Origin of the sequence: Alkalibaculum sporogenes (genome assembly GCF_009362815.1) — a bacterium.
GTDB lineage: Bacteria > Bacillota > Clostridia > Eubacteriales > Alkalibacteraceae > Alkalibaculum_A > Alkalibaculum_A sporogenes.
The window spans coordinates 1-48318 of record NZ_WHNX01000023.1 but is presented as its reverse complement, the minus strand read 5'-3'; the positions used below and the strand labels follow the sequence as shown (position 1 = coordinate 48318).

General features: G+C 32.2%; 45 protein-coding genes and 2 riboswitches. Of the genes, 14 read left to right on the top strand and 31 right to left on the bottom strand.

What is annotated here, in order from left to right:
• The first annotated feature begins 130 nt into the window (after positions 1 to 130).
• Complete coding sequence (locus GC105_RS12870) at positions 131 to 409, top strand: glutaredoxin family protein (protein WP_152805436.1); 279 nt, start codon at positions 131 to 133, stop codon at positions 407 to 409.
• Positions 406 to 888: a ferredoxin-thioredoxin reductase catalytic domain-containing protein gene (locus GC105_RS12865; RefSeq protein WP_207706981.1), complete on the top strand. Its 483-nt coding sequence runs from the start codon at positions 406 to 408 to the stop codon at positions 886 to 888. The genes GC105_RS12870 and GC105_RS12865 overlap by 4 nt, the downstream gene beginning before the upstream one ends.
• A 270-nt stretch (positions 889 to 1158) precedes the next feature.
• Here GC105_RS12865 and GC105_RS12860 read toward each other — a convergent pair whose 3' ends face one another.
• Complete coding sequence (locus tag GC105_RS12860; protein WP_152805433.1) at positions 1159 to 1395, bottom strand: alpha/beta-type small acid-soluble spore protein; 237 nt, start codon at positions 1393 to 1395, stop codon at positions 1159 to 1161.
• Between the two features lie 380 nt (positions 1396 to 1775).
• A riboswitch (TPP riboswitch) is annotated at positions 1776 to 1883 on the top strand.
• 239 nt (positions 1884 to 2122) lie between these two features.
• Here GC105_RS12860 and thiW point away from each other — a divergent pair.
• From thiW to thiE, 4 genes are read left to right on the top strand one after another with little or no spacing between them, the layout of a single operon-like run.
• On the top strand, positions 2123 to 2617 hold the full coding sequence (gene thiW, locus GC105_RS12855) for an energy coupling factor transporter S component ThiW (RefSeq protein ID WP_152805430.1): 495 nt from the start codon (positions 2123 to 2125) through the stop codon (positions 2615 to 2617).
• A 42-nt stretch (positions 2618 to 2659) separates the two neighbouring features.
• On the top strand, positions 2660 to 3475 hold the full coding sequence (gene thiD / locus GC105_RS12850) for a bifunctional hydroxymethylpyrimidine kinase/phosphomethylpyrimidine kinase (protein ID WP_152805448.1): 816 nt from the start codon (positions 2660 to 2662) through the stop codon (positions 3473 to 3475).
• The gene (thiM, locus tag GC105_RS12845) at positions 3465 to 4346 is read left to right on the top strand and encodes a hydroxyethylthiazole kinase (RefSeq protein ID WP_425481533.1); all 882 of its coding nucleotides are present in this window, start codon (positions 3465 to 3467) and stop codon (positions 4344 to 4346) included. The genes thiD and thiM overlap by 11 nt, the downstream gene beginning before the upstream one ends.
• Positions 4336 to 4953: a thiamine phosphate synthase gene (gene thiE / locus GC105_RS12840; protein WP_152805424.1), complete on the top strand. Its 618-nt coding sequence runs from the start codon at positions 4336 to 4338 to the stop codon at positions 4951 to 4953. The genes thiM and thiE overlap by 11 nt, the downstream gene beginning before the upstream one ends.
• 13 nt (positions 4954 to 4966) lie before the next feature.
• On the opposite strand, the gene rpoN is transcribed toward thiE, so the two are convergent.
• From rpoN to GC105_RS12825, 3 genes are all read right to left on the bottom strand, one after another.
• A complete protein-coding gene (rpoN, locus tag GC105_RS12835; RefSeq protein ID WP_152805421.1) occupies positions 4967 to 6340 on the bottom strand; it encodes an RNA polymerase factor sigma-54 in 1374 nt (457 codons plus the stop codon).
• A 108-nt stretch (positions 6341 to 6448) separates the two neighbouring features.
• Positions 6449 to 7600, bottom strand: a complete 1152-nt coding sequence (locus tag GC105_RS12830) for an O-antigen ligase family protein (RefSeq protein ID WP_152805419.1) — start codon at positions 7598 to 7600, stop codon at positions 6449 to 6451.
• A 104-nt stretch (positions 7601 to 7704) separates the two neighbouring features.
• The gene (locus tag GC105_RS12825) at positions 7705 to 8292 is read right to left on the bottom strand and encodes a DUF3793 family protein (protein ID WP_193708415.1); all 588 of its coding nucleotides are present in this window, start codon (positions 8290 to 8292) and stop codon (positions 7705 to 7707) included.
• A gap of 122 nt (positions 8293 to 8414) precedes the next feature.
• On the opposite strand from GC105_RS12825, the gene GC105_RS12820 reads away from it, so the two are divergent.
• Positions 8415 to 8837 carry a putative ABC transporter permease gene (locus GC105_RS12820; protein ID WP_152805413.1) on the top strand — a complete coding sequence of 141 codons (423 nt, stop codon included), beginning with the start codon at positions 8415 to 8417 and terminating at the stop codon, positions 8835 to 8837.
• Between the two features lie 24 nt (positions 8838 to 8861).
• Here GC105_RS12820 and GC105_RS12815 read toward each other — a convergent pair whose 3' ends face one another.
• The 11 genes from GC105_RS12815 to GC105_RS12765 form a co-directional block, all read right to left on the bottom strand.
• Positions 8862 to 9086, bottom strand: coding sequence for a MoaD/ThiS family protein (locus GC105_RS12815; protein WP_152805410.1), 225 nt, complete (start codon positions 9084 to 9086; stop codon positions 8862 to 8864).
• Between the two features lie 203 nt (positions 9087 to 9289).
• Complete coding sequence (locus GC105_RS12810) at positions 9290 to 11110, bottom strand: aldehyde ferredoxin oxidoreductase family protein (protein ID WP_152805407.1); 1821 nt, start codon at positions 11108 to 11110, stop codon at positions 9290 to 9292.
• 158 nt (positions 11111 to 11268) lie between these two features.
• The gene (locus GC105_RS12805; protein WP_343030030.1) at positions 11269 to 13191 is read right to left on the bottom strand and encodes a sigma-54-dependent Fis family transcriptional regulator; all 1923 of its coding nucleotides are present in this window, start codon (positions 13189 to 13191) and stop codon (positions 11269 to 11271) included.
• A gap of 144 nt (positions 13192 to 13335) precedes the next feature.
• Positions 13336 to 13773 carry an MOSC domain-containing protein gene (locus GC105_RS12800; protein WP_152805404.1) on the bottom strand — a complete coding sequence of 146 codons (438 nt, stop codon included), beginning with the start codon at positions 13771 to 13773 and terminating at the stop codon, positions 13336 to 13338.
• A gap of 45 nt (positions 13774 to 13818) precedes the next feature.
• A complete protein-coding gene (moaC, locus tag GC105_RS12795) occupies positions 13819 to 14292 on the bottom strand; it encodes a cyclic pyranopterin monophosphate synthase MoaC (RefSeq protein WP_152805401.1) in 474 nt (157 codons plus the stop codon).
• 3 nt (positions 14293 to 14295) lie between these two features.
• Positions 14296 to 15258 (bottom strand): GTP 3',8-cyclase MoaA, encoded by a 963-nt coding sequence (moaA, locus tag GC105_RS12790; RefSeq protein ID WP_152805398.1) that lies wholly within the window; start codon positions 15256 to 15258, stop codon positions 14296 to 14298.
• Position 15259: 1 nt separating this feature from the next.
• Positions 15260 to 17191, bottom strand: coding sequence for a molybdopterin biosynthesis protein (locus tag GC105_RS12785; protein WP_152805395.1), 1932 nt, complete (start codon positions 17189 to 17191; stop codon positions 15260 to 15262).
• The gene (locus GC105_RS12780; protein WP_152805392.1) at positions 17182 to 18408 is read right to left on the bottom strand and encodes a molybdopterin molybdotransferase MoeA; all 1227 of its coding nucleotides are present in this window, start codon (positions 18406 to 18408) and stop codon (positions 17182 to 17184) included. The genes GC105_RS12785 and GC105_RS12780 overlap by 10 nt, the downstream gene beginning before the upstream one ends.
• A gap of 2 nt (positions 18409 to 18410) precedes the next feature.
• Positions 18411 to 19100, bottom strand: coding sequence for an ATP-binding cassette domain-containing protein (locus GC105_RS12775; RefSeq protein WP_152805388.1), 690 nt, complete (start codon positions 19098 to 19100; stop codon positions 18411 to 18413).
• A complete protein-coding gene (locus GC105_RS12770) occupies positions 19097 to 19786 on the bottom strand; it encodes an ABC transporter permease (protein ID WP_246169838.1) in 690 nt (229 codons plus the stop codon). Before GC105_RS12770 ends, GC105_RS12775 begins: the two co-directional genes overlap by 4 nt.
• A 260-nt stretch (positions 19787 to 20046) precedes the next feature.
• Positions 20047 to 20943 (bottom strand): ABC transporter substrate-binding protein, encoded by an 897-nt coding sequence (locus tag GC105_RS12765; protein ID WP_152805385.1) that lies wholly within the window; start codon positions 20941 to 20943, stop codon positions 20047 to 20049.
• Positions 20939 to 21058, bottom strand: a riboswitch (molybdenum cofactor riboswitch). It overlaps the preceding gene by 5 nt.
• 254 nt (positions 21059 to 21312) lie before the next feature.
• Between GC105_RS12765 and GC105_RS12760 the strand changes: the two genes are divergently transcribed.
• On the top strand, positions 21313 to 21801 hold the full coding sequence (locus GC105_RS12760) for a MogA/MoaB family molybdenum cofactor biosynthesis protein (protein ID WP_152805383.1): 489 nt from the start codon (positions 21313 to 21315) through the stop codon (positions 21799 to 21801).
• A gap of 80 nt (positions 21802 to 21881) precedes the next feature.
• Here GC105_RS12760 and GC105_RS12755 read toward each other — a convergent pair whose 3' ends face one another.
• From GC105_RS12755 to GC105_RS12740, 4 genes are all read right to left on the bottom strand, one after another.
• Positions 21882 to 22736, bottom strand: coding sequence for a DUF975 family protein (locus tag GC105_RS12755; RefSeq protein ID WP_246169837.1), 855 nt, complete (start codon positions 22734 to 22736; stop codon positions 21882 to 21884).
• A 424-nt stretch (positions 22737 to 23160) separates the two neighbouring features.
• Complete coding sequence (locus GC105_RS12750; RefSeq protein ID WP_152805378.1) at positions 23161 to 25209, bottom strand: sensor histidine kinase; 2049 nt, start codon at positions 25207 to 25209, stop codon at positions 23161 to 23163.
• On the bottom strand, positions 25184 to 25879 hold the full coding sequence (locus tag GC105_RS12745; protein ID WP_152805376.1) for a response regulator transcription factor: 696 nt from the start codon (positions 25877 to 25879) through the stop codon (positions 25184 to 25186). Before GC105_RS12745 ends, GC105_RS12750 begins: the two co-directional genes overlap by 26 nt.
• 280 nt (positions 25880 to 26159) lie before the next feature.
• Positions 26160 to 26996 (bottom strand): pirin family protein, encoded by an 837-nt coding sequence (locus GC105_RS12740; protein WP_152805374.1) that lies wholly within the window; start codon positions 26994 to 26996, stop codon positions 26160 to 26162.
• A gap of 204 nt (positions 26997 to 27200) precedes the next feature.
• Between GC105_RS12740 and GC105_RS12735 the strand changes: the two genes are divergently transcribed.
• Positions 27201 to 28037 (top strand): YihY/virulence factor BrkB family protein, encoded by an 837-nt coding sequence (locus tag GC105_RS12735; RefSeq protein WP_152805372.1) that lies wholly within the window; start codon positions 27201 to 27203, stop codon positions 28035 to 28037.
• Between the two features lie 151 nt (positions 28038 to 28188).
• Positions 28189 to 28326: a DUF5670 family protein gene (locus GC105_RS17315; RefSeq protein WP_281350128.1), complete on the top strand. Its 138-nt coding sequence runs from the start codon at positions 28189 to 28191 to the stop codon at positions 28324 to 28326.
• A gap of 332 nt (positions 28327 to 28658) precedes the next feature.
• Here the strand turns inward: GC105_RS17315 and GC105_RS12730 are convergent, their stop codons facing one another.
• From GC105_RS12730 to GC105_RS12720, 3 genes are all read right to left on the bottom strand, one after another.
• Positions 28659 to 29954 (bottom strand): glutamate-5-semialdehyde dehydrogenase, encoded by a 1296-nt coding sequence (locus GC105_RS12730; protein ID WP_152805370.1) that lies wholly within the window; start codon positions 29952 to 29954, stop codon positions 28659 to 28661.
• 228 nt (positions 29955 to 30182) lie between these two features.
• Positions 30183 to 31292: a Ger(x)C family spore germination protein gene (locus tag GC105_RS12725; protein WP_152805368.1), complete on the bottom strand. Its 1110-nt coding sequence runs from the start codon at positions 31290 to 31292 to the stop codon at positions 30183 to 30185.
• Complete coding sequence (locus tag GC105_RS12720) at positions 31289 to 32698, bottom strand: spore germination protein (protein ID WP_193708414.1); 1410 nt, start codon at positions 32696 to 32698, stop codon at positions 31289 to 31291. The genes GC105_RS12725 and GC105_RS12720 overlap by 4 nt, the downstream gene beginning before the upstream one ends.
• Positions 32699 to 32959: 261 nt before the next feature.
• Here GC105_RS12720 and GC105_RS12715 point away from each other — a divergent pair, with 261 nt between their 5' ends.
• The 3 genes from GC105_RS12715 to GC105_RS12705 all read left to right on the top strand — a co-directional run bounded on the left by GC105_RS12715 (position 32960) and on the right by GC105_RS12705 (position 37553).
• Positions 32960 to 34081, top strand: coding sequence for an endospore germination permease (locus GC105_RS12715; RefSeq protein WP_152805364.1), 1122 nt, complete (start codon positions 32960 to 32962; stop codon positions 34079 to 34081).
• Positions 34082 to 34435: 354 nt separating this feature from the next.
• A complete protein-coding gene (locus GC105_RS12710) occupies positions 34436 to 34792 on the top strand; it encodes a DUF6483 family protein (RefSeq protein WP_152805362.1) in 357 nt (118 codons plus the stop codon).
• 595 nt (positions 34793 to 35387) lie between these two features.
• Positions 35388 to 37553, top strand: a complete 2166-nt coding sequence (locus GC105_RS12705) for a DNA topoisomerase III (RefSeq protein WP_152805360.1) — start codon at positions 35388 to 35390, stop codon at positions 37551 to 37553.
• A 380-nt stretch (positions 37554 to 37933) separates the two neighbouring features.
• Here the strand turns inward: GC105_RS12705 and aguB are convergent, their stop codons facing one another.
• The 9 genes from aguB to GC105_RS12665 form a co-directional block, all read right to left on the bottom strand.
• Entirely contained in the window at positions 37934 to 38824 is an 891-nt protein-coding gene (gene aguB, locus GC105_RS12700) for an N-carbamoylputrescine amidase (protein ID WP_152805358.1), read from the bottom strand.
• A 250-nt stretch (positions 38825 to 39074) separates the two neighbouring features.
• Positions 39075 to 41438: a CCA tRNA nucleotidyltransferase gene (locus GC105_RS17605; protein ID WP_152805355.1), complete on the bottom strand. Its 2364-nt coding sequence runs from the start codon at positions 41436 to 41438 to the stop codon at positions 39075 to 39077.
• A 98-nt stretch (positions 41439 to 41536) separates the two neighbouring features.
• The gene (locus GC105_RS17505) at positions 41537 to 41671 is read right to left on the bottom strand and encodes a hypothetical protein (RefSeq protein WP_281350127.1); all 135 of its coding nucleotides are present in this window, start codon (positions 41669 to 41671) and stop codon (positions 41537 to 41539) included.
• Positions 41672 to 41785: 114 nt separating this feature from the next.
• The gene (locus GC105_RS12690) at positions 41786 to 42562 is read right to left on the bottom strand and encodes an ABC transporter permease (protein ID WP_152805353.1); all 777 of its coding nucleotides are present in this window, start codon (positions 42560 to 42562) and stop codon (positions 41786 to 41788) included.
• A gap of 8 nt (positions 42563 to 42570) precedes the next feature.
• Positions 42571 to 43476, bottom strand: a complete 906-nt coding sequence (locus GC105_RS12685) for an ABC transporter ATP-binding protein (RefSeq protein ID WP_152805351.1) — start codon at positions 43474 to 43476, stop codon at positions 42571 to 42573.
• A gap of 68 nt (positions 43477 to 43544) precedes the next feature.
• The gene (gene gshAB, locus GC105_RS12680) at positions 43545 to 44531 is read right to left on the bottom strand and encodes a bifunctional glutamate--cysteine ligase GshA/glutathione synthetase GshB (RefSeq protein ID WP_152805349.1); all 987 of its coding nucleotides are present in this window, start codon (positions 44529 to 44531) and stop codon (positions 43545 to 43547) included.
• A gap of 237 nt (positions 44532 to 44768) precedes the next feature.
• On the bottom strand, positions 44769 to 44966 hold the full coding sequence (locus tag GC105_RS12675; protein WP_152805347.1) for a cold-shock protein: 198 nt from the start codon (positions 44964 to 44966) through the stop codon (positions 44769 to 44771).
• A 252-nt stretch (positions 44967 to 45218) separates the two neighbouring features.
• A complete protein-coding gene (locus GC105_RS17600; RefSeq protein ID WP_152805345.1) occupies positions 45219 to 45704 on the bottom strand; it encodes an FMN-binding protein in 486 nt (161 codons plus the stop codon).
• 91 nt (positions 45705 to 45795) lie between these two features.
• Entirely contained in the window at positions 45796 to 47133 is a 1338-nt protein-coding gene (locus GC105_RS12665) for an APC family permease (protein ID WP_246169836.1), read from the bottom strand.
• Between the two features lie 287 nt (positions 47134 to 47420).
• On the opposite strand from GC105_RS12665, the gene proC reads away from it, so the two are divergent.
• Positions 47421 to 48221: a pyrroline-5-carboxylate reductase gene (gene proC, locus GC105_RS12660; RefSeq protein WP_152805343.1), complete on the top strand. Its 801-nt coding sequence runs from the start codon at positions 47421 to 47423 to the stop codon at positions 48219 to 48221.
• Positions 48222 to 48318: the final 97 nt, after the last annotated feature.

Below are 48318 nucleotides of genomic sequence, written 5' to 3'. Positions count from 1 at the left end.
TGTAGACTTGCAAAATAAAAAAGAATTTATGATTTAAGTATATTAAACAAACACTCGAAGCTATAATCTCTTGTGATCCTTTTGAAATATATGTATAATTAAATTATTATTCTAAAATGAGGTGTTCATAATGAACTTTAATAGTGTAAAAGGAAGTAATAGAGGAAAAGTGAGATTATACGCTCTTAGTACTTGTGGATGGTGTAAAAAAACTAAAAGATTACTGGATGAATTAGGTATTGCTTACGATTACATTTATGTTGATCTTGAAAGTGAAGAAAATCAAATTATATTAGATAGAGATTTAGAAAAATATGATGTAGATATTATTTATCCTACCATAGTGATTGACGATAATCGCATTATCAAAGGGTTTGATTCAAATGCTATTAGAGGTGAGTTTGAGTGATACAAGATAAGTCAATAGAAATATTAATTACAGAACTTAAATCAGACGCAACAAAATCTGGATATAATATAAACTCTGATGAGGAGTTAGTTTATGATTTAGCGGGTGGACTCTTAGTAAATAGAGAACGCTATGGATATCAGTTTTGTCCTTGCAAACTATCTGAAGGCAGTGTTGAAAAAGATATGGATCTAATCTGCCCTTGTGACTATAGGGATATGGATTTAGACGAATATGGAACATGTTACTGTGGGCTATATGTTTCCGCAAAGGTCTTACAAAGTAAATCCCAAGTCAAGCCTATACCTGATAGAAGAAAAAAATCAAAAGATAATAAAGTAATAAAGATATCTGGCTTAAAGTCTTCTTACCCTATATGGAGATGTAAAGTATGTGGATACTTATGTGCTAGAAATACGCCACCAGAAAAATGTCCCATATGTAAGACTCAAAGGGAAAGATTTGAAGAATTTAATTAGACCTTAATAAATTTTCGAAAGAAAAGAATTATAAATTCACTGATCATAAATTGGAATTATACGGACACTGAAAGAATTGTATAATAGAGTAATAAAAATAACCACTATAATGTGAAGGGGCAAACTTAAGCTTGCCCTTTCTTTTACAATATTTAGATAGACTTTCTACTACTTTCACCTGAGGAGCCATCTTGCTTATTTCTTTGTGCCTTATGCTCTAAAATCTCCGATCATTAGTGCGGACCCACAGAAATTCCCTAGGCGACACTACTAGGACATACTATTATTTTCAAACCTTTGTCTTTCCATTTCTATCATTCTTTTTACCATTTGACCACCAATAGGACCACCTTCATGTCCATTTTGTTTTGCAGATAAATCTCCTTTGTAATGATCATTATTTTCTTTGCAAAATTCTAGATGTCCTATTTCAGCAGCACATTCTAATTTAAATTTAGTTAGTGCTTGTCTTGCTTCTGGAACTAATGGTTTTTTGGGTTTTGACATTTATTTTCACCTTCTTTATAATTCATTAAGATAATTATCTCATTTCTTATTATTCCAAATAAAATAAATTAAATTTTATAAAAAATTTGTCATTTATTTTAAAAATAAGTATAATCATAGTATAACTTCATTACTTATCCACAAGTTACACAATAATATCTTTTTTATATTCACATGCTTACACAGTATGTAACTACATGGTTTTATGGATTCAACATCTCAATATTACAATATCCTACAAAACTACCCACAACTTATCCACATTATACTTTAAATTATTCACATATAAAAAATCAGACACATAATTATTTCACATCCTGTTGACATTTGGTTAATAGAGTATTAAACTAAGATATATTATACAAAAAATAATTTAATAGCCTTTATACTAGGGGGGCTGGCTTTACCAGCTGAGATTGAGATATATGTCTTTGACCCTTAAACTTGATCTGGATCATTCCAGCGTAAGGAAGTATTTTTTCAAACACTGATTAAACATATATCCTTAAGATATATGTTTTTTTGCGTAAATAACGAGCCAAGCGAAAAGACTTTTTCGCTTATCAGTTCTTATGCCATAATAAAGCAAATAGCTTGCTAATTTGCTTTATTATGGCATAAGAACAAATGGAAACTTCGTTTTCATTTGGCGAGTGTCTGCGAACCTGGCACCGTATTTGGGTTCCAGGGTGTACGTCTTATAATACTTACATAAGGAGAAATTTTAATGAATACAAAAAAACTAACACTATCATCACTACTTATTGCCATAGGTACACTCGCTTCTCATATTATATTTTTTCCAGTTGGTGTAGCTAAATGTTTTCCTATTCAACATACTATAAATGTACTATCAGCAGTAATGCTTGGACCGGGATATGCCTTAGCAAATGCTATTATTATTTCTCTTTTACGAAATTTGTTGGGAGTAGGTTCCCTATTAGCATTTCCTGGTAGCATGATAGGCGCATTATTAGCTGGATTACTCTATAGGAAGTATACTAAAAGCAGCTTTGCTATCGCTGGAGAAGTATTTGGTACAGGAATATTAGGTGGACTTTTAGCCTTTCCTATATCTAAATTTGTTTTAGGTCAAGAAGTTATTGCCTTTACTTTTGTTATACCTTTTTTAATTAGTAGTATTGGAGGATGCTTTATAGCTTATCTTTTAATAAAATCTATGAAACTAGAAGACTACTCAAAGCATTTTATAAAAAAATAAGAAACGTGTTCTACTTAACTATAGGAGTGGTTTAATATGAAAATGAAAACAGCTTTAACTATTGCAGGTTCTGATAGTAGTGGAGGGGCGGGCATACAAGCTGACCTGAAAACTTTTAGTGCTCACGGTGTATTTGGTATGAGTGTAATAACTGCTATTACTGCGCAAAATACACAAGGAGTCTTTGGAGTACAAGATATTGATCCAAGTATGATTACAAAACAAATAGAGGCTATTTTTGAAGATATTTTTGTAGATAGCGTTAAAATAGGTATGGTTTCTAAAATCGAGACTATTGAATCGGTATATAAGTCTTTGTCCTACTATAAACCAAAAATAGTTGTTCTCGATCCTGTAATGGTTTCAAAAAGTGGTTATCATCTATTACAAGAAGAGTCTGTAAATTATTTAATTAAGTATCTTTTACCTTTAGCTTCAATTGTCACTCCAAATATTCCTGAAGCCGAAATAATCCTTGGAACTAATATATGTACAGTTAAAGATATGGAATCAGCAGCAATAAACATACACAAAATGGGGGCTAAAAATGTTCTTATAAAGGGAGGACATCTTAAAGGTGATTCAATTGATATTCTATATGATGGTGATATATTTACTTATCTACATCAAGACCGAATTGATACTAAAAATACTCATGGTACCGGATGTACACTATCGTCTGCTATTGCTTCAAATTTAGCTAGAGGGTGCTCTATGAAAGATGCAGTAAAAGAAGCAAAAGTGTATATTACTATAGCCATAAAACATTCCATAGAACTTGGAAAAGGTGTAGGTCCAACACATCATTTTTATCAACTATATAAGAATGGCTTAACATCTTATCCATTTGAGTATTAATTCAATTGTAGTATGTAATGGTTTTGATACTAATCATTTAAAGAAAGGTGGAGAAAAATTGGACTATAGTACACAAATAGCTGAATCATTAACAAAAATCAAAACTTCCAAGCCTATTGTTCATCATATTACTAATTATGTAACTATGAACGACTGTGCTAATATCACTTTGGCAATTGGAGCTTCACCAATCATGGCATTTGACAAAAATGAAGTTGAAGAAGTTGTTTCTTTCTCTTCTTCTTTAGTCTTAAATATTGGTACTATTAATCAAAGTATTATAGAACCTATGATAATTGCAGGTAAAAAAGCGAATAGTCTAAATATTCCTGTAATACTAGACCCTGTTGGTGTTGGTGCTACTAAGTTTAGGTATTCTTGTGTAGAACAACTGATAAATAGTATACAGTTTTCCATAATCAAAGGAAATATGTCAGAAATCAAAAGCATTTCTGGTATCAAAACATCTTCAAAAGGTATTGATAGTGATACTAACAATGATGGTGCAGAGGACATTCTTATTAACTTAGCTTTAAAATTAAAGTGTATTGTATGTGCTACTGGAAAAGTCGATCTTATAACAGATGGCAACTTGATTTATGCCTGTAATAATGGACATTATAATTTATCACGCATAACTGGTACTGGATGTATGACAGCATCATTAATAGGAGCTTTTGCAGCAGTATCTAAAGACAGTCTAGTATCAACTCTTGGAGGTATTTCATCTATGGGTATTGCTGGGCAAGTATCCTATAGATCATTAGCATTAAATGAAGGCATCGGATCATTCAAAGTAAAGTTGTTTGATAATATCTTTAACCTTACTGAGGAAATAATAAAAAAGGAAGTAAAAATTTATGAACTATAACTTATATTTAATTACCGATAAAAAATCTCTTGGTGATAAAGACTTAATAAATACTATAGAATTAGCGATAAAAGGTGGAGTCACTATGATTCAGCTAAGAGAAAAATCAATTTCTACAAAAGATTATATTCAACTGGCACTAAAGGTAAAAAAAGTTACAGATTATTACGATATACCCCTAATTATTAACGACAGAGTAGATGTTGCCATGGCAGTATGCGCTAAAGGTGTTCACCTAGGCTTAGATGACATGCCCATTCCATTAGCGAGAAAAATTTTAGACCCAGATATGGTAATAGGTGCTTCTGCATGCAGTGTTGAGGAAGCAAGAAGTTTTGAACAACAAGGCGCCGATTATTTAGGTGTAGGTGCTGTATTTCCTACCTTCACTAAAAGCAATACTGATCAGGTTACTATATCAAATTTAGAACTAATCTGCCAAAGTATAGAAATCCCTGTAGTTGCTATAGGAGGGATACACAACGAAAATGTTGATCAATTACAAATGACTGGAATATCAGGTATAGCAGTAGCCTCTGGGATACTGAGTAAAAAAGATATTGTAAGTGCTGCTAGAATACTTTCAAATTCTTTTCCCACTCTATAACTATCAGGGTTCCCTATTTAAAAACTTTCCTTTTACTAGAAGATAAAATATCTAATTCTTCTCGATATTTTGCTACAGTTCGTCTAGCTATCTTTATACCTTTTTCCTTCAATGTTTGAGATATCATTTCGTCTGATATTGGTTGAGATTTATCTTCATTATCAATTATATTTTTTATTTGATTTTTCACTGAGCTGGACGTTATAGAATCATCACAAGATAATTTAAATCCTCCAGTGAATAAATCTTTTATCTTTACGGTAGCATGGGGTGTAGATATATATTTATCTTTAATTGCCCTACTTATTGTGGACTCATTTAAATTAAGGCAATCTGCTATACTGCTTATAACCATAGGTTTTAAATATCGTGGACCGTAATAAAAATAATCTTCTTGCTTTTCTACAATAATTTTTAAGATTTTGGTTATAGTACTATCCCTTTGTTCAATACCTTTAATAAAATTTTCAGCACTATACAATTTAGATTTTATAAAATCTATTACTTCTGTATCCGTTTCATCCTTTAGGATATCTTTATATAGTCTATTTATTGTTAACCTGGGTAATACTTTATCATTTTTTATAATTAACAATTCATTTTGCACTTTTCTTATGTAGGCTTCCGGTATAATATAATTCTCTACATCTCCAGTATAAAACCCTCTAGAAGGTTTTGGCTCTAATGTCTTAATATAGTCAAAGTAATCTTGTGCTTGTCCTGAACTTATATTTAACAAATTTGCTATTTGTTTTATTTGATTATTTGCTATTGCTTCTAGTTTACTATCGACAATATAATATAAATTTTCATCATCTATACCATTCTTTATTAATTGTAGTTTTAAACATTCTTTTAAGTCTCTTGCCGCAACTCCATTAGGCTCAAATTGTTGAACTAATTGTAATGCATATATAATTTTAGATGATGAAATATTTAAATCCTTTATAATATCTTCAATGGTACAGCTTAAATAACCTCGACTATCGATATTTTCAATTATATAATTGCAAATATTTAATATTTCTGGAGTCTCTACTAAATCAACTAATTGATCCTTAAGATACTCTTTAAGTGTTTGTTTTTGAATAATAAGATTCAATGGATCCATTGTATTATCAGATGTATAACTGCTATTTTGTAACTGGAATTTTTCTTGATCAATGGCTTTTCTTGCATCTATTATTTCCTTTGTCCAACTACTAACATCAGGTGTATCCTGTACATCCGTATTGTATTCAAGTAAAGGGTTTTCCTCTAATTGCTTTGCAATATCCTTCTGTAAGTCTATTATTGACATTTGTAAAATGTTTAATGAATTCTGCATTTGAGCAGTCAAAATTAACTTTTGCTGCTGAACTAATCCTTGGGACATATTTAAATCCATAACATTACCTCATCTACAAATTATTATAATATCTTTATTATATAACATGATAAGGTAATAAAACAGTGTTAACTAATAGCAATTCTATAATTATTCGTTATAATATATTTATTGATTTTTTTTATAATTTAATCTTCTATAGTAACCCATATCTTCAAATACTAATTCGGGGTATACTGCATATTTTTTTGATAATCCTATTATAATAGATGATGTGGCAAAGAATATTAAACCACCTTGAGGTGTCATCATAACAAAGTCTACTACTCCGTGACCAATTACTAATGCTTGAATAGAAGCTAAAAGTGGAAGTGATTTTATTCCTTGTCGGTATAGCATTATAAATGATTTAAATATATATAATTTAATCCATAGATATAAACCAAAACCTACAATACCAAACATGGCAAGCATACTTATCCATATATTATGTGAGTGAGTTTTTTGTATATTATCGAGTATACCAAACATACCAAAACCTGTTAATGGTTTTTGTAAAAACAGATTTATAGATTGTAACCAAATATCATCCCTACTATTTAGAGAGTGATTAATCTCTGGTGATAGTAATGCTAGCATTAGTACAATTCCAAAAGTACATATAAGTAATACTCTACTTTTTTTATTTTTCATAAAAATAGCATACACTAATATTGCAAACTCTAAGCCTAAGGTCGCCCCTCTTGACCCAGTTGAAATTAGAGCAAGTATAAATACTACTATACTTATTAAACGTGTAATCCTATTTTTGTCTGTAGACTGTTCAAACAAGTAGAAGCTTAATAAAACCATGGCCGCAAACCATGCGCCAGCGACATTAGGATTACCAAAAGTGCTATAAATCCTATAATTTTCTATTGATGGAATATAAGGTCCTTTATAAAACAAATCAGATATCCATGTCATATCATAAAATAGAGAAGCTATTTTCTCAACTATTCCTAAGACACCTGCTATAAGAGAATACTTCCATACTTTCAATAAAAAAACTTCTACTTTACTTTCACTTGATAGTATATGTTGTAAATATATATTCAAGCTTAAAAACATTAATATTCCAAAAGATCCCAAGGTAGAATATGTTGATTTATTTATCAATCCAGAATAGAATGACCAAAAAAACAACAATATCATTCCAAGGTTAAATGGATTCAAAATAATCGGAATTTTTCTCTTGTATATAATGTATGAAGTCACTATAGAAGGAATGACAGCCAAGTAAGGCGTTCCAATAGTAGCTAGTATACCAATATCTAACATAAGTTAATCACCTAATTTTCCCAATTAATAAATTGCAATTTATCACTATAATAACACAGTAGCTCCCATTAGTTATAGACATCTTGTAAATTTATAGTTACAATTTACTTTATAAAATGATCTTTACTCTTATCAATATAGTGTATAGATTCAATTCTCGCTTGGTCAAATTTATCAAATAATTTTAAGGCTTCTTTCAAATTACAATATACTTTCCAATAACTATTTAACAAATAATTTTTACCATTATTTCTAGTGAATCCTTCCACATCCATTGGCGGTATACCTAAAAATACGCCTATTTCATGAGGAAATTTCTTATTAAAGTTAGCCTTTAATTTTTCTAACTGATATTTAAACTCTATATTGTATCCATACTGACTTAGATAGAAATTGTTTTCGTCTTGAAGCAAATGATTACTCAGTACTTTAGGATTAAAGAACAATATGGTATGACTATGAGTATCCTCTCTTAGCGAAAGATACCTCAAATTTAGATAATCACATATTAACTCTTTCTTTTGCAACCATAATTCTAACATATTAAATTTTGTACTTATGGTAATAAGATTAGATGGTTTAATATATTTAATTGTTGGAGCAGCGCCAAATAAAATCATTGCTATAAGATAATTTAATCCATTCAACTTACTAAGCTTACTTAAATACTCTATTTTTACATCTTTATTCATAATAAAAACCTCCATACTTTATTATTACCTACGGAAAGTTTTTATTGACTGCTTAAATTTGGAATTATTATTGGTAAAAAATAAAGTACATATCTAATAAGTATCTACAGAATAATAATCCTATGAAAAACACAGTTTTACACAAGTATGCTATTTATGGTTTATTAGGAATATGTCTGGAAATTTTTTGGACTGGTTTTTGTTCACTATTAGCTTCAGACATTACAATGGCTGGTTACTCAAGTATTTGGATGTTCTTTATATACGGGTTAGCAGTTTTCTTAGAACCTGTTCATAATGAAATACGAGAACATAATATTATAGTTAGAGGCTCAATTTACATGGTAATAATTTTTGCTATTGAATTTATTACTGGATTTATTCTCAACTTAATCTTAGGTGCATGTCCATGGAATTATACAGGCCAAGGCTCCGTCTACGGTCTCATTACCTTGTATTTTATACCAGTATGGTTTTTCACAGGATTGCTATTTGAAAAAGCACATGACTTTCTAGATTTAGTTATTTTTGATAGTCGCAATTAATATAACAATTTATTGAAGTAAAAATCATCCTCCTCCTACAGGTGGAAATAGTGACAATGTATCTCCATCGTTTAACAGTTGTGCTATAGTGCCGTCTCTACCATTTACTAATAATATTGCAATTTCGTCAACCTCTATTTTAACTATATCTAAGACTTCCTTAACTGTACTACCTCGTTCAACTTCAATATTCACTATTTTTTCTCTGCCTCTTCTAAATGTTGCAAAAAATTTTACTGTAATGTTCATCTTATATCACCTCTCAATTAAACCGTAGAAGCACACTTCTCAGAGTCCAATATTTACGCAGACTCAAAATGTCTACAGCATTCCTTTGACTCAATATCTTTATTATAATTATAGCAAAATAAGGGTAATCAAACCCTTATTTTGCTATATTAAATATCAACTTTGATAGTTCTAACTATGTTTCTCTTATCTAGAGATAAATACTATACTTTAGTAGAATCTAGCTTCGAATCTATACCTAATTCTTCTAATTTTGTACTTGTAGGTATCCCTAGTTGATCCCAACCTCTAGCTATATAATACTCTGGTAGTAATATATCTAATCTAGTAACCCATCCTTTTGATGGTCCTTCAGGAATTTCGTCTTTTAACAATCTCTTAGGAAGAGTGTCTTGAGAAGAATCTATCCCCGCGTTTAGGTTAAATATTTTTTCAATATTCCAAATTCTTTCTCCTGCTTGAACAAAATCATTTCCAGTTATTTCAGTGCCACATACAGCATTATATAAATCTGCATAATCATCTGCTCCCATTGCAAAAGAAGTAAATAAACACAATCCTACAGAATCTATACCTGCAGTAAAATCTTGAAATAATTTTGCCCACTCTGATTTGCCTTCAAGTGAAAATCTATCGAGTTTCTCTGGTAATCCTAATATTTCTGGAGAAATCATGTAACCTCTCACATGACACCCACCTCTGTTTGATGTTGCGTAACTAATACCTTGACCTTGTATCCCTCTTGGATCATAAGCAGGTAATTCTTGCTTTTTAACAGTCATTGAAAGTTCTGGTGCACCGAACATCTCGCAAAGTCGATATGACCCCTCTGCCATCTTAGCTCCTAGTCCCTGTGCAAGTCCAATTCTCTTTGTCCATTCAACTACAGCTTCAGCATTGCCCCATATCAACTCTGGACCATCACCTAAATCCTCTTTTTTAATATAACCTCTTTGGTATAGTTCCATTGCTGCTGCAATAGTTGCTCCTACTGATATAGTATCTATTCCAAGTTCATTACACCAGTTGTTGGCCTTTATAATCTCACCTAAATCAGAAACGCCACAATCTGATCCAAAACTCCATAATGTTTCATACTCAGGACCTGCAACTTCAACACCGTCCATATCACATACTCTTCCACATGCTATTGGACATCGAAAACATGCTTCTTTTTTTGTTAGGAATTTTTCTGCCATAGTCTCACCGCTAATATCATCAGCTTTTTCAAATAAACTTGTTTGAAAGTTATTTGTAGGTAATGCACCGTTTTCATTGAGTATATTTACTAGTACTGCTGTTCCATAAGCTGGCAACCCTTGACCAGTTACACCATTCTCTTTTATTTGACTCAAACAACGTGAAAATACCTCTTTTAATTTTTCTGGATTTGCTATTTCTACTTTATGACTTCCTCTTACAACAATAGCTTTAAGGTTTTTTGACCCCATTACAGCTCCAACACCAGAACGCCCTGCTGCTCTGCTTTTTTCGTTCATAATAGAAGCCATTTTAGATAGTTTTTCTCCACCAGGCCCTATAGTTGATACTCTTACCTTTGAACCATGTATTCTTTCAAGTTCTGTAGTTGTCTCTGAAACTACTTTTCCCCAAAGACTAGATGCATCTTTTATTTCAACCTTTTCATCTTCAATATTTATGTATACCGGTTTATCAGCTTTACCCTCTAAGATAATCGCATCATATCCTGCAAATTTCAGCTCCGCTCCCCAATATCCACCTGAATTCGAACTAGCTACGGTACCAGTTAAAGGTGATTTTGTAACTACCATGTACCTTCCACCTGTAGGTGTAGCTGTACCTGTTAAAGGTCCTGTAACAAAAATAAGCTTATTCTCAGGACTTAGTGGATCTATATTCGCGTCAATTTCATCCATTAATATTTTAGAACCGAGACCTCTTCCACCTATAAATTTTTGAGCTTGTACTAAATCTAATGGTTCAGTTTTAACTGATTGAGTAGTTAAATTGATTCTAAGTATTTTTCCATTATAACCTTGCATAGTTAATCCCCCTTTTATTTGTATTACTATACTTGTTAGCAATTCTTATGCCAACAATAAAAACCTCTTATATCAAGAGGTTTTTAAATTACAAGGACTTACTGTTCAATTATGATACTTTTTGTGCATCGTTATCTGCGCCATAATGATACAGTGTTCTATTGTGAAACAGCAATATTATAGGCTTCTATTTTTCTATACAATGTATTTCTACCAATGCCTAAAACTTTAGCACTTATTGTAATATTTCCATTATAATTATTTAGAACTTTAGTTATATATTCACGTTCAACTTCCTCTAAGCTTAAAATTGCGTCTTCACATTCCAAAACAGTACAATCTTTTGGCTTACTAGAGGTATTGCTGGTTATACTATCTTTAAAATAATTTTCTGTAAAAGATTCGTTATTCACCATTAGTTCTACAAAATTCTCTAATTCCCTTACATTTCCAGGCCAATCATAATTCTTTAATAAGTCCATATGTTTCTTAGATATATTAACAGACTTCATATTTAGCCTTTTCGTCACTCTAATCATAAAAAATTCAATTAATAACTCGATATCTCCTCTTCTCTCATTAAGTGATGGTAGCCTTAATGGGAGCACATTAAGCCTATAAAACAAATCTTTCCTAAAATTACCTTTTTCAACTTCACTATTTAAATTTTTATTAGTTGCGGCAATTACACGTACTGAGACTACAATATCTTTTACACTACCCACCCTACTTATAGTGCCTTCTTCAATTGTTCTCAATAATCGTGTTTGTAAATCTATAGGCATCTCACCTATTTCGTCTAAGAAGATAGTTCCTCCATCTGCAATTTCGAATTTTCCTGGCATGCCACTAGTCTTCGCGCCTGTGAAGGCTCCTGCCTCATAACCGAATAATTCAGATTCTATTAAATTCCTCGGTATTGCACCACAGTTTACAGCAACAAATGGTTCTTCACTTCGACCTCCGTAATTATGTATTGCTTGTGCAAACAATTCTTTACCAGTACCACTATCTCCTGTAATAAGAACATTTGACTTACTATGAGCTATTTTCTTAGCAAAATTAATTACCCTCACAAAATTGTCATCTTCTCCCATAATTTTGTCAAAAGTATAAATAGCATGGTGCCCCATTATCTTATTTGCTAATTTTCTTCCTTTTACTATCTCTCTAAATACGTATATTATATTAATTAGATTTTTATTTTTGTCTAATATAGGATATGTACTTAGATTAAATTGTAGTTTATTTTTATTAGAATACACCATAACATCTTCATCTATAATACTGTTTTTTGAAACAACCCTCTTTTTTATGTTATCCCATTGTTTCACTAGATCACTGATATGTTTATTCTTAATTATTTTATCTTCATAACCAAACATCTGTGCTGCAAAATGATTTACTGTAATTATTTTTCCCTCTAAGTCTGTGGTTATAATACCATGTGTAATAGAATCTAATATAGTTTCATTATAGATTTTAGATATAGATAACTCTTGAACATAATGCTTTGTTTCTAAAGTTTTTTCTATAGCATTTGAAGCAGCAACTACCATTCCAAGAGTATGAGAGTGAACATTATCACTATAGCCGGTCAAATCTAGAGAACCAATAATATCACCCTTTGCATTCCTAATTGGAGCAGCTGAGCAAGTCCATCTATGATATACTTTTATGTAATGTTCATTACCAGAAATTTGTAGAGGTTTCTTCTCAAATAGACAAGTACCCATTGCATTGGTACCAATATTTCTTTCATCCATATAAGCCCCAGGAACCATTTTAAAGTCAAATGCTTCAGATAATATAATTTCATCTCCAATTACACTTAAAACACAACCCTCTTCATCAGTTAATATTGCAAAGAAATTTGAACCTTTTACAAAGTTGTACAGCTGATTCATAAATGGTGTAGCTGTTAATATCAATTCTCTTTTAGACTCGAACTTTTCAAAAAGCTCTCCTTGATCTATAATTTTTGAACTAAATTTTTGTTCTCCATCTATTCGATATAAACTGCATCTTTTATGAGATGCTATTATATATTCCTTACCTTTTGTTACTTCTTGCAAATTCACTTAAAACACCTCCTTGGTGACAATATGTTCATATCTATTTGTTATTAAAAGACATGGCGGTATTTTTCTTTAGTCTTAGATTCTTCGCTGGTCTCTGAATGACATTTAAACTATAGATCAATAGCATAAAGTTGTTATCTGGCTCTATTTAGCTTCTAAGTTTATTTCATCTCCGGGATTAATGATGCCTGGCTTTAATACTTTTGCAAATATCCCCTCAGTGGGCATTATACAGTTGCCTACCTGTTGTTTAATAGCACATCCTTTATGACATTCTTTTCCGATTTGAGTCACTTCCATAAGTACCCCATTGATTTCAAATTTAGTACCTACTGGTAATGTATGAAGTTCTATTCCCTCTGTGGTGAGATTTTCAGCAAATTTTCCAGGTGTTAAGTCTTTTACTCCCATGGCTATCATTTTATCAATACTTTCTTGAGCTAATAGACTTACTTGACGGTGCCAATCTCCTCCATGAGCATCCTCTTTCAGTCCAAAATTCACGACAAATTCACCTTTTGGAATCGGCACCTTTATGACGCCTTTTTTTTCACTTATATTAATTGCAGTAACTCTTGGCATATTTATTCTCTCCTTTTTAATGGGGATCCTGACCTACGTTTGAATTTATACTTTTTCGTATATCCCAGATTTTCCACCTGTTTTTTTCACTAGTTCAATATCTCCAATTACCATCTCTTTATCTACTGCTTTACACATATCATATATAGTTAGCGCCGTTATGGATACTGCCATTAAAGCTTCAACTTCTATACCTGTTTTCCACACACATCTTGCTATAGCAGTAATTTCTATGCATTTTAATTTCTCATTATGTGTTAATTCTATTTTAACTGAATCTATAGGTAGGTTATGACACATTGGTATAAGTTCAAAAGTTTTTTTTGCGCCCATAATACCTGCAATTCTCGCTGTAGACAGGACATCTCCTTTTGGCATCGTTCCATCTATAATCATGTGTAAGGTTTCTTTCTTCATGGTTATCTTTCCTACGGCCACTGCTTCTCTAACAGTGATTTCTTTACCAGATACATCTACCATTCTAGCATTTCCTTTTTCGTCAATGTGTGTAAGACTCATTTTTTAACCTCCAATAGTATTCATATTTCTCTTAGAAGAAAAATCGCTGCCAAAATTGTGCCCCTTTGGCTTATTAAATATGATTTGTCTTATTTCTCTATCTAATCTTTCTGGGTGATTTTGAATTGTATCAAGTAGATCAATTTCTCCATTATTACCTAGACAAGGTTTTATTAGCCCATCATAAGTTAGCCTTACCCTATTACAAGTAGTGCAAAATTTATGGCTCATGGGACTAATAAAGCCTATTTTACCTTTATATCCTTCAATTGTGTAATAGGTAGCAGGCTGTCCACAATTACTCTTTCCATCATATATAAATTGAGGATGCGCTTTAATAATTTGTTCATTTGCAATTATTTTATCTGAATTTTCTTCCCCAAACTTACCTATTGGCATAAGTTCTATAAATCTGACTTCAATTGGTCTGTCTTTTGTCAATTCAATAAACGACTCTATTTCACTATCGTTGATTCCCTTTACTAATACTGTGTTGATTTTTACAGGTTGTAAACCTAACTCTAAAGATTTTTCAATTCCCTTTAAAGTGTTTTTTAATTTCCCACCACCTGTAATATAAGAAAATCTTTCTTCATTTAATGAATCTAAGCTAATATTTAAGCGATTCAAACCTGCCTTCTTTAATCCCTCAGCCATCTTGTCTAGTTTAATTCCATTAGTCGTTAGGGAAATATCCTCTATACCAGAAACACTAGCAACTCTCTCGATTATTTCACATACGTCATTTCTAATGAGAGGCTCTCCACCTGTAATCCTAACTTTAGATATTCCTACTTTAGCCATAGATCTGACAACTAGCTCAATCTCAGATGGTGTAAGGTATCTAGTTTTTTCTTCTTTGCAGTCTTCCCCTTCACCAGGGGAACAATAAATACATTTTAAATTACACCTTTCAGTAATAGAAATCCTTAAATACTTAATTTCTCTTTGAAATTGATCTTTCATCTTAATTCACATCCATTCTATGGATTTGGCCAATTTGTTCTAATTTGTAACCACCCATTGTTTTGAGTATCTTTTCGAATTCTTTGGACGTTAATATTTCAAGAAAATTTTGTACATCTTCTAATTCTAAAAACCTTTCTGGTATTATAAAGTCGTATTCTTCTTCATATAATGGAATGAAATTTAAATTATATATATTTGCAGCTGAGAAAATACCAAGTCCTGTGTCTGCACTGCCTGATGCAATTTGTGCTGCAACTGCCATGTGAGTAAATTCTTCCCTCTCATAACCGTAAATACTATCTGTTTTTATACCGTCACAAGCTAAGAGATAGTCTAATAGTATTCTAGTACCAGAACCTTTTTGCCTATTGACATATACTACTCCATCTCTTGTCATATCCTGTAGATTTTTTATTCCTTTAGGATTACCTTTTACGGTCATAAGTCCTTGTAATCTTTTAACTCCCTTTACTAGTGTAATTCCACCCTTTGGGAAATACTTTTTTATAAAGCTAGAGTTATATACACCACTTCTTTCATCTAATAAATGGACTGCGGCTAAATGTGCTTCTCCTCTTTTTATTGCCATTATCCCCCCCATGCTGCCTACATGAGCAGATGATAAGTGTTTTTTATAGTCTTTCTTTCTCATTAAATCGTAAATAGTATCTAGTAAAGGATCGTGACTTCCTATAGCTACTAGAGTGTTCTTTATAACACTTTCGTCTTTTAATAATTGAACCGTGATTTTCGAACCAGCTTCTATACCCTCTAAATTTAAGGGTATCTCTAAAATTCCATCTGCTTTGACAAAAGATGTGACTACTCCTGCACCACGGTTTAACGGTGTTGCTACTAGTTTCTCATCTACAACGCCCAGTTTCATCCTCACAAATTCTTTATATTTAAGGGTGGACATAATTGGCCTAGAAAGAATCGCCTGTTTTTCCTGATTTGGAGGAAACTCTACTTTTTGCATTGTTTGCAGTACTCTTTTGAATAATTTTTCCATTACTATTATTCCAGATACTGGATATCCTGGTACTCCGATAACAGGTTTTTTGTTTATCACACCTAGAATAGTAGGTTTTCCAGGTTTTATGGAAATTCCATGAGCTATTACTTCACCTAAATCTCCAATTGCTTTAGCAGAATAGTCATCTCTACCTGCAGATGATCCAGCATTTAGTACTATCATATGACATTCCTGGGCAGCTTTTGCTAGACCTTCTTTTATAAGTTCTAATTTATCTCCTATAATTTTGTAAGTAATACTCTTTCCGCCCCACCCTCTTATCATTGCTGAGAATATGGATGAATTAAATTCTATTATTTCTCCTTCTTTAGGATTATCTTTTGGCGCTACTATTTCATCACCAGTAGGAATTAACCCTATAATTGGTTTTTCCCATACCTTAACTTTTAATACTCCTCCCGCCAACATGGCACCAATGGAAGCTGCTTCTATTTTACTATTTGAAGGTAAAATCATTTCCCCTGCACATATATCTTCACCGATTTGCCTAATATGTTGCCAAGGTGTAGCCGAGCTTATAAGTTGTATGCTTCCATCTTTAAGTTTAATTACGTCTTCTACCATCACCACTGCATCGCAATTACTTGGCAAAGGATCACCTGTATCTAACCAAACAAAATCATCTATCTCTTTTAATATTACTGGTGTAGTAGGTGTCGCACCAAATGTTTTGTTTGCCATTAGTGAAATGCCATCCATAGCACTTGCACTATAATGAGGTGACGAAATATTAGCAAATACGCCTTCACATGTAATCCGTCCATAACTTTCTTCAACAGGTATCTCTTCTTTACCTAAAATTAATCCTGATTCATTTATCTTTCGAATATACTTTTCAAGTGCTTCCTCTAAACTGATATTTTCTAAATACTTGTAATTTGTTTTTACTTCCATAACACCACCTCCTTTAGCTGTCCTTTATTTAAACCTTCTGATCCTCTACTAATATGAATGTATCCATTGGATTTAGAAAGAATAGATATTAAACTAGACTTTCCATATACAGGATATATTATTGTTCTATCATGCTCTTTTTCCACCCTAACAGGCAAATACTCTTCTCTCCCTGTATTAGAAGGGTAATTACTTGCCATCTCACCATTTACCTTGGGGATAGACCTTTTACTAATTCCTAGCATAGTATTTATTAAATGAGTTATAAATATATTGCATACTACGAAGGCAGAGGCTGGATGACCAGGAAGTCCCACTACTGCCTTTTCTCCAATTTTACCTATAATAGTTGGTTTTCCCGGTTTAACAGCTATTCCATGGACTAAAACACCTGGATACCCTAAACTATCGATAACATCTGAAGTTACATCTTTTTGCCCTACAGAGCTTCCTCCGGAAATTAGTACAATATCACATTCCACTGTAGCCTTTTCGACTACTTCTTTCAATGTATTATAATCATCTGGAACAATTCCATAAAATACTGGTGTAGTGAAGGATGTTTGTACAATTGCATATAAGGAATAGGAATTAACATCCCTTACTTGTGAACCTATAGGTTTCTCACTAATTCCTATAATCTCATCTCCAGTAGAGATTATACCTACTCTCAACTTCTTTTTTACTTTAACTTCACTATAACCCAGCGCTGCTAATAAACCTATATCTTGAGGTTTAAGTAATGTACCTGAACCTATAACTTTTGCACCTATAACTACATCGTCGCCTTTATAGACCACATTGTTTCCTGGAGAGCATGCTTTACTTATAAAAACATCACCATCATCAAAATTTTCAGTATACTCAATCATAACAATGCCGTCTGCATTACTAGGTAATTCTCCACCTGTAGGAATATAGCATGTCTCACCTTGCTTTAACACAAAGGATGGTTTTTCACCCATCTTTATTTCTCCTATAATATTTAGTTGAGCCGGTATTGCATCAGACACCCCAAATGTATCTGATGCAATAACAGCATATCCATCAACAGTAGATCTATTAAAGGAAGGTATATCCTCCTCTGATATAATATCTTGACATAATATTCGTTCATTTGCTTCATCAATAGAAGTAAGCTCATAATCTAATTTATAATCCTTAAAGTTGTTTTCTATAATAGTTAAAGCCTCATCTACACTCTTTACGTCAAACATAATTACATCCTCCAATTCTCTAAAAAGCTTTTCATTTCTTGAGTCTTTGGCAAATAGATAATTTCACTTGATTTTCCAGATTCTATTATCTTTCCGTTCATCATAAATATACTTTCATCTGCTACTTTTACCGCTATAATTGGATTATGAGTAATAAGTATAATAGTAGTTTGTCCATTTTTATTTACTCTTTTTATGTAATCTACCAAGAGTTCATTTGCTGATAAGTCAGTAGCTGAAGAAGGCTCGTCCATTAACACTAATTCCCTATGTCTGACTAATAATCTTGCAATAGCAACTCTTTGTGATTCTCCCCCAGATAATTCTATAGCTTTTTTATTTGATAGTTTGTCCATCCCAACATATCTTAAAGCACTATAGATTTTTTCTTTTGACTCTTTCGAATTTTCAATTCCCAATCCAACATTTTTTTTTACAGTAGTATTAAATAAATAAGTTTGTTGAGGCATATAAGATACTTTTTTGTAGTTAATCGATATATGGTCATTGTAAAGGATTGATCCTTCGTCGCCCTTTTCTACGCCTGCTAACATACGCAGCATAGTAGTCTTACCTGCACCATTTGGGCCTAGGATAGCATACACCTTACCACTCTTAAATTCGAACTTATCGATATCTACTACAGTTTTATGATCGTATATCTTTTTAAGATTTTCTAGTTTTAAGTTCATTTGCCCTCCTGTATACGATGTACCAAATAATTAATAACAAAAGATATACTTAGCAGAATAATTCCTAATGCTAAGGCAATGTCGAAATTACCTTTACCTGTTTCTAATACTATTGCTGTGGTCATAACCCTAGTGCGATGCTGGACGTTTCCGCCTACTAGCATAATCGCACCAACTTCTGAAATCGCCCTTCCATAACCTGCCATGATAGCAGATATGATAGGATACTTACATTCAAAAAATAATAATCTCAAAATTTCGCTTTCGTTTAACCCTAATCCTTTACCTGTTTCCCAAATTATTTTCACCTTTGGCTTTACAGCTGAAATAACAAGCCCAGTTATAATCGGAAACACAATAATAACTTGTGCGATAATCATTGCAGCAGGAGTAAAAAGTAGCCCAAATCCACCAAATGGTCCATTTCGAGATAAAGACATGTATACTACAAGACCTGCTACTACTGGAGGAATTCCCATAAAAGTATTAATAAAACGCACAATATGTTTTTTGCCTCTAAACTCTTTGCTTCCTATTAATACCCCTAGGGGAATTGCTCCACAAGCTGCAATTATAGTACTAGCTATAGTCACTACTAAAGATAAAAAAATGATATTGTATACTTCAGCATCCATGGATGTTATTAGTTTAAAAGCTTCTATAGTGCTATCTAGTATCTGATTCATTTTGCCGACCCCATTTTAGTTACTAATTGTTTGCAAAAATTACTCTGTGTTTTGAATTATTAGGGACAGAAGTATTACTGTCCCTATTTTTTTATCGCTAAGTAATGAGCCAAGTGGCTGCTTGCAGACATTTGGCGACTACCGCGTAACCGCCAGAAACTCGCAAAACTTGTCTCTTGTGGTTTTAGTTTTCACTTATTAGTCATCTTTGTTATCATAAAAGCTCCTTACAATACTGTTTTTTGACTAAAAAAGTTTCATTACTGTGGGTTATAATTTGCTGTAAATAAACCTTCACCATACTGTTCAACGCCAAATTTATTTATTAAATTTAATACTTTATCAGAGCTTATCCACTTTAAATAAGCATCTGCGCCTACTTTATTGATCCCTTCGTGTTTATCTGGATTTACTTCTATAACTGTATACTGATTTAACAGATCATCAGAAGCGCCTACTATGATTTCTAAATCTAATTTGTCCTTCATTGATAAATATGTAGCCTTATCTGTAATCGTATATGCTTGTTCTTCACTAGCCATTAAAAGTACGTCACCCATACCTCTGCCAGCTGCGATATACCAATCTCCTTTAGGCTCTATGGAAATAGATTCCCACAATCCTAATTCTTTTTTGTGTGTCCCAGAATCGTCGCCTCTAGATACAAACTTTGATTCATTTTCAGATATACTTTTGAAAGCTTCTCCAGCAGAGTTAGTATCAGAAATTTGCGCTGGATTGTCTTTAGGTCCTACAATTACAAAGTAATTATACATAATTTCGACTCTTTCTAACCCATATCCTTCATTTACAAATTCCTCTTCAGCAGCTTTTGCATGAATTAAAAGAATATCTGCATTGCCGTCTTTACCTGTTTGGATAGCTTGACCTGTTCCTTGAGAAACTACATCTAATTGATATCCAGTTTCCTCTTCAAAAATCGGAGTTAGATAATCCATTAGACCTGAATCGTTTACACTTGTAGTAGTCGCAAGAGTTAACTTCTTATTAGTAACTTCATCAGTGTCTGATACTGATGTGTCCACCTCAGTTTGATTTGAATTATTACACGCGGTAAAAGAAATGATAAAAATTGAAATGATAAATAAAATAGATAGTTTAACAATTAAAGATTTTTTTGAAAAATTAATAGACATATTGTTATTTCCTCCTTTTCAAGTTTGGAAGGCAAAACCGTTTCCAGTTTTACCCTATCGTTCTTACAACCATAGACCTCTCCTTAGGGTGTAAGACTCGGAGCTTTTATATTTATAGTTTAATTCACAGTTAGTTCCTTGTCAATGCTATTCTCTTGGTAGTTATCTTATGATAGTAGTATTCATATGTATATCCTTGATTCCGTTATTGATTATTCATCTCTAGAAGCATTATTAAGACAGTTTATTGAATGATTTTATTCTTCTAATATTTATGATAAAATGAAGTGAAACTTTATTTAGTTAGGGTTTTCTTCATTAGTGCGGGTTAATTCGCAATATATAATAAATATTAGGAGAGTGCTTGTCATGATTAAGGTTGGAATTTTGACCGCTAGCGATAAAGGACACAAAGGAGAAAGAGAAGACAAAAGTGGTAAAGTTATTCAAGATAGAGTTAAAGAAATATCTGGTATAGTATCTGAATACGTAATAGTTCCAGACGAAAGGGATTCTATATCGTCTACTTTGATTTCTATGGCGGATAAGTCACAGTTAGATCTTATTCTCACTACAGGAGGAACAGGTTTTTCGCCAAGAGATATTACCCCTGAAGCGACCAAAGACGTAATAGAACGTGAAGTCCCTGGTATTCCAGAAGCAATAAGAGCTAAAAGCATGGAAATAACTAATCGCGCTATGCTTTCTAGAGCTACTGCAGGTATCAGGGGCAAGACTCTAATTATTAATATGCCTGGAAGTCCTAAAGCAGTGAACGAGTCATTAGATATTATCCTACCAGTGCTAATTCATGCTATTGAAATATTAATAGGACAAACAGGCGAGTGTGCTCGTTGATTGTTAGCACATAGCTTTTAGAACTCTGTAATATTTACAAAATATAATAAAGGCTCCTTAAATGAGCCTTTATTATATGATTAATTATCACTCAGTTCATAAGCGGAGCATAGTCCTGTTTTTATAGCATTTTGTCTTAAGACTAGATATAGTTCTGCTTTGGTAGCATTCTCATATGGCCAAACAAATATTGTTCCCACAAAAAATAATAAAGCGCCTAAAAAATACCACCCAATAAAAGATAATTCTAGTACCCAAATATCTAACTTGTGACCTTTTGTCATATCCATACTTAATTCGATAGCTCTATCTGATTCCATCTGTGGGTTTTCTGCGAGAATATAAGGTACCATGCTATAAGCATAATATTTAATAATTCCAGGTATTATAAATAATAATGACCAAAAGAAGTTATATAATCCTCTTAAAAACATTGTCTTAACTATGTTTAAGTATCCTTCTTTTTTAAACCCATAACCTAAGTAATTTAAATCCGCGTCTTCCTTAGCACCTTGTATAAAGAATTTTCTGCCTCCAATCTCAAGAGGATACCCTATAAATAATCTTAGAGCAATTGCAACTATAGCTACAATTAGTAATATGCCTCCAGCAATAGTCATAATATAATTAAATGTATCTTGATTAACTATGTATCCGTTGACATTAAAATCATTACCAGACATATTTCCAGCATTATAAGAAGATGAAGACCTACTACCTGTTCCTCCTGCAAAAGCGATAATTACACTGACTAATAAAGACTTCCAATATGTACTTTTCAATACTGACTTTGCTTTAGTCTTTAGTTCTGACCTATTCCACATAAAATCCCATCCTTTATCACTTCCATTACTTATGTTTATATCATAAATTGTAATAGTAGTACTTATATTTTGCCTGCTGCAGAACTCAACTCGGCAGCATCGTAGTGACAATCGTTGGCACTTGCTCCCTTGAGAAGTAAGACGCCTTCCCAATTGCGCGTCAATCTGCAGATACGAATAGTATATCATGAATTGTGATAGTATTACTATTACTCTTTACCCTGCACATTTACCTCCAACCATTTAGGGCTTAGGTCGTTGGCTCCTATCATATTTCATCCAACTTTACCAGATAAAGTGAAACTTTAATCAGTAGGAGTTTTCTTCATCCCCTACTGAAAATTGAATGGTATCGCCCCTGTCAGGGTTGGCGAGGCTTATAGCGACTAAAAGGAGCTAGAAGCCCGCAACCTTAGTGATAAATAAGAGTTAACAACTCTTTCCTTAAATCCTTCATAGAATTTAGACATAAAAACACCCCAGAAATTAGATTTATTGCTCTAACTTTTGGGGTGCACATCATGTGGAGTCCTTTTTACATTATATCTTCAATTGCTAAGGGAATGTATACTGTAACTTTAAATAAATCACCATCTATATCAATTGTAAATTTACCATTTTGAATATGTGTTAAGCTTTCTGCAATTGAGAGTCCTAGCCCTGACCCTTCTGTCGTTCTTGACTCGTCTCCTCGAACGAATCTCTGGGTTAATTGTTCTGGACTAATGTCAAGAGGTTGGGCAGATACATTCTTCATCGTTATAATACCGTAGCTTTGTTCTACTCTTGTATCAATATAAATTCTCGTATGCGGCATAGCGTATTTTATTGCATTTGTTAAAATATTTTCAGCGATTCTCCACATATGTTTACTATCGCCAAAGATTGGTATACTTTCTTCTAAGGTATTTACTCTAACTTCTAGGTTTGCATCTACAAATTTATCTTCACATTCACCTACCGCCTGTAGAATTAATTCATTTAAATCTAATTCTTGAAATTCTACATTTAGGTTACCACTTGAGGCTTTACTAGCCTCCAACAAATCATCGATCAACTGCTTTAATCTGGCCGACTTCTCTTCTAGTACTTTAACATAATCTGTAGCGTTTTCGCCCTCTAATTTTTCTCTTTTTAACAAATCCACATAATTAATAATAGATGTTAGGGGTGTCTTCAGATCATGTGACACGTTAGTAATCAACTCTGTCTTTAATCGTTCTCCCTTAATGGCTTCTTGCACAGCATTTTTCATGCCGTCTTTTATGCTAATAATATCATTATAAAAATCTCTGAAAGAAAGGCTAATTTGGTCTTGGTTTACAATATTTTCAAAATTTCCGTAGGATACTTGTTTTGTAACTTCCATTATTTTATTCAATGATTGAAGGCTTCTAAGTAGAAATATGAACGCTATTACATTAAAACCAGTAAAAACCGAGAAAGCAAATAGAAATATAATAGTACCTTGACTTAATGTAGCTAAGAGTATTACCCCAAGTACAGCATTAATAAAAACATAAGCAGTAAATATAATTATTATGCCGGGTCTAAAATATTTTGTTTTAAAACATAATTTAACTAATTCGTATGTTATAGTGTTTTTTGTTAATTTTTTATTTTTATATTGCCTAATAAATGATAATAACAATAATAATAATATATTAATATATATCCCTACTTCAATATAAGTAGAAATACTTCCCCTACTAAAAATACTTACATTATCTTGTATATAAAACATATTTACAAATACCTCTGTAAACACTATTGCAACTAACGCAAAAATAATTTGTATCTCATTGTAAATTCTATCTAGACTCGAATCAATAAGATTACCTTTTTGATCTCTTCCTATCAATTTTATTATTAAGGCAAAAGTTAATAAAAAAAGAATACTCGCTGCAATTAATATCATTCTAATATTTGGATAGTCTTTCATATACTGATTAAATTGGGCATTTTCTATAAAGAAATCATCACCTAAACGCAAAGACTTATACACTGCTCCATGAACTTCATAATCAGTCCCCTTTAACATTCTCATAATATCATCGTTGTAATTAAAGTTGGAATTATTATCTGATTTATATTGATTGAAGAAAACATATGAATCTTGTTTTTTAATAAAATCTACTGGATCCTCATTTTCTATATTAGTAAACGACTCATTGGTTTTTGTATCCTCTATATAATAAATAAAATTTACATTATTCTCTAAATGATCTTCGATAGTGTGTAGACGGTTTAATTTATACTCTATATCATTGTTAATTTCTTCATTTATATATTCTAAATCACTAGGTCTTTGATAAATTTCATCATCTATATAACTATTTGTCGATGAAGTTCTTATATGTTCTTCATTTTTTAAAATCACATTATATTCAACTACATTATGTAACAAATCATTAAACCTATTCTCAAATTGAAAGGTTTTGTTGTAATTATCCGTAGTTTGATCAGAATAATATTGTATATAGTCTGCACTTGGAATAATTACTAATACACTTGCCATCATAAGTAGAATAATAATAACTTTTAACCCATTATAAAAATTAAATCCTTTCCATTTTGTATCCAATACCCCACACCACCTTTAAATATTCTGGTTCCTTTGGATTTATTTCAATTTTTTCACGTATCCTTCTAATGTGAACAGATACAGTGTTTTCAACAGCGTATGAGGATTCATTCCATACTTGCTCGTATATCTGGTTTATTGAAAAAACTCTGCCCATATTTTTCATCAAATATTCTAAAATGCCGTATTCAGTTGCAGTGAGCTTCACTATATCTCCATCTACAGTTATTTCCTTAGCATCTGTATCTAAGACAAGACCTCCTGTTCTAAGAACACTAGGTTTTGGAGCAATGCTGCCAAAGTTCGTATAGCGTCTCATTTGAGATTTAACTCTGGCTATTAACTCTAAAGAATTAAACGGCTTTGTTACATAGTCATCTGCTCCCATATTTAACCCAATAATCTTATCTGTATCTTCAGATTTTGCTGATAGTAAAATAATCGGAAGATTCTCCTTCCTTCTTATCTTTATCATTGCAGAAAGTCCATCTAATAATGGCATCATTATATCTAGTATAATTAACTGAATTTCCTCTTCTTCTAATATTTTTAATGCCTCTACACCATTTGTAGCTTTGTATACTTTATACTTTTCTTCCACTAAAAATATTTCAATAGCATCTAATATGGCAGTATCGTCGTCACATATTAATACACTTAAATTTTCCATTCTATCACACATCCTCGCGCATCGTTATGATACAGATTTTATTTAAAAGTATCATGATACTTTTAAATGATTATAAGTACTTCGTTGAGATCCTTAAAGATCTTCATTTTTACTATATACTTCTTTTATTATGAAATAATTGTACCAAATAAGTATTACAAATGACTAACTTTATTCTTAAGACTTTCTTAAACAGCTAAAGTAAGATAGGAAAAAGTTATCTCTATAGAAGATAACTTTTTAGGGTACTACTTGATATGCAACTCTATATATTTACCTATTACTTTATAAAATTTCCTTCATCTAAATCTTTAAACGCCTGAGTCAGTTCTTCTTGTGTATTCATTACAATAGGACCTCCCCATGCTATCGGCTCTTTTAATGGAGATCCTTCAAATAGCAAGAATCGAATTCCATCTTTTGAGGCATTAACTATAAGCTGGTCACCCTGTTCAAATAGTATCGCTCTCTTGCTCTCTACTAATCCTTTTTCTTCATCAAAAATACCACTGCCCTCAATTATATAAATATATAATGTCTTATCTGACTGTGTATCAATTGCCCATTCTCGGTTCGGTTTTATATCTACATCTAAGAATCTTAACTTTACATAATCTCCACATATAGCTCCATCCGTATCTTTGTAATTACCTGATAATATACCTACCCTGCTCGCATCATCCTCTATTTTCGGTATCATTTCTGATAGAATATCCCTGTATGCAGGATCTGTCATTTTATCCTTTGCAGGTATATTCAACCATAACTGAACACCTAACATCCTCTCTGATGCTTGAGGCATTTCTTGATGGATTATTCCACTGCCAGCAGTCATCCACTGACATTGTCCATCTAAAATTCGCCCTTTATTTCCTAAACTATCTCCATGTTCGATATCTCCTTTAATTAAATAAGTAATAGTCTCTATTCCCCTATGAGGATGCCAAGGAAATCCTTTAGTATAATCATCTGGATCTATTGAATCAAATGCATCCATCATTAAAAAAGGATCAAAACTATATACATTAGGTCTACCTATAACCCTAACAAGATTCACCCCAGCACCATCTATTGCATGCTCACCTGTAACTATTTCTTTTATTTTGCGTATAATCATAAAAGAATACCTCCATTTATATATATCTTTTTATCATTTATATTAATACCCATTTTCTATTTTTACAAACTATATAATACCCTTCAGTAATAGTCAATCTTAACTTGAGTTTAATAAAAAGAATGATGGGTAAAATTAAAAGAGTATAAAATGAAATAGCCTGAAAGGTAAGAAATTAAATAATTGATAGTTGGAGATAGATCTATGATTGACAAGTTAAGAAACTATATTTTATTCAAATATATAGAACAAGCCATAATACGATATAAATATGATGATATTTCTGGTATTAGCGCACAAATAACCTATTACTTAATATTAGCATTTTTTCCTTTTTTACTTTTCTTAATTAACTTATTAAGTTTTACTCCTTTATCTAGTGAAATATTAATTAATAACTTCGATAGATTTCTCCCAACTGAAACAAGTATATTGATTGAAAATGTATTGTTGGAAACTTTGGAATCTAGAAGTGGCACTCTTTTGATAGTTGGTATTTTAGCAAGTCTTTGGTCTGCATCTAGAGGCTTAAACGCAATTATAAAAGGACTTAATCGAGCATTTGATGTTGAAGAAAACCGTAACTTTATTACACTTATTTCTTTAACTCTTATTTCTACTATCGGTTTAACGATTATTATAATCTTAAGTTTTTTTATGCTTGTATTAGGAGGAGTTATAGAGAATTTTATCTTTGATTTATTGGGCGAAAGTTCCTTAATAACTGTTGTTTGGAAGCTTATTAGATATATCATTCCCGCTTTTATAATGTTCATTATATTTTCTTTACTATATAAGTACACGCCTAATATAAAATTAAATTTAAAAAACATTATAATAGGCGCTTTGTTTGCTACAATTGGATGTAATATAACATCTTTATTATTCTCTTTCTATGTAAATAATTTTAATAACTATGCAATGGTATATGGAAGTTTAGGCGGAATTATAGGTCTAATATTCTGGTTGTATATAAGTACCTTTATAATCATCCTAGGTGGCGAGCTAATTTCAATTCATAAATATATTCAAAACAATTAATTGAAACAAAAATTAATTTCTATTGTTAGTTAATCTCTTTTTTATAAAATTATCTTTAGATAATTTATATATATTTGATGCAAATGCTACTCAATATCAGTATTTAAAAATAAGAGGCGATAGAAAATTAAAGAAGGAGCGAAAATAAAACATGGAACTATTAAGATGGTTAGGCGGCATGATTGTATTTGTTTGGGTTATAGGTTTAGTCTTAAAGATAGGTGGAAAGCTACTCCATCTGTTATTCATAATCGCATTGATTGTGTTTTTACTTTCTTTTATACTCTGATAAAAGTGTTATAACAGTTTTTCACAAGGCTATGATTTATATATAAAATGTAGTGCAGTGTAATGAACTATAAGTCCGCCTTGGCAGTGCAAATATCTTTGTACGTTAATTACGAATCAATGAATATCTCTATCCATGTCTAAAAGCTGCCAACAGGACTAATAATTGGCAGCTTAGAATTTTTATAGTGTTATCTAAGGTTCATATTACAAAAAAACTGTTCTAATATTTGCGGTTAGGCTCTAACTTACCTTTCCATTAACTGTATGTACCTTATCATAGCTAAACTAGGTATCAGGTTTTAGGCAGTTATTTATTAAAATAAATCCACATTATAGTTTGAACTCTTTCTTTAACTTTACATGTTTATACGTTTTCTTTTGTGTCTCATAATCGTCTACGATATTCCCATGTCCTATCATCTTATATTTGTATATTAACAATCCCTCTAAGCCAACAGGTCCTCTAGCGTGGATCTTATTAGTACTTATACCAACTTCTGCTCCAAAACCATATCTAAATCCATCACTAAACCTTGTAGAACAATTCCAAAAAACATTGCCGGAATCTATAAGGTTCATAAAAGTTTCAACATTTTCTTTGTTATTAGATACTATTACTTCCGTATGTCCTGACCCGAAAGTATTAATATGTGTAATCGCTTCTTTAATATTATCGACAATCTTAATTGAAAGTTTATAATCTAAATACTCACTTTTCCAATCTTCATCAGTTGCTATTCCTATATCTATAATGCTCCGAACTCTTTCATCTCCAACTAATTCAACACTTTTTTTATCCATAGCTTTTTTAAGTAGTGGTAAATAACTTTCTGCTAAATTTTTATTTACTAGCAAAGTCTCTGTCGCGTTACATACTGCTACGTATTGAGTTTTTGAATCAAGTGCAATATTAACTGCCATTTCTATATCTGCACCCTCATCTATATAACAGTGACATATTCCGTCTGCATGACCTAGTACTGGTATATTAGAATTTTCCATAATGTATTTTACAAATTCATTAGACCCTCTAGGAACAATTAAATCGATAGAATCATCTAACTTAAGCATTGCAGTTACATCTTCTCTAGTTTCAATAAGTTGTATCCAACCACTGGGAATACCAGCCTTTTCTGAGGCAGTTTTAATAATCTCCCATAGAATTCTATTAGTACTTCTAGCTTCTGTACCACCTTTTAAAATAACTGCATTCCCACTTTTTAGACAAAGGGATGATATCTGTACTAAAGCATCTGGCCTAGATTCAAAAATTACTCCAATTACACCGATCGGACAACTAACTTTATATAATTCTAAGTCTGTATCTAGTGCAGTTGCATCAAGAGTCTTTCCCACTGGCTCTGGTAATTTTCTAAGGCTTTCAATCCCTGCAATGACATCTACAACTTTATGTTCATCAAACTTCAATCTCTTCAAAAGCGGTGATGGTAGATTTTCATTTTTACTTCTCGTCATATCTTCGTTATTTGCAGTTACTATATCTTGCATTCTATTTTCTAGTTCATTAACTATCTCTGCTAATGCTCGATCTTTAATCACTGTATCAATAGCCGCTAAATCTATAGACGCTTTTTTTGCAGCCTTTGCCGCTTCGATTATACTCATACAATCCACCTGCTTATCATAAATTTTATCCCATATTAACAGGCACTAAAACTCACACTTGTAAAAAAAGATAAGTGGCAGATTAAGTGCGTGTAAAAGCCTGATTAGTTCTACTAAATAGAGTCTCACTTTATTTTCAATGATACTATAGTAGGTATTTTTATGCAATAGTAAAGCTTAACTCAGCAGGTATATTGAATATTTAAAATGCTAATCTCAGATCTAACCCTATCTAGAATTTGACGTTGTTTGAGACCCATCAATTTTCACTGTTACATCTAGATTTAGCGTCGTATTTTTTAAAACATCTTGAAGCTCTGCATTAGGATCTTTTCTCTCCAATTGCAGTTCTACATTAAATAGATCTATACCCTGTTCTTGATATTTTTCAAATAACTCAATACCCCTTTTTTTTATATCTTCTTCAGCTTGCTTTTTAATTTGATCTACTACTTTATCATCTGTAACATCGATTTTTCCTTGGACAGATTCTATTGAGCAAACCGTATTTATCTCTATAGTGTATATTAGGCTCTCACCATGGTACTCAAAATCGTCCTTCGTCTTGTTTTTCAACACCAACAATGACACTAATTTACCTTTATCTTGAGGATTGTCAACAGTTATGTCACCTAGTTTTATTTCTCCAGTCAAAAATTTGTACGTTGCAACTTCGTTTAAAGTCAGTTTTTCAACCATTTTATCATTTACTAATACAGCAGCACCACTAATTTCAACATCTTCACCTGTTTTATAAACAACTCGACGTACGGTAGGCACTATTGCTACTCTACTTCCTCTTAATCGATCGTTCAAATAATCATTTAGTAAAATAGATATTACTCTAGCTTGATGCTCTTGAAATATCATCATTTGTTCGAGGTATATACCTATATACTCTTCATCTTGTACTTTAGCACCTAATAATTCTGTAGGTTGGCCTTCACTTATAAACAAATATTGCTTTAGCGTAGGCTTTTGATTTCTACCAAAAGCTCCAATAATATCTATCAAGCCATGCTTTGCTATATTTTCAGTAAATACTACTGTTTTATTTACATCGTACGCTGCTGGCAGACTAGTATTAGATTGCCCAATATAGTAAGCATCTCCAATGGTCTCGCCCCGAGCGTAGCCCGTAACCCTTTTAGCTACCCCAAGATCTTGACCTTGACCTCTAGTAGATGAGAATAATTCATGATACAATTCTATTTCTCCTAGTTCATTTCGATCGAAAATTGACATTGTAACAAATTTTAATCTATTCATATCTCGGTATGCACAACCATTTGAAAGAAAAAGTGCTACTATCAATAAAGTTAAAAGTAATTTTTTCATTGCTCATCGTCCTTTACAAATATATCTTCAGATATATCACTTAGATTCCCTCTCGTTACTATGTCTTTGTATTTAAAAGTATTTACAGTGCCTAGTGGATAGAAGTATGGATAGTCACAACTAGTTAAATTTGACACATGAGAGACTAATAGTATGAAACCCATATAATAGCCAGGCAAACCTAGTAAAGCTGCAAAAACTACCATAGTAGTATTCCAAAAAAATATAGCAACATATAGTTTAGGCGACAAATAGGAACATATAGAAGTTAAGCCAACTATTACTACTGTGACCTGGGATGATAGACCTGAATTAACTGCTGCATCTCCTAAAATTAAAGCACCTACAATACTTAGAGTAGGGCCTATAGGTTGAGGTAATCTTACACCAGCCTCTCTTATAATTTGGAAAAACAGTATCATAATTAATAATTCTACTACAGTAGGCATTGGTACTCCTGCTCTAAAAACAGTCATTTTAAAAAGTAATACCGATGGTATAAGTCTAAAGTGATGAGTAACTAGTGCTAAGTACAAACCTGGTACTAATGTGGCAATTAAAAACGATAACCATCTTAAAATTCTTGCTGTATTTGACATAAACTTATTCATAGTATAGTCGTCAGTAGTTTGAAAATTTTCTATGAAAAAATGTGGTGCTATAACACCAAAACCGTCTCCATCAAACAAAACTATAACTCGTCCTTCGGAAATTTTTTGCGAGAGTATATCCGGTTTCTCGGAATAGGTTATAGTATCAAAAGGGGTCCCTTTAGCCTTCATTGCCTCTTCTAAATCATTTGCATATGCAATATAATCTGATGTATTAATAATATTTATTTTATCTCTAACATAGTTAATTAATTTTTTAGGTGCAACTCCATCCAGATAAATCATATTAACTGCGGTTTGAGATCTTACTCCTAACTTAAATTCTTCAATTTTTAAATCAGCAGTTTTAAATCTCCTTCTAATAGCGGACACATTGTCTTTTAGATTTTCATTTATCCCTTCTCTAGGACCTTTGACAACTGTTTCTGTAATGGGAATGTCGATTGCTCTCTTAGGGTATCCTTTTACATCACTAGAGAGAACTTTATCTAAGCCATGGAAAAATATTAATATATCTCCAGAAAAAACTTGGTTTAAAGCCTTATCCATATTATCTACTTCATTAGCAGGACAAGTTAGAAGCACCTCTTGCTTTACTGTATTGATATCTTTAATTGGTTTTTCGTCATACTGTATCAATGGTGCGATAATATTTTCACTAATAAGTTTTACATCACATAAGCTATCTATAAAAACCAATGTAACTAGTTCTTTTCCAAACTTTATCTCTCTATACCTTACGTCAATCATATTTTCTAATTTAGGTTTTATATCGCTTAAAGTAAAGTTTTCCATTTTCATCACCTAGTGAGTATTGTTAGTACTTAGCAACAAATCTATTCATTTAAGTATAATTTTATAGTTTTTATGCCAATAATCACAATATAATACTTTATTGTTACTAGTATATCGGCGAAATATAGTAATATTTATTAAAAATTATTTTATCATTAGATATAGGTTTTTGCTTGAATTAATATTTACAACAATAAGTTAATTAGTTATAAAGACTAAGATCTTAAGAAAAATTATTTTACGAATAAAAAGAGGTGTACCATGGATAAGATTTCTCCAGGCCATTTAATATTTTTAATACTAGGTGTAAGTATAGTTTCCATAAAAACATACCCTAGAGTTTTTATAGCTAACGGATTAAGAGATACTTGGGTTGCAGTTATCATCTCGTCTATTATCATATTTGCATTTTTTATTTATATTATGATTGTCTGGAAAAATTCTGATGAAAAGAATATGATTAAACTATATCAAGGTGCAGTAGGCGAAAAGTTTGGAAATGTTTTAATTGGTTTATTTGTTTTGACATTATTTATTACCCTTATTGAGTCTGCATCTGTAGAGGCTGATTCTATGAATCAAGTTATGTTGATAGAAGTACCAAAGTGGTATTACTTGTTGTTTTTTATCGTTCCTGCTATTTTTATAGTGCGCAAAAATTTAATAGCTATTGTAATTATAACTATGATTGGAATTACCTTTATTATGATTGCTGGTATAAACTTAGGCATACTGACCACTAAATATAAAGATGCGTCTATGTTATTTCCAGTATTTGAAAATGGTATCACAAGTGGTTTTATATTAGCTATCCTAGAGACTTTAGGTCTATACGGTTGTATCTCTATAACACTACCTTATCTATCTAAAATTCAAGATCGTAGAGGAACTATTATTCGAAATGTAATTATTGGTCTAATTATATTGATCCAAATGGAAATCATGTCTACTACCGGTATTTTAACGACTTTTACTCCTTTTCGAGCAGCAACATTGAATTACCCTAAACTCTTACAAACTCAATTAGTTAGCTATTATCAGTATTTTGATTTTGGCGAACTGTATGTAATGTTGCAAATTGTAGGTGGTTGGTTATTAAAGTATTTAATATCTTTTTTTGCTATCTTGATTATCTTTAGAAATTACAATATGAGTAAAAAACATATAGAGTATTCAGTTTTTATCATTAGCAGTTTAGTTCTCGTAGCGTCTTATTATGCCAGTAGAAATTCTTTACTCCTTTTTGATTTACTCAATATTTATCAGTATATTTGTTTGTTTAATTTTGTGTTAGTACCTTTTATGGTATTTGCAATAGTAGATGTAAAATCTAGATTAAATATATTGCCAGACAAGGACGATAAAACAGAACAAAGTACTTAGTTTATCTGGAATTAATAGGAACTAATACTCTCGTCGTAGGTTGCGGACTTCTCGCTCCTTTCAGTCGCTACAAGTCTAGCCAACCCTGACCGGGGCGATACCATTCAATTTTTCTTACCTTTCACACAAGATAAATTGGGTATTGCTCCCCCTTCAAGATTTCAAGAAAAAAAATATAAGTTGGAAATTAGGTGCCTACAAAAGCCTGATTAGTTCTACTAATATCCAGAAGGTGATGAAGAAAGTCCCCACTGAATAAAATTTCACTTTATTGCTACTAAAATCTATTTAATTATTGTTATCCTTATTATGTTATATTTATATAATGACCATTACAAATTGGAGGGATTCTTTATGTATGAAAATGATTATATTCTGAGGATGACTAGACAGATGGCAGAAATAATTGCTGCACTTGTTTTAAATAAGGATATTAAAAACTACGATCTTTGCCATGAAATAACAAATACAGCTCTTATTGAAAATTTTGGTATTAGTAAAAGTTTGCTGCTAAGATTACCTGTTAGTTCTATAAAAGAATTAGTTGGAAACGAAGCTACCTCAAAAGCTGTATTTTTTATTGCCAAGTTACTCGCTTATGAGGGAGATATTTTTGAAAAAGAAGGAAATAAAATTCAAGCAGAAAAGCACTACAAAAAATCTCAAGAATTATTTGATTCCATAGACATTGATCCAACAGACCTAGGTTAGTTTTTACTATTCGAACAACAGATTGGCTCGCAGAATTAATTTCATTTTACGTGCTTGCACGAGAAAAGGAAATGAATTCTATGAGCAAGTGCCAACGACCGAAACTGCGAAGCAGTTGAGGTGAAATCTGCAGCAGATTGGCTCGCAGAATTAATTTATTTTTACGTGCTTGCACGAGAAAAGGAAATGAATTCTATGAGCAAGTGCCAACGACCGAAACTGCGAAGCAGTTGAGGTGAAACCTGCAGCAGATTGGCTCGCAGAATTAATTTATTTTTACGTGCTTGCACGAGAAAAGGAAATGAATTCTATGAACAAGTGCCAACGACCGAAACCCCCAAGGGGTTGAGGTGAAATCTGCAGCAGATTGGCTCGCAGGTAGATGCAGGATTGAAGATTTTATCTCACTTCTCACTTCTCACTTCCAACATCTCACATCTCACCTCCCACTTCTCACTTCTCAAGGGAGCAAGTGCCAACGACCGAAACCCCCAAGGGGTTGAGGTGAAATCTGCGTAGGATAAAGTAGACTGCTAAATATTACAACCATAATTTATGATATAATACATATAGAACATATAGAAAGGAAGTCTACATGAGTAAAAAATTAATAATCGCAGAAAAGCCATCTGTGGCACGTGATATTGCTAGAGTAATTAAATGCACTAAAAAAGGTGACGGAATTATAGAGGGAAGTGACTATATTATTACGTGGGCCTTAGGTCATTTAGTTGAACTAGCACCTCCAGAAAATTACGATGAAAAATATAAATCTTGGAATATGATTGATTTACCTATTATTCCATCCCAATTAAAATTAGAAGTAATAAAAAAAACTACTAAACAGTACCATACTGTAAAGAAACAATTAAATCGAAATGATGTATCTGAAATAGTAATTGCTACTGATGCAGGTCGTGAAGGCGAACTTGTTGCAAGATGGATACTTGAGAAAGCTCACAATAAAAAGCCTATTAAACGTCTATGGATATCTTCTGTAACTGATAAAGCCATTCAAGAAGGTTTCAAACAATTGAAAGACGGCAAAAACTACGATAATTTATATAGTTCTGCTTTAGCAAGAGCAACGTCTGATTGGATTGTAGGTATTAATGCTACTAGGGCTCTGACATGTAAATACAATGCTCAACTATCTTGTGGTAGAGTACACACTCCTACGTTAAACTTAATAGCAGATCGAGAAAATGAAATAAAGTATTTTACTCCGAAAGTTTACAAGGAATTAAAACTTGTAGCAAATGGAATTTCATTTTTGTGGAAAGATCAAAAAACTAGTGAAAGTAGGATTTTTAACGAGAATTCCATTCAGACTCTAGTTGAGAAATGCAAGAAATCTACTCAAGCTAAAGTAGTTCTTGTAGATAAGAAAGAGAAATCACTTTACCCTCCACAATTATACGATCTAACAGAACTACAACGAGATGCGAATAGATTATTTGATTTTTCTGCAAAGGAAACTCTATCTATCGCTCAAAGACTATACGAAAACCATAAAATTTTGACTTATCCAAGAACTGATTCTAAATATATATCCTCCGATATCGTAGGAACCCTTAAAGATCGTTTAGCTGCAATAAATTCTGGTGAATATCAGCACTTAGTGAAAAAAATAAGAACAATTAAATCTCAAAAACATTTTGTTGATAATAGTAAAGTTTCAGATCATCATGCCCTTATTCCTACTGAACAAAAGGTATCCATTGGAATATTATCAGATAGCGAGAGGAAGATCTTTGACTTAGTTGTTAAAAGATTTTTATCTGTGTTATATCCACCCTACAAATATGAACAAACAACTATAAAAGTTGAAGTATCAAAGGAAATATTCACAGCATCTGGAAAACATCCTATAGACCTTGGTTGGAAGGAAATTTATTTAAGAGATAATGCACACGATGAAAATATGGAAGTACTAATACCAAATTTAAAAAACGATCAGTTTTTAAACATAAATGAATTAAATGCAGTCGAAGGCAAAACATCTCCTCCCTCTTTATTCAACGAGGGGACTCTGTTATCGGCAATGGAAAACCCATCGAAATATATGAGCAAAAAAGATAATAAACTAGCCAAGATTTTAGGAGAAAGCAGTGGATTAGGTACTGTAGCAACCCGGGCAGATATCATAGAAAAACTATTTAATAAATTTTACGTTGAAAAACGAGGCAAAGATATAATTACCACTAGTAAAGGAAGGCAACTACTAGAGCTTGTCCCAGAAGACTTAAAAGCTCCTGACCTTACTGCAACATGGGAACAAAAATTAGACGCTATAAAAACTGGAAAACTAAAAAAAGACAGTTTCATAGACGAAATTAAAGTTTACACGAAAGAAATCATCGAAGAAATACAAACAGACGACGGAAAATTTGTACATGATAATATTAGTGGAGAAAAATGCTCGAAATGTGGTAAACACATGCTACAAGAAAAAGACAAAGTCGGTTTAGTACTAGTATGCGTAGATAGAGAATGTGGTAATAGAAAACGCTTATCAAAAGTAACAAATGCAAGATGTCCTAATTGCAAGAAGAAATTAACTATGGTAGGTGAAGGAGAAGGACAGATCTTTACATGTACCTGCGGACATAGAGAAAAGTTGTCTTCCTTTAACCAACGAAAGAGCAAAGAAAATAAAAGCATCTCAAAAAAAGAGGCTCAAAAATATCTGAAAAAGAACAACGATGAATCGGAGGTAAATTCAGCACTAGCAGATGCTCTATCAAAGCTGAAACTTTGATATACAGAATATAGAAGTATAATTAATTAAAATATGGTTCGCTGTAGGCAGCGACCACTACGGGGTGTTTTCATCTGGATGTTTTATGGTCGCCGTGGGCTGCGACAACTACGAGGTGTTTTCATCTGGGATGTTGTTTTGGTCGCCGTGGGCTGCGACCACTACGGGGTGTTTTCACCGGGGGTGTTGTTTTGGTCGCCGTGGGTTGCGGCCACTACGGGGTGTTTTCACCTGGGATGTTGTTTTGGTCGCCGTAGGCTGCGACCACTACGTTTTTTTCATATAGTATATTGTTGCTGTAGGTATGGGTCGGCCCTCAGCGACCCGCTTACTAAAAATCATATTCGACCGCCTACTGAAAACATGGGCAATATGCTTCATCAACGCAAATCATTAAGTCCTCTTGTTTCTCCATCATATGTTAAGATTGCTCCATATAAATCAGGGCGACGGTCTCTGAATATTCCCCATTCTATTCTTTGTTCTGATATAGCATCTAGGTCAAATCTTTCGACTAATATTGTCTCCTGAGTTCTTCCTGCCTCTGCTATTTTTTCACCTAATTGATTTGTGATAAAAGAAGATCCATAAAATTCAATTTTTGAATCATTATTTAATTCTATTCCAATGCGATTAGACGCTACTACTGGCATTAGATTACATGCTGCATGTCCTATCATACATCGTTGCCAATGTTCTTTAGAATCTACATCAGGTTGTTCTGGTTCAGAACCTATTGCAGTGGGATAAAAGAGTATTTCTGCTCCCTTCAGTGCCATTACTCTGGCAGCTTCCGGATACCATTGGTCCCAACATACTCCTACTCCAATTTTAGCATATTTCGTATCCCAAACTTTAAATCCTGTATCTCCAGGATTAAAGTAGTATTTTTCTTCATAACCAGGTCCATCGGGAATATGACTTTTTCTATATACTCCCATGACTATGCCATCTGCATCTATAACTGCTAGGGAATTATATCTAGCATTGTTTTTTTTCTCATAAAAACTTATAGGCAGGACAACTTTTAATTCTTTAGCAACATCTTTAAAGTGATTAATCGCTTTGTTTTCTTCCACTTCTGTAGCATAATTGTAATACTCAGGTTTTTCAATCTGACAAAAATATGGAGTTTCAAAGAGTTCCTGAATTAATATAATTTGAGCTCCTTTGGATGCTGCTAATCTCACTAATTTATCTGCTCTTGCTATATTTTCTTCTATATTAGATGAACAGCCCATTTGAGTAGCTGCTACACTTACATTCCTCATAATTATCCTCCTCTTGAAGTCAAGTACCAATTATCAGTACTTTAAATGCTTTTTTTACACTATTTTCGGTAATCTATTGAAAATGTTCGTAATTCTATAATTACCATACTTAATAAACTTCCTCAATAATTTAGCTTCATTAAAAATATGAAAATACAACCTCTTTCTACTGGCGTCGTTACTCCTAACTTCTTCGCTCTATCTTATCATGAGTGAGTGCCGCCATACTCGTAAATATTTTTATCACTTGTCAAACACGTGGCATTTGCTGAGTAATACAGTGAACATTTCCACCTTCTTTTATTAAGGACATACTATATACTTTTTCAATTGTTCTATCTGGGAATACTCGTTGTAGGATCGCCTCTGCTTGTTTATCTGTTTCTTCAGCATCTCCACCAAAAATTGGTAATATAAGACTCTTATTAATAAAATAAAAATTTATATAACTTAGAGTTAGTCTAATATCCTTGTAAAATCTGATTGGGGGCTGTGGAATTTCAATTATTTCTAGCTTTCTGCCCTTTGCGTCAGTACTATTCTTTAAAATTTCAAGACATTCCTTAGTTATTTCATAATTGGGATCTTGTACATCTTGGCAAGTTTGAATTAAGACAAGACCTGGTCTTGCAAAACACGCGATATTATCAATATGTCCATCTGTCTCATCTCCGAATAATCCTCTCTTAAGCCAAATAATCTTAGAAATATTTAGATTTTTTTTAACATGTTCTTCTATTTCACCTCTTGTTAAATCAGGATTTCTATTGGGATTTAAGAGACATTCTTCTGTAGTTATTAAAGTTCCTTCACCGTCAACGTGAATTGACCCACCTTCTAATACAATAGGTACATTAATTCTTGGTACATTATAATGTTCTAAAATTTTTGGTGCAACAGCATCGTCTAGATCATACGGCAAGTATTTTTCACCCCACGCGTTAAATTTCCAATTTACTCCCTTAATCCTTTTATCATTAGCAACTACAAAAGTAGGTCCATTATCTCTTATCCATGCATCATTATGAGAAACTACTAGTGTTTCTACACTTTTACCGCAGAATCTTTGCGCTTCAATTTGAGTTTCTTCATTTACTATCATTGTAACAGGCTCATAACTAGCAATTTTCCTTGCAACCTCGCTATACCCTGTACAAAGATCCAAGTAATTTTCAGACCATACCATAGCCTCTTTAACAGGCCATTCTATAAAAGTCCTCTCATGTTCTTCCCATTCAGCAGGCATAAAAAAATCCTTATTATCATTCATGATACTTTCACTTCCCCGTATATGTCCTTCGTCATTTACTTTTCTCCATAGATATTTTTTTGCTAAATCGATAAGCTGTGATCTTTCATTCTCAGTCTCGTTAGAAATCACTTTATCCAATAAATAATCAAGAATGTCTCCTACTAACTTACTAGGAGGTACTCCTATTGCTAATAGATCCTCACCTTTTAATGCAAGATCTTTTATAGAGTAACAATCTTCTTCTAGTAAAATTTTATCCACCGTCAAGATCATTTGTTCTATTTTGTCAATTACACTAAATTCATTGGTATTACCGTAAGATTCATTCGCTTTTCTTAATTGTAGTATGTCTTTTAACGCTTCAGGAGTTAATATATTCATGAACCTCTTAATATAATATTCATTAACTTCTATCTCTAGGTTGTAGTATTTCACAAGTGTGTATACCCTTTGAATAGTATCTTTATCAATACGTAGTTTTATCAGTATTTGTTTTGCTTCTTTTGCAATATCTTCCTGACTCAACTTACTCACTGATGCATGATAAGGTATTATATTGTTTAGTAGCATTGCAAGGCGTAAGTGTAAAATACCAGGAGTATTTACAATACTCTTAACAGTTGGTCGAAACTTCTTATCATAGTTATAGTGTTGCGATGATTCTATAAAAGGCAATAAATTGGGAATAATGAACTCAATTATATCAAAAAAATCAATAAGTATTTTGCCAATATATTCTCCACAAATCATTTTTGAGAATTCAGATGTAATGCGTTCTATTGAAATATTGTTAAGTAATTCTTTGCGATCATGAATACTTTTAGATGCCTGAACTTCTATACTAAACCCTAAAGTAGATGAAAAACGCAAAGCTCTTAAGATACGTAAAGCATCCTCTTCAAATCTTTTATCTGGATCTCCTACACAGCGAATGATCTTATTTTCTATATCTACTTGTCCATTAAATAGATCAACTATGCCACTCTCTTCATTGTATGCAATGGCATTCATAGTAAAATCTCTTCTCTTTAAATCGTCTTTTATCTTTTGAGTAAATAAAATTTTGTCAGGGCGACGATTGTCTGAATATATGCCTTCAATTCTATAAGTAGTAATCTCAACTGGTATATCTTCCATAATTACAGTTATAGTACCATGTACTATTCCAGTTTGAAGTACGCGATATTCTTTAAAAATGTCCATGATTATAGTAGGTCTTGCATTTGTAGTTATATCATAGTCATGAGTATCAACACCAATCAGGGCATCTCTAATACATCCACCTACAACAAAAGATTCATAACCCCTCTTATGTATGATTTTAAGTGCCTCCCTAATCTGATTAGGTAAATCAATTTTCATAGAATCCTCCGCTCCTGAAAACGAGCCATTAGACCTTGAGATTTAATTTTCACTTAGGTCTAAGACTCTTCTTGCAATTTGATTAATCACACTTTTTTTTAAACATCGTTATTCTCTATAGATTGCTTTTTAGCATTTTTATTGTGATTTTGTGCTTCAGCCGTTATTGGTGTCTGGCCTTTGCTCTTTTTTTTCCTTACTTCTTTTTTATCTGGTTGACTATCTTTGGTCATACTAACATCTCCTTATAAAAATTTGATATTAGTCTAACCTCGAAAGTACATTTCATTCGCTTAGTTTAACTGTTAAGTTTAAGTTTCTTATTTTGAGATTTTTCTAATTATTACTTACCGAGTCTTAATTCCTATCCCTTTTCTGAATATAATCAGCGAAGTAATAAACGCAACAGATAGAAATATTAACGCCATTATCCCATGAACCCATATATTCCCTTCATAAATTCCTAAATATGCATACCTAGTTATATTTACTAAGGGATATATTGGATTAATCAAACCTATGTACGATAATATTCCCGGTAGTTTTGACACCTCAAAAAATACGCCTCCTAAATAAGATAAAGGAGTTATAACAATAGCTAGTGCAAAATTCATCTTTTCGAAATTATCAAGTATAAGTCCACATACAAGTCCCACAGATGCAAAAATAAAGGAAGTAACACAAATAGAAAAAAAGAATAATATTGGATTGCTTATTTGACTTCCTACAAATGGAATCGTAGCAGTATAAGTTAATATGCCAACTAAAAAACCTCTAAATGTACCTCCAAGTATGAATGCTAAAGATTTTTCAACATCAGATATAGGATAACTATTTAAGTCTTGAATAGTACTTTGAAACTTCTGAGCTATTAATGAAAATGCTGGATTTTGAAATGCTGCCATTAGTGCTCCCATTGTAGTCAAACCTGGAACTAAGAAATTTAAAAAACTTACCCCATCAATTCCAACTTCTCTAGTTTGAAGCATAGCGCCGAAAATTGCTAAATACAGTATATTTGATAATAATGGTGCTAAAATTGTTTGTATAGAAACCTTAGTGAATCTATGAATCTCTCGAGTTAAAAGGGTCATAAATCCATATCTATTGTAAAATGCTTTCATCGTACCTCCTAATGCCTAATTAACTTTAAATATATGTCTTCAAGTTTAGGTTTATCTACATTTATATCTACAAATTTTAATCCTCTTTCGCTTACGAGCCTTAGTACCTTTGATAAATCACTTTTATTTACCTTTATTTGCAGTTCTCTATTCTCTTTAATAATTGGGCTATATTCTTCTAGAAACTCAATATCACTACTATTTATATCATAATCAAACTCAAACTTAATACGGGTATTTTCCGAAAATAATCCCATTAATTTTTCCTTCGGTTGATCTTCAATAATTTTCCCGTCGTCAATAACTATAATTCGCTTACATAGTTTTTCAGCTTCTTCAATATAGTGTGTAGTTAGAATAATAGTAGTACCTTCTCCATGTAATTTATTGAGAAATCCGTACATGGATCTTCGTAACTCTATATCTACTCCAGCAGTCGGCTCATCTAATATTAAAATTTTAGGTTTATGAACTAAGGCTTTTGCAATGAGCAAACGTCTTTTCATTCCTCCTGAAAGTTCTCTTGCCGTTACTTTGCGTTTATCCTTTAAAGATAATTCTTCAAGTAAGTCGTCAATATAATTTTTATTATTTTTAATACCAAAATAACCAGATTGCTTCTTAAGCATCTCTTCAATTGTAAAAACATAATCATGTCCAACTTCTTGAGGTACAATCCCTATAATCCTTTTTGTTTCTAGGGAGTTGTTATCTAAATCATATCCTCCAATAGTAACTATTCCTTTAGTCTTTTGTACATTGCCTGCAAGTATATTAATCAAAGTTGTCTTTCCTGCACCATTTTGCCCCAACAACGCAGTGAATTCGCCTTTACCTATATCTAAATTAATATTTTTAAGAGCTTCTTTATTCCCTTTTTTATAAGTTTTTGAAACATTATCTATTTTAAGCATAATTCCTCCATTGTAATTTGTTCTATAGTTTAGTAATCAGTAGCAAGCTCTAAACTAATCTATGGTAATTAAAATCCCAATAAATCTAATATCTTCTTTTCGACATGCCTATTTTTACCTCGGTAAGGATAGTTATGCATATGCAGAGCTGGATTGAAATTAAGTTCTATAATAGAGTAATTATCTTTACTTGGTTCAGTATTATAATCTTCTATTATAATATCAATTCCACAGATCTTAGCCCCAATAATAGATGTAGCTTTTAAAGCTATCTCTTTGTACCCAACGTGTATCTCATCTGTATAATCTAAACTATCACCACCTGTACTCACATTTGAATTTTCACGTAGATAGATAATTTTATTATTAGATGGTATCGTACTAGTATCCATATTCTGTTTTTGAAGATGGGCTATTTCAACTTTTCCAAGTTCAATCTTCTCTAAAGGTGTTTTATAACCTTTACCACGAAGTGGGCTTTGGTTTTTTATAAATACTAACTCTTCTATAGTATGCAGTCCATCTCCTATAACATTGGCAGGTATACGATGCAACACAGCTACTACTTCATTATTTATTATTAGAAATCTATACTCTTTACCCTTTATAAAATGTTCTATTAGTACAGTAGAATCAAACTTTAGAGCCTCAATTACAGAGCTTCTATATTCAGTAATACTACTACTTTTATCTAGAATAAAAACACCTTTACCAAAATTAGTCGTATTTGGTTTTATTACGATGTTCATATTTTCAAATGAAGGATAAATTTCAATAGCTTGGCTCAAAGAATTTACCTCAATACCTTTTGGCACACTCATTGAATGCTCACTTAACAATAACTTTGTCAACTGTTTATTTTCCATTATTAATGGGATAATATAAGGATCTGCTGAAGTTTTTGTTGCTTGCTGGATATACTCAGTTTTATCACCTTTTCTTAAACGTATAAAATTCTCTTTTTCGTCTAGAATTTCAACTGCGACACCACGATTTAAAGCTTCCTCAATTACTATTTGTGTAGAGAGTTCTAATGATTCATATTTATTTTCCATTATTAACCTCGTAAAGTTATTTTATTTTAATAATACTAAATTCTCCAAACATTTGCTAGCTATTTATAAAACAATGTAAAGTAATCACATTGCATCTGAAAATATCTAAACTAATGAAAGAAAAACTTTATGACTTTACTTTGTATCGTATAGTTTTGATATCAGCAATATAGTTGGACTTTTTATATAAAAAAAAGATCTGAAGATTATTCCTCAGATCTTTATAATTCGTAAGAATTATAGGCTAGTAATGTTTTCAGCTTGTGGGCCTTTAGCGCCTTCAACTACGTCGAAAGAAACTTTTTCGCCTTCTACTAAAGTTTTGAAACCGTCTTTTTGAATTTGTGAATAATGTGCAAACACATCTTTACCTTCGTCTGAAGTGATAAAACCAAATCCTTTGTCTGAGTTAAACCATTTTACTGTACCGTTCATACTATCTTACCTCCGAAAATATAATTCCTTTTATCACTTGTAAAAAAAAATTCATCCATTAGAACCAAAATCTATAAGTAGTGCTGATATTAAAAGTAGTTAATTCTAAATTCATTTATAATAATTCTTTTACTAATAATGCAAGGTAAGCTTAGTATACACCAAATTTTAAATTTTATCAAACTTTATTTTTAAAAAATAAAAAAACCTCAGCTTAGCAACACATGTTGCTAAGCTGAGCACAGTTATCGATTATTTGTTTTCTGCCTTACCTAATGCTTCCTTAACTAGTACTGTAAAGTGCTCAGTTGACTGTGTAGCACCAGATACTCCGTCAATAGCAGAAATATCTTGTTTTGCTAAAAGCTGTGCTTCCAGTTCAGGTATAAAAACATCTGGAGTAGTACCTGTTGCTTCCATTGATGCAGCATAAGCCTCGTCTTCAGACTTCATAATACCCTCAGCATTCTCATAATCAAAGTTTACACTAGTAATTTGTTTTTCACTAATCTCTAATTCAACAAAGTGCTTCCAACCATAAGTATCTGCTTCACCTTCAGCTGTGTATGTACCATCTGTAGCATCTGCTGCAGTATCGGGACCTTCTGGCACTACTGGCGTATTAACCTCTGGAGTTTCAGGGGTTTTTGCAGTTGCATCTTCGTCTTTTGCTCCACATCCACTTACAAGGGTTAATATTAATAGACCTGCTAAAATTAATACTAAAATCTTTTTCACTTAAAATCCACCTCTTTTTTATTTGTAATTGTCAAATTTTACTTAACAAAAATATTATACATCTACTAAAACTATTCGTCAAATGCAAAAACTAATTTGAATCTTTATAGAAGATCAAACCGGACAATATAACTAGTATGGATATAACTAGATATATTCCAATACTTGGATTTGTAATTCCTCCATACACAATGATTAAAGAACCTATAATCGCGAGAGATGGAATAAAGAATCTCTTCCAAATGTTCAAGTCCTTAAAGTTTCTCATATACCAAATATACAAAAATATGTATAGTCCATAGATAAGTACTATGGGTATCTCGTCTATCCCCACATATCTACCAAACCAATTATTTATACTTCCATACCATAGCGTTAAGTATATAATAGACAAAATAAATGCATATATTACTGAATATGTTGGCATCTCAGTCTTTTTGTTGACTTTAGCTAATAATTTTGGCATAGGTCCCTGACCTCTAATAGCAAGTGAAAAAGGCATTCTTATACATGCTATTGTCAATCCATTTAATGTGCCTAAACATGATATAGCCACAAAAACAGAGAGTACAACACCTGCTACACCTCCAAAGAGATTATTTGCAGCAATGTTTACTGCATTATCTCCTTGTTCAATTATTGTTGTTGTACTAAGCGCACCAGCAATTCCAAGAAAATAAGTTACATACACTACAAATACTATAATAGCACCTATAGCTAAGGCCTTCGGCAAATTCTTTCTTGCATCTTTTATTTCATTATTTATTGTTACAGCAGATATCCAACCATCGTATGCAAAGGCTGTTGCAACAACTGCTGACGCTAATGAACCAACACCACTTCCTACTGTCTGTGAAGCAGTAGTGAAGTTTTCAATAAGTATGCCATTTCTTATCCCAAAAACACTCCCTACAATTGCAATCAAACCCAATGGAATTAACTTAACAATAGTAGTAGCTACTTGAAATTTACCTGCTAAGATAGGCGTGTAATAATTAAGTATATACGCCATAACTAAATATATAAAAGCTAGTATCCATGTAACTGGAGAATTATCTGGTTGCGCTACACCAAAAATTACTAAAGTATACAAAGAGCTAATCCAGGCTAATATAGCAGAAAGTGGTGAATAGTATATTGTCCCATTAAACCATCCCATTAAGTAACCAAATCTTTTGCCATATGCTGTTTCGTAATAGTCTACTAGTCCATTTGCCTTCTCTATCCGCTGAGCAAATTCAGCAATAACTAAAGCTCCAAAAACCATTGCTATGGCGCCAATTACCCATGCTAGTAAAGCTAATATTAAATTTCCATCAGTTAATGTAAGCACGTCGTCTGCCTTAAAAAACACACCCGATCCTATTACAACACCCACAACCATAGCAATAGATGTCCATAATCCATATTTCTTCTCTAGTGTTTGCAATATTCTCTTCCTTTCATTTGGTCATACTTGCGAGGTAAAATTTTTGTAGTTATACCATTTCACCATAATCTCGCATCTAACCCTTTAGTCTGTTTTACTAAATAATAGCTTAAAATATTATATCAGATATACTAATTGTTGAATAGCAAGTTTAATATCCATTATTTTCTATAAAAATAGTAATAAAGTTTCACTTACTCCTACAACTTTATTTGTGATCGTGGAAATTACTGTTATAATTAACATAATAGTTTTTTAATATACGAATCAGAAAGGACTCAAATAATATGGATAAAAAAATTGGTTTTATTGGTTGTGGAAATATGGCAAAAGCGATGATTGGTGGTCTTATAAAGAAAGATTTTATACACAGTTCAAGTATTTATGCTTCAAATCCATCTTTAGAAAGTTTAGATGAAGTGAAATCATCTTTTGGTGTTCATATTACACAAAATAATCTTGTGATTGCAAAAGAATGCGATATTATTTTTCTTTCAGTTAAACCTTATATGTACGAAAAAATCATTGCACAGATTAAAGATGAAATAAAAGAAAATGTAGTAATAGTAATGATTGCTGCTGGGCAGAAAATTAATCAAAATGAAAAACGTTTTAATCGAAAAATAAAAATAGCAAGAGCTATGCCTAATACTCCCGCTTTCGTGGGTGAGGCTATGACAGCTATATGTCTTAATGATATGATAACTAATGAAGAAAAAAATGAATTGAAAACAATTTTTGAATGTTTTGGAAAATTAGAATTTATAGAAGAAAAGTTAATGGATGTAGTAACTGGTGTAAGTGGTTCTTCCCCTGCCTATGCATATATGTTTATAGAAGCATTAGCAGATGCCGCCGTTCTACATGGCATGCCGAGGAAACAAGCATATATTTTTGCTTCTCAATCAGTTTTAGGTGCCGCTAAAATGGTACTTGAGACTAATATGCACCCTGGCGAATTAAAAGATGCCGTTTGCTCTCCAGGTGGAACAACTATCGAAGCAGTGGCAAGCCTTGAATCAAGTGGGTTTCGTCATGCCGTAATAGAGGCAGTTAGTACTTGTGTGGAAAAAAGCAAAATTCTTTAAGGTAGTGTAATAAATTTTGTGTCTATGGTAAAAAATAACTCTTTAATGGCAAGAATTTAGATATGAATTCAAACCAGTAAGGAGTTTTTTAATATGG

Excerpts from the sequence above, each read along its gene's own strand:
- proC (WP_152805343.1), top strand. The coding sequence starts at position 47,421 with ATGGATAAAAAAATTGGTTTTATTGGTTGTGGAAATATGGCAAAAGCG.
- GC105_RS12740 (WP_152805374.1), bottom strand. The coding sequence starts at position 26,996 with ATGATTATACGCAAAATAAAAGAAATAGTTACAGGTGAGCATGCAATA.
- GC105_RS12685 (WP_152805351.1), bottom strand. The coding sequence starts at position 43,476 with ATGCTTAAAATAGATAATGTTTCAAAAACTTATAAAAAAGGGAATAAA.
- rpoN (WP_152805421.1), bottom strand. The coding sequence starts at position 6,340 with ATGGATTTAAATATGTCCCAAGGATTAGTTCAGCAGCAAAAGTTAATT.
- GC105_RS12760 (WP_152805383.1), top strand. The coding sequence starts at position 21,313 with ATGATTAAGGTTGGAATTTTGACCGCTAGCGATAAAGGACACAAAGGA.
- GC105_RS12715 (WP_152805364.1), top strand. The coding sequence starts at position 32,960 with ATGGATAAGATTTCTCCAGGCCATTTAATATTTTTAATACTAGGTGTA.
- GC105_RS17505 (WP_281350127.1), bottom strand. The coding sequence starts at position 41,671 with ATGACCAAAGATAGTCAACCAGATAAAAAAGAAGTAAGGAAAAAAAAG.
- GC105_RS12820 (WP_152805413.1), top strand. The coding sequence starts at position 8,415 with ATGAAAAACACAGTTTTACACAAGTATGCTATTTATGGTTTATTAGGA.
- GC105_RS17315 (WP_281350128.1), top strand. The coding sequence starts at position 28,189 with ATGGAACTATTAAGATGGTTAGGCGGCATGATTGTATTTGTTTGGGTT.
- GC105_RS12785 (WP_152805395.1), bottom strand. The coding sequence starts at position 17,191 with ATGGAAGTAAAAACAAATTACAAGTATTTAGAAAATATCAGTTTAGAG.
- GC105_RS12720 (WP_193708414.1), bottom strand. The coding sequence starts at position 32,698 with ATGGAAAACTTTACTTTAAGCGATATAAAACCTAAATTAGAAAATATG.
- GC105_RS12815 (WP_152805410.1), bottom strand. The coding sequence starts at position 9,086 with ATGAACATTACAGTAAAATTTTTTGCAACATTTAGAAGAGGCAGAGAA.
- GC105_RS12775 (WP_152805388.1), bottom strand. The coding sequence starts at position 19,100 with ATGAACTTAAAACTAGAAAATCTTAAAAAGATATACGATCATAAAACT.
- GC105_RS12735 (WP_152805372.1), top strand. The coding sequence starts at position 27,201 with ATGATTGACAAGTTAAGAAACTATATTTTATTCAAATATATAGAACAA.
- GC105_RS12710 (WP_152805362.1), top strand. The coding sequence starts at position 34,436 with ATGTATGAAAATGATTATATTCTGAGGATGACTAGACAGATGGCAGAA.
- GC105_RS12690 (WP_152805353.1), bottom strand. The coding sequence starts at position 42,562 with ATGAAAGCATTTTACAATAGATATGGATTTATGACCCTTTTAACTCGA.
- GC105_RS12675 (WP_152805347.1), bottom strand. The coding sequence starts at position 44,966 with ATGAACGGTACAGTAAAATGGTTTAACTCAGACAAAGGATTTGGTTTT.
- GC105_RS12800 (WP_152805404.1), bottom strand. The coding sequence starts at position 13,773 with ATGCCAAGAGTTACTGCAATTAATATAAGTGAAAAAAAAGGCGTCATA.
- thiD (WP_152805448.1), top strand. The coding sequence starts at position 2,660 with ATGAAAACAGCTTTAACTATTGCAGGTTCTGATAGTAGTGGAGGGGCG.
- GC105_RS12770 (WP_246169838.1), bottom strand. The coding sequence starts at position 19,786 with ATGAATCAGATACTAGATAGCACTATAGAAGCTTTTAAACTAATAACA.
- GC105_RS17605 (WP_152805355.1), bottom strand. The coding sequence starts at position 41,438 with ATGAAAATTGATTTACCTAATCAGATTAGGGAGGCACTTAAAATCATA.
- GC105_RS12730 (WP_152805370.1), bottom strand. The coding sequence starts at position 29,954 with ATGAGTATAATCGAAGCGGCAAAGGCTGCAAAAAAAGCGTCTATAGAT.
- GC105_RS12860 (WP_152805433.1), bottom strand. The coding sequence starts at position 1,395 with ATGTCAAAACCCAAAAAACCATTAGTTCCAGAAGCAAGACAAGCACTA.
- GC105_RS12825 (WP_193708415.1), bottom strand. The coding sequence starts at position 8,292 with ATGAATAAAGATGTAAAAATAGAGTATTTAAGTAAGCTTAGTAAGTTG.
- GC105_RS12870 (WP_152805436.1), top strand. The coding sequence starts at position 131 with ATGAACTTTAATAGTGTAAAAGGAAGTAATAGAGGAAAAGTGAGATTA.
- thiE (WP_152805424.1), top strand. The coding sequence starts at position 4,336 with ATGAACTATAACTTATATTTAATTACCGATAAAAAATCTCTTGGTGAT.
- GC105_RS12745 (WP_152805376.1), bottom strand. The coding sequence starts at position 25,879 with ATGGAAAATTTAAGTGTATTAATATGTGACGACGATACTGCCATATTA.
- GC105_RS12810 (WP_152805407.1), bottom strand. The coding sequence starts at position 11,110 with ATGCAAGGTTATAATGGAAAAATACTTAGAATCAATTTAACTACTCAA.
- aguB (WP_152805358.1), bottom strand. The coding sequence starts at position 38,824 with ATGAGGAATGTAAGTGTAGCAGCTACTCAAATGGGCTGTTCATCTAAT.
- GC105_RS12780 (WP_152805392.1), bottom strand. The coding sequence starts at position 18,408 with ATGTTTGACGTAAAGAGTGTAGATGAGGCTTTAACTATTATAGAAAAC.
- moaC (WP_152805401.1), bottom strand. The coding sequence starts at position 14,292 with ATGAGTCTTACACACATTGACGAAAAAGGAAATGCTAGAATGGTAGAT.
- gshAB (WP_152805349.1), bottom strand. The coding sequence starts at position 44,531 with ATGGAAAATAAATATGAATCATTAGAACTCTCTACACAAATAGTAATT.
- moaA (WP_152805398.1), bottom strand. The coding sequence starts at position 15,258 with ATGAAAGATCAATTTCAAAGAGAAATTAAGTATTTAAGGATTTCTATT.
- GC105_RS12705 (WP_152805360.1), top strand. The coding sequence starts at position 35,388 with ATGAGTAAAAAATTAATAATCGCAGAAAAGCCATCTGTGGCACGTGAT.
- thiW (WP_152805430.1), top strand. The coding sequence starts at position 2,123 with ATGAATACAAAAAAACTAACACTATCATCACTACTTATTGCCATAGGT.
- GC105_RS12725 (WP_152805368.1), bottom strand. The coding sequence starts at position 31,292 with ATGAAAAAATTACTTTTAACTTTATTGATAGTAGCACTTTTTCTTTCA.
- GC105_RS12765 (WP_152805385.1), bottom strand. The coding sequence starts at position 20,943 with ATGTCTATTAATTTTTCAAAAAAATCTTTAATTGTTAAACTATCTATT.
- GC105_RS12830 (WP_152805419.1), bottom strand. The coding sequence starts at position 7,600 with ATGTTAGATATTGGTATACTAGCTACTATTGGAACGCCTTACTTGGCT.